Source organism: Bacillus sp. ES1-5 (genome assembly GCF_022487605.1).
Lineage (GTDB): Bacteria > Bacillota > Bacilli > Bacillales > Bacillaceae_G > Bacillus_A > Bacillus_A wiedmannii.
In genome coordinates, this window is record NZ_JAKVPU010000008.1 from 1 (window position 1) to 57,671 (window position 57,671).

A 57,671-nucleotide genomic window follows, 5' to 3' on the forward strand; every position below is an offset into this window, starting at 1 on the left:
ATTCATCTCCCACCTACTCGCTGGGCTACGTCCTTCACGCTCCTTGAGGAAGGAGTCTTCTTGGCTAAATTGATAAAGGAAGGTTTTCACATCCAAATTAGTTATTTACACAGCACTTTATTCCTTCGCATCCCTCATACTGTAATAACCTAAATTAATAATAATTAAGAAATACCCACCCATAATTCCAGCTGCAAATGTCCACATGTACTCACGGTGTTCAATTTCATACATAATAATCGCACCGAGTATGGCGGCGGCAAAGCGATTCATCATGCCAAGCATTGGTGCTTTTTCTTTTTTTACGATGCTATTTCCGAACTTTTCAATACGCCTTCCTAAAATCCAGGCGCAGTACATACTAACTAAAAGGCCAACGCTTATCCCTACAAAATGGGCTGAGAAAGGTGTCATCAACCATCCGAGTAACATCACGCCTAGTAAACAATATATTTGTATGTTGAATGATCTTAATGCCATACGAATCATGTTATGCTCCTTATCTTTCCTATTAATCCCATCTTTCGGACTTCAAGCTTTCCGATATATCCTTTTTAAAATGGGGGAATTTGATTTTGCTCACCATTAAATAAGCGAGTACGCATGTGCCAAATGCCACGGAAACTGAATTATTTAGGAGGCATAAAATGAGGAGACACATTGCTGCAAATGGAATGGGCATTCCGATAAATGTTGGGAGTTTGCTTTGTTGCGTGTTAAATCTGGCAAGCCGAAGCATTCCGCAAATACTATAAGCGAGTGCACATATCATCCCGATAGACTGCAAATCTTTTAAAGCAATACTATATGCCAGAATAGACGGTGCTACACCGAAGGTAACTAAATCCGCAAATGAGTCTAACTCTCCGCCTATTTCCGAAACAGCATCTAGTTTCCGAGCAACCATACCATCAAACAGATCAAATACCATACCTGTAATAATGAACATAACTGCACCATACATATCGTGAACGAAAACAGCGTGAATAGCCAAAAGCCCACACACAAAGTTTGCTATCGTAAGCATATTTGGTATGTAACTCATCACACGCTTCTCCTCCTTTCTACTAATTGCTTCATCTCGGGTTTTACTCATTAGACTCAAGATCCTTCTGTTTTTCTTCCAATATCACTTTATTTATTTTCGTTAACGTATCAGTCATTTGTTGCAAAGCTTCAATATCAATTTTCGAGAAATATTTCTCGATTAGTACATCATCTAACTTCGACAACTGCTCCATATACTTACTACCGTTTGGACCAAGTGTAAGGAAATACTCCCTTTTATTATTAGGATTAACTTGTTTTGAAATCATCTTCTGCTTTTCCAATTTCGATAAAACTTGGCTCACAGCACTTTTCGTTATATTAAAAGTACTCGCAACGTTATTTGCTGTCGTGTTTTCATTTAAATGAATATGAAATAGCATGCTCTCTTGCTGCCCAGTAAGACCGAACTCATCCTTTAAATCTTGAAATAGTAAAATGTAGAGTTCAGTATAGGCTCGATTCATTTCATTAATTACTTCTTTATATGATCTAGTCATAGCGTTCTTCCTCCATGCTGTTATTTCGTTTTAATAGTTTAGTTCACTTAACTAAACTATATTATACCTTTATGTTCGTGTAAAGGGAAATATAGCTCCGTACTTTATTCACAATGCAAAAAAGAAGACATCCATTAAGATGTCTCCTTTTCATACTTAAGATTCCAAGCTCTCACCATTTGTCTTAATTACTTCCTTATACCAATCAAAACTTTTCTTCTTCGATCTTTTTAATGAACCTTTTCCTTCATTATCTTTATCAACGTGTATATATCCGTAACGTTTCTTCATTTCTCCAGTAGAAGCACTTACAAGGTCAATTGGGCCCCAGCTTGTATAACCGATAATATCTACTCCATCTTGGATGGCTTCTGACATTTCAATCATATGCTTCTCTAGGTAATCAATACGGTATGCATCATTCACTTCGTCTTCACCATTTAATTGATCGATTGCACCGAGACCATTTTCAACAACAAATAACGGTTTTTGGTAACGATCGTACAGTTGGTTCGCTGTAATACGGAAGCCTTTCGGATCAATCGTCCATCCCCACTCTGATTTTTCAAGATATGGATTTTCAACAGAACCGAATACATTTCCGCTCGTTATACTTTTTAACACTTCTGGATCTGTACTTGTTGCTCGGCTTGAATAGTAGCTAAAGCCAATATAATCAACTGTATGCTCTTTTAAAATTTCCTCGTCTTCTTTTTCCATTTCAATTGTTACATTGTTATCCTTAAAGAAGCGTTTTGCGTATCCAGGATATGCTCCTCTTGCTTGTACATCAATGAAGAAGAATGATTCACGGTCTTGTTCCATCGCGCGAAGAACGTCGTCTGGATTACATGTGTATGGATACGTTGCACCCGCAGCAAGCATACAACCGATTTTCGCATCTGGAATGATTTCATGACACGCTTTTACAGCTAACGCACTTGCAACAAGTTGGTGATGCGCCGCTTGATACTGAATTTGTTTTTTATTATCACCTTCTTTAAACGCTAGACCTGCTCCCATGAAAGGTAAATGTAAAAGCATATTAATTTCGTTAAATGTCATCCAATATTTCACTTTATCTTTATATCTATTAAAAATTGTTTTTGCGTACGTCTCAAAGAAAGTGACAAGCTTTCTACTTCTCCAGCTTCCATACTTTTCTACTAAATGAACAGGCACATCAAAGTGAGCCATCGTAACGACTGGTTCAATACCGTGCTTTAACAGTTCATCAAACAAATTATCATAAAACTGTAATCCTGCTTCATTTGGCTTTTCATCATCACCATTTGGGAAAATACGTGTCCACGCAATCGATACACGTAACGCTTTAAATCCCATTTCTGCAAACAATGCAATATCTTCTTTATAACGATGGTAAAAATCAATCGCTTCATGTGACGGGTAAAACTCTCCTTCTACTGGTGTAAAGGAATGAATATTTCCTTTCATAATATCCCAACGGTTCTCACCAGTTGGTAATAGATCAACCGTCGTTAATCCTTTTCCGTCTTCTACATATGCGCCTTCAACTTGATTGGCTGCAGTTGCTCCACCCCATAAAAATCCTTTTGGAAAATTAACTTTAGACATATAGAAAAACTCCTTTATATAAGAATGAACGAGGAAAGCTATTGTAAGTTTTAAAGAATACCTTTCTTCGTTTGAACCTGTATGAAATGTAACTACTATTTAACTCCTAACTTTAGTAAAGAATCTCCTGCTTGAATCTTTTCTATTTCCGTTTTTTTGATGCTATATTTATCATAATTTGTAACAACAACTGGTGTCGTCACAATATAACCCGCCTTTTGAATTTCAGCTATATTAAACTCAATCAGTAATTGCCCTTTTTCTACTCTCGCTCCTTGTTCAATATGAGAAGAGAAAAATTCGCCGTTTAATTTCACAGTATCCATTCCAATATGGATTAAAATTTCAGCACCTGAATCCGCCGTAATTCCTATCGCATGATTCGTCGGGAATAGCGCAGAAATCGTACCTGAAACTGGTGAAAACAACTTTCCTTCTGAAGGCTCAATCGCAACTCCTTCACCTAGCGCACCTGATGCAAATGCAGCATCGTCAATATTTTGAAGCGGCATAACAGCGCCATGGAAAGGACTAAAGATTACTTCATCATCATTTGATGCAGCAATTTTATTACTTGTTTCCTCTGTTTCTGTAGATATTTGCTTTTTCGTAAAACCAAATAAGTAAGTTAGAATAAAACCTACTATTAAAGAAACAACCATCGAAACAATTGCGCCCCAAAATCCAGCTGTAATCCCATCTTTCGGACTAATAAATGTCGGAAGCGTAAATATACCAAGTCCGCCTGTCATATAAGCTTGTGTACCAAATACGCCAAGTATTGCGCCGCCAACTCCTCCAGCAATACAGCTCATAATAAACGGCTTTTTTAGCGGAAGTGTAATACCATAAATCGCTGGCTCTGTAACACCGAAAATACCTGAAATAAAAGCTGGAATACTAAGTGTTTTTAATTTCTTGTCTTTCGTTTTCACCCAAACACCAAGCACCGCACCAATTTGAGCAAATGAAGCAGCAAATATAAGAGCTAGTATCGGATCAATACCGTGTACAGCTAAATTGTTATAGCCAATCGGAACGACGCCCCAATGAAGGCCAAATATGACGAGTACTTGCCAGAAAGCACCGAGTAAAGCACCCGCTACTAATGGGCTTGCATGATACACCCAAAGCGTCGCCTGTCCTAAAAACTGCCCTGCCCACGTCGCAATTGGGCCAATAACGAGAAATGTAACTGGTACAACGATTAGTAACGTTAAGAATGGTAGTACAAATGTTTTCACAACATCTGGAATGACTTTCTTTAAAGTCTTTTCAACTCTCGCTCCAAAATAAGAAGCGAGAATAATTGGAATAACAGATGATGCATAATTCATTAAAATAACTGGTATGCCTAAAAACGTAATATGAATTGGTGATTCAAACATCGTTCCTGCAAATAACGTAAATAATGGCTCACTTGCTTTTAAACCGGATAAAGCCGGATAGACTAACGCTCCCCCAATTGCCATACCGATGAATGGTGATCCCCCGAATTTTTTACTTGCCGTATATCCTAAGAAGATCGGGAAGAAGTAAAATAACGAATCGCCTACCGCATTTAATATTTGATACGTTCCTGACTGTGTACTTAACCAGCCTAACGCTACAAATAATGCATTAAATCCTTTAATCATCCCAGTTGCAGCTAACACTCCTAAAATAGGAGTGAAAATGCTAGAAAGAATATCTATAAGACTACTCTTTTTCTTCTCACTCGCGTCTTCTTCCTCTGTCTCTTGAAATCCTCCGGCAACAATAACCGCTTTATACACGTCGGATACATGGTTACCAATTACAACTTGATATTGTCCACCGCTTTTCATAACCGTCACAATATCTTCCATACCTTTCAGTACTTCTGTATTTGCTTTCCCCTCATCTTTTAACTGAAATCGTAAGCGAGTTATACAATGTACAACGCTATGTATATTTTCTCTCCCTCCAACATGTTTCAGTATGTCTTTTGCTAATTTTTCATACTTCATAGTAACTTTCCCTCCCTACAATTATCCCATTTGTTATTTTTATAAAAGAAAAAACCTAAACTAACCGTAACGGTGTGATACATACGAATCACTCCATTACAAGTCAATTTAGGTTTTGCCTGCCAAACAGTAACAATCCCGTTTATTCAATTACATAATTCATTGCGTTTCGTTACACGGTGAATGTGCAACGTTACGTACACCTTTTCATCTTTTGAAAGATGACTATTATGTGCTTTTCGTAAATACGCTTCAATTTTTTCTGTACAACAATACGCCTCTTCATACTTACTTTTCACTTGCTCGTATAAAAAATCATCATCGGCCGAGTTCAATTCCTTCTGCATTAAGCGCTGCGCAAAATATCGTAAATGCGTTACAAACCGACTATAATTAAATGAACTTTCATCTAAGTTCATCTTATAGTGGTACTTTACAACATTTAAAATATCTTGGACGATTTTCGTCATCGCTACCGTTTGTTGCATCGCCGGCTCTCCTTGCTGCGCATTAACGAAATGTAGTGCAATTGACCCTGCCTCATCTTCAGAAAGTCTAAACCCAGTCTCTTCTTCAATTATGTTCAAAGCTTGTAGACCAATTTCAAACTCTTTCTGATAGAACCTCTTAATCTCCCAAAGCAAAGTATTTTTAAGATCCATTCCTTCTTTATGCCGAGTTAAGGCAAAACTTAAGTGATCCGTTAATGTAAGATAAATATAATCACTTAAAGTCCCCGGCAAAGCTGTCTTAGCAAACTGAATAATTCTCTCTGTAATCTCTAAATTTTCTACAGGAATTTCAGTTAGCAACCTAGCAAGTTTCTCTGATAATTCTCTTGTTTCTAGCACAAAGGTCTTTTCTACCTTAGATTCATCAATCGTATCGCCTACTTTTTTCTGAAATCCCAAACCTCTGCCCATAAGTACAACTTCTGTCTCGTTATCCTTCATCGTACAAACAACATTGTTATTTAAGATTTTATGGATTCTCATATTGTTCCGCCTTCTTCTTCTTAAAGTCACAAAAGGTATAAAAAAAAACTAAACTGATTCCAAAAGCTACACTACACCCGTAGCCTCTAGATCAATTTAGGTTTTGCCTGCCGAACAGTAACAATCCTTTTACTTATTAACTTACCTTTATTATACACAAAGAGTAAGCGGTTGCAACGATAAATTATTGAATATTTTTTTACAAAGAAAATACTAACAATCAATCAGCTGTTGCTTACATTTATTACAAGACTAGTTATATACATCATTATATTTTGCAATTACTGTAGGTAACACCTACCTTTTACTACATGTAACGTTCTGAATAATCAAACATAATTATTAATAAAATTCCATATAGACCCATTAATGGTTAAAATGTTATAATAAAACTACCCTACATAGTTACTCATATTCATACTGAGAAACTAGCGTCTTATTAAGCAATGCGCATAACTCAAATAAAAAAGACACTTTACAGTGTCTTTTTTATTTATTTTCATAAGAATTATCTCTTTTATACACACAATCTATCAAATGAAAAAGGAGACTATCATATGGAGCATCCTGTAGCAAGAGAACTTAGGTTCATACGTATATGCCTTATCATCTTGATCATTGTCATTGCATTTTGGGATCGTGAGAAACCTGTAGAAATTACTGACCATGGTAGTGACCCTATCGTAAACACCAGCAATATGACCCCAGTTGGCGATAATACATTTGCCTATAAAGACGAATCTAATCAAATTAAAATATTTAAGTTTGACCCGAATACAAATGAAATAAAACTAATAAAAGAGTTTTATGCTAGCGAATATTAATTACATAAAGGCACCTTAAGGTGTCTTTTTTTATTTTTAAAAGGACCTGCTCACGTTTATGCGTCAAAACATAAAGTAAATAGAATCCGTTAAAAAACATGAGTGACCCTTTGTTTTCCCCTCTTATTAAAGGAGGAACTATTATGGGATTTGGTGGTAGTTGCGGCGGAAGCTGCGGTTTTTCTGGAGGATTTGCACTATTAGTTGTATTGTTTATTTTATTAATCATCGTTGGAGCTTCTTGCTTCTGCTAAACAAACTATCGGAAAAGACACTCTTATATGGGTGTCTTTTCTTTGTGAACTAAAATGTATGTGAAATGAAAACATAGTAAAAATGAGATAATTACTCAAATTGTTTTTCACCTTATAAATTATATCCAAAAAGTTGGATAGCTCCTTTTACTACTCATATTATTAATAAATAAAGCAATAACTACAATAACAAGGGAACCAACTAAAACCGGTGTTACTAAATAACTCCAACTGTATGCTCCTAAAATAACGACAATGGGATCAGCCCCTGCCGGAGGATGCGTTGTTCTTGTTAACATCATAATAGCAATCGACATACCAACTGCTAAAGCAATTGTCCAATATTCATTCCCAAACAAATGATATATTGATAGGCCAATGAAAGTTGAAATCAAATGTCCTCCAATAATATTACGCGGCTGAGATAGCGGTGCATTCCAAACTCCAAACGCTAATACACAACTCGCTCCAAATGGAGCCATTAATAATTCTGTAGAAATTATACTCGTTAAATATGTTAAGGTGAGAATCGTTAAAAATCCCCCCAATAATCCCGTTAAAGAGTCCTTTATATTTACTTGTAATGGACTTCTTCCTTTCCCTTTCATTTTTGCAAAATATCGTACACTTATTGGTTGATCCTCTTTCTGCTTAGCTGCTGTTATATTACTCATCATTCTCCTCCTTTATTTACCAATAATTATATCCCGAACGAACTAACCAGTCAATATCAATTTTAGAGGTTAGTTTAAAGATGCAGAAAAAAAAGAATCAACTGTTATAAGTTGATTCCCTAAACTTCTTCAGATTTTCGAACCTGAAATTTTGCTACCTTTTTTCGGTTCCCACATATTTTCATAGAACACCATTTTCGTTTTCCACTTTTATCTATAAATAATAAAACACAGTCAGGGTTTGAACACCTTTTAAGAGAAATAAGCTCATTTTCTGCTATTAACGTTAAAGCAGAAAATGCAATTAACGATACAAGTACATCCTCAATTTCTCCAACTGGAATAGGTACTAAACTCTGTTCAATAACTTTATATGTAAATGGTGCCTTCTCAAGTTCTTTTTCTAAATACGTAATAAAATCATCAGAAATTTCGTGCTGATCGGCAATTGCCTCAAACTGTTTTCTCAGTAATTCTCTTAGCTCTAGTATGCTAGATGTAACTTGATTCATCCGCTCTTGAATTCCTATAAGTGTTTTTTCATTCCAGAAAGGAAGATTAACCTTTATTACATGTAGCCATTCTAATACATCTTCATCTGTTATTAATAAATCATAACGTTGTCCACGCCTAACTAACTCTGTATTCACTAAATCTAATGAGAGATTTCCAGATATAAGCGGGAATTGTTTTCTTTCCTGCATGTACTCATCACCTACTCTTTAAACAATCATATTCCAAATTAATACAGAAGTGCAACTTTTTTATAAACTACAAAGTATGAAGACCAAAACCTTTAGCCATAATTACGACTAAAGGTTTTTATGTATATAACTAAAAAGGAGCTGACTGTATGGAACATAATAAAAACGGGATGCTTGCTTTAATCGTTCTGTTTGTAGGACTAGCTTTTTTTGTTTTCGGTATGGTTTATCATTTATGAGGAACGGTTTAAAAATAAATATTAATCCATTTAGAAGAAATTCAGACGCAATATACTGAACTTCATCTCATTAAGCACCAATAATCATTTACCTAGTCATAAAACCCCTTATGATGCTTCAGGGGTTTCCGCTTTAAAACAATTATAAAAAAAGGCCCCATCAATGGGGCGCTCAAAAAATAATATAAGTAAATGAATTAAAACAAATAACAGACAACTAAAATATATAAGATTAACATCATTTAATCTATATATATGCAATATTACATAAAAAAATCTTATCATTACATGCTATACTAAAAAAGGAGTCGACAATCGTTATTTTCTTCTTATTTTTAAAGCAATATGGATATATACCTTCTTATCGCATTTGGATTGTACAAGCAAAAGAAGACATCGTAATCGATGTCTTCTTTTCTTATATTTTTATGAATTCTTTTGAGCAGATGCTCTCCAAGCACGAAAAGATGTTGGGTGTCCAGAATGAGCTCTTTGCTTTGCAGCAGCAACAGCTGGTTTTTCTTCAATAGTCGTTGGTTTCTCTTCCACAATCGCTGATTTTTCTTCAAGAGCAGTCACAGCTGTTTGTATTTTTTCCAACTGCTCTTTTAAAGCTTGCTGTTCAATCTTTAAATCCGTAAGTAATCGTAAAATCATTTCAGAATTGGCCATAAAGATCCTCCTTCCCCCAATACACAGAATAAAATACAATATGTCATCAGCATAATACCCGTGACAAAATAAGGTCGTCAATTCTTATAAAATCTAAGTATCTTTTATTTTTCAAAAGGACCTGCTCAAGTTTATCCGTAAAGACATAAAGTAAATTAAATCCATTAATTAATGGTCTTTATGGAAGGAGGAGTTAATATGGGATATGGCGGTAGTTGTGGTGGAGGCTGCGGTTTCGGCGGCGGATTTGCTTTACTTGTTGTACTCTTTATCTTATTAATCATCGTTGGCGCTAGCTGTTGGGGCGGCGGATTCGGCTGCTAATAAGAGGCACTCTTGAGAGTGTCTTTTTTTTGTGTGTTTTTTAATGTACAACCCTTCTCATTGGTAGTTTATCAACAGTATCCTTGTAATTGCCCCTCGAAATTCGCACATTTTAAAATTGACATAGCACCTCATGCACCATATACTGTTAACAACAGTATACTGTCATTAACAGTATAAATCCTAATTCATTCAAGGAGGTATATCCATGAAACATACAGGAAGACATACAGGTGCATTTCTTTTGTTATTTTTGGCAGAAGGTGATAACTATGGCGGGCAATTACTGCAAAAGTGCGAGGAAGAACTTCCCGTCAATCCAATCGATAGCGCCATTTTATATCGTACGCTAAAAAAATTAGAGAACGAAGGTGCAATCGAATCTTATGTAAGTACAGACCATCAAGACAAACCGAGAAAGATGTACAAAATTACGCCTGCTGGAAAGGAACAATTGGCAGATTTCCAAATGGATATTGAAGAAAAAATGAAGAACTTATCCTTTTTCATAGACAAATATAACGACTTAAAGGATTCCAATCATGATTAACGGCGTGATCCTTTACACTTTAGCCATTATTCTTACGGGGATTTCTTTTATGAAAGACCGCAATAAAACGAAAGAAGCTCTAATGAAGTCATGGAAAATGTTTCGCAATCTTCTACCTGCGATGCTCTCCATCATGCTTTTCGTTGGCTTATCGCTTTCTATATTAACGCCGTCTTTCATCTCTTCCATCATTGGGGAACAGTCTGGATTGTTAGGTATTATTTATTCAGCAATACTCGGCTCCGTTGCACTTATTCCAAGCTTCGTCGTGTTCCCACTTGGTAATACGTTAGTGCAACACGGCGCAGGCCTTCCTCAAGTTGCGGCACTTATGTCGACACTCATGTCAGTTGGAATTACAACATTACCGATGGAACAAAAGATATTCGGACGAAGCTTTGCTTACGCACGTAATGCATCTGCATTACTCATGTCTCTCCTATTCTCCTATATTATTTGGGTGGTGATGGTATGAAGGAACTAAAAAGATATCGCTTCTTTTTCACCTTACTACTGGGGCTCATTGTATTAACTTTTATAAATCAATCTTTAGGATGGAGCGCATTACAATTAACAGGGAATAGCATTTTAGATATGTTGTTTCTCCTTCCCCCTGTCCTACTATTTGTAGGATTACTTGATCAATGGGTGAAGAAAGAAACGCTCATGAAATATATGGGCAAAAATTCCGGCGTATACGGAATCTTATTCTCTCTATTATTAGGCGGCATTGCGGCTGGTCCTCTCTACGTCGCCTTTCCAATTGCAGCACTACTATTAAAAAAAGGCGCAAGCATTCGGTACATCGTATTTTTCTTAGGCGTTTGGACAACTGCGAAATTGCCAATTCTCGTGTATGAATTTTCTTCGTTTGGAGCTACTTTTACACTCATTCATATTGGTTTCGGGCTAGTATTCTTCTATGTAATGGGGATTATTTTTGAGAGGTTTTATGATCAGGGGCAGTTGTTAAGGTATGATGTTACAAAAGACATGTAAAAAGACATCTTTATCTATTAAAGATGTCTTTTTTATATAACCCTTAATTCTCGTTCTGTAAAACCCTCGCTGCTTTTACTCCCTCTTTCTCTTCTTTTAAAAACAACGATACGATAAATGCAACAATGATAAAGACTAACCCCAATGTAAACGCACCTTGGAACCCTGACGTTAAACCATTTAACTTCTCTACTGGATCCATTGGATTTGCGGAGCTTTCCATATAGCTAGTTGTTCCTGAAGACATTTTCGATATGAATATAGCTGTACCAATTGCGCCAGCTACTTGTTGTAACGTACTAAATAGTGCTGTTCCGTGCGGATATAAATCTGGTGTTAATTGATTTAAACCGTATGTTTGTGCTGTCATGACAAACATGAGTCCAACCATTAATACGCTATGCATGACAATAATTTGTACCATTGATGTGTCAGGAGTAATGCCTTTAAATAAGAACATTGCAATCCCTACTAACACAATACCAGGAACGATAATAACTTTCGGGCTAAATTTATCAAATAGTTTACCTGCGATTGGTCCCATTATGGCGCTAATAATACTTCCTGGAAGCATGATGATTCCTGATTTAAAAGCTGTAACGAGTAAAACTGTTTGCAGGAACATCGGTAATAAAGTCATCGTTGAAAATAACGACATCATCACAATGACAATTAATCCAACTGATAATGTAAACATCGGAACTTTAAATGCGCGTAATTCTAAAATTGGATTCTCAATTTTCAATTGTCGAACGACAAAAATACATAATGAGATAAGCCCAACAAGTAAAGTGCCATACACTTTCGCATCGGACCATCCTAAATCACCCGATGCACTAAAGCTATACACAAGTCCGCCAAATCCTAATGTCGATAAAAGGATAGATGGATAATCCACTTTTGGCCTCGTTAACTCTGTAACATTTTGAATGTACTTCATCCCAATCAAAATTGAAATGATCACGATCGGAATAACGATATAGAATAACCAGCGCCAATTGAGTGAATCGACGATTACTCCAGATAATGTAGGACCAATTGCTGGAGCAGACATCATCACAAGTGCGATTAATCCCATTGTGGCACCACGTTTTTCAGGGGGACAAATGAGTAAAATCGTATTCATTAATAACGGTGTAATTAATCCCGTCGCTACAGCTTGGACGATACGGCCGACTAATAAAACGGAAAAGGTCGGTGCAAATCCCGCAATTAATGTACCGACTAAAAACGTTACCATAGCGATCAAAAACATTTGTCTCGTTGTGAGCCATTGCTGAAGTAACGCTGTAATCGGGACTAAAACACCAACTACTAACATGTATGCTGTAGAAAGCCATTGAATCGTTGAAGCTGTTACGTCAAACTCTTTCATTAATACGGTTAGCGCATTACCAAGCAATGTTTCGTTTAATAATGCAACCATTGCCCCTAAAAGTAATGCAATTAAAATCGGGGTATGTTTCATATTAGAAATATCAACTTTGCCACTTGCAGGGCTCTTAGTTGTCATATTCATTTGCAGATTCTCCTCCTATTTCTTACGTAAAAAGCTTTAAATAAACCGGAACACATGTAATATACTATACATATGTAGATTAAAAAGGGAGAATCAATTTTCAGCCATTGTATACTTAATCTACAAAAAAGGAGAATTGTAGATGAACGATAGTGAAAAACAACTTGATTTACGCATTAGACGTACACATAAATTATTGTGGGATTCCTTATTTGAATTAATGACGCAATTAAAACAGAAATATAGTACTATCACGATTAACCAAATTTGTGATCGTGCGATGGTACACCGAACAACCTTTTATAAACACTTTGAAGATAAAGATGCTTTATTAGCATTTGGATTTAAACGATACAGCAAGATAATTGCTGGAATACCGGTTTCAGATCGATTAAGTAAACCATTTCAAGTAATGGAACAATTTCTACATCATGAAGAAATCGGTAAAATATTAGAGACGCAAATGTCTGATGAACAATTTATTAGCCGGACACAGTATTTAAGTCACGAAACGAGAAAACAAGAAATAGAAGCGTTAAATCAACTTTGTAAAAATCATACGATGCCAAATGATTTAATCATTGAATTTTATTCAGGGGCAATCACCTCATTAAGCACGTGGTGGTTTAAAAATGAAAGAAAAGTTTCTGCAGCAGAAATGGATCAATATCTCCACCAACTTATTAACCGGGATATTTTTCAGTTTGGAGAGGAATAACTTCACCATCAAAAAAGGTTGTTTTATAAACAGCCTTTTTTGATGGAATAAAACGTCGATAAATTTAAGTTACAAATATTCAGAATTAATATTAAAATAAAAAATGGGGATAGGGGTATGGGATTATAAAATTTATACATAACGAGGGAATAGAAATGAAACTACAATTAAAAGCGGATTTAGGGCTACTACTAGTTACATTCTTTTGGGGTGCATCCATCTTACTTACAAAGGTTGGACTTGAAGGCATAGAAGAATACAACTTAATCGCATTACGATTTATTATCGCCTTTCTTTTATCAGGTTTAATATTTTACAAACATTTATTCAAAATCGATTTTAAAACTGTAAAATATGCATTTATACTCGCTTCTGTCTTATTTATCGTTTACATTTTCGCGACGTTCGGTACAAAGTACACAAGTGTTTCTAATGCTGGTTTCTTACTATGTCTCACAGTCATTTTCATTCCGATATTATCAGCTATATTTTTAAAACACATTCCGGAAAAGAAAGTTATAGTAGGAATCTTTTTAACGATAATAGGAATCGGCTTACTAACATTAACTAGCGAATTCAAGATCGGTAATGGCGATATATTTTGCATACTGTCAGCCTTATTTTATGCGATTCACGTCATCATTACTGGAAGCGTAACGAAACATGTGAACTCCATTGCACTTGGAGTCATACAACTCGGTTTCGTCGGTCTATTTAGTCTTATTTTTTCATTCATTATCGAAACACCAAAACTGCCTAGCACAACCAACTCATGGCTCATCATCTTAGCCTTAAGCATATTTTGCACCGCAGTGGCATTCATCGTGCAAGTTATCGCCCAGCAATACACGACGCCTACACATACAGGACTTATCTTCTCATTAGAACCTGTCTTTTCCGCAGGCTTCGCTTTCGTTTTCACAGGAGAAACACTTACTGGGAAAGGATACTTAGGCGCGACACTTATATTAGTGAGTGTGTTGATTGCTGAGGTGGATTTTAAGAGTGTATTGCGGCCTAATTATAAGAAAAATATGGAATAGTTATTTCGCTAAAGTACATAAACATACCCCGAAAATATTCGTTTGTATTATTTTCACCCTCTTACCTTAATTTTTTTAGATGCTATCTTCGAATAAGGTAGCATCTAAAACATGTTACAAGGAATTATTATATTTATGTAGCCTGCATAGTTAACCTTTTCTACATTACTTACTGCACATAGTCATACAGATTTTTCGCTAACAATAAACAAGTTACTGTAATGAAAAGAGCACGAACATACCCGCTTCCTTTTTTTATAGCAAATTTGGAGCCAACAATCCCTCCAGCAATTTGAGCAATCCCCATTATAAAACCATGCGCATAGTTTACTTGCCCTACATACATAAACATCAACAACGCACCAACATTACTTCCTAAATTAAGAAGCTTCGCATTACCTGCTGCTTTTAAAAAATCATATCCAATAAATAAAAGAGAAAACATTAAAAACGAACCTGTTCCAGGACCGAGAAATCCATCATAAAAACCAATAGTAAAAACAAAAAAAGTAAAAATAATGACGTGTCGACCAGACAATTTCTTATGAGTGGAAATACTACCCCAATCCTTTTTAAATATCGTATAAATAGCAACCGCACCAAGCATAATCAGCATCAATGGCTTCAGTACTTCTGGATTCATTAAATGAACGGTCCATGCCCCTATTATGGAACCTATGAAAGTGAGTGGAACTAATTTAAACGCCGATTTCAAATTAAGATTACCAGAACGATAAAACACAATATTACTAGTTGCACACCCCATTGTCGACGCTAGTTTATTCGTAGCTACTGCACTTGCTGGATTCAGTCCTGTAAATAATAAAGCGGGTAAGGCGATCAGTCCACCACCTCCTACAACTGAATCAATAAATGCAGCTAAAAATCCAAAAGCAATCAAAATAATTAATACTGATGGGTCTAAATAAAAGTCCAAACTATTAACCCCCCTTTAGTCACTATTAGAATAGTAACTAATAATTTGCTAAATGTAAACAGTTATTGTAACGTTGAAATATAAAGTGAAACTTTAATCAGTGGGGGGTTTTGTTCATCCCCACTGATTATTAGTTGAACCAATCGGGCTTTTACGGGCAGTTGATCCCCCACCTAACTTCTTTGCTTCCGCTGAATTTTGAGGTGGGGGTCTTACTGCCCGTTAAAGCGGGATAAAAGCAAACATCGGAGGACGAAAAAAGTGGACTACATAGTGCAACAGCTTAAAAAAATGGGTTTTAATGAATATGAAGCTAAATCTTATGTATCTCTTGTTAAACAGGGGCCTGTCACAGCCTATCAAGTGAGTAAGGATTCAGGTGTCCCAAGAGCGCGAATTTATGAGATTTTAGGTAACCTTGTAGAAAAAGGAATTGTCATGAAGGAAGAAATAAATGACACCACTCGCTATTCACCTCTACCTGTTGAAATCTTTTTACAAAAGGCTCAATCAGAATGGCAGTCTACTTATGAAGGAATCAGTGATTCATTAAAAAAACTAGAAACTTCCGAGGAAAAAACGGATAATCGAGTGATTACGTTAAAAGACAAAAAAACAATCATTAGCTATTGTCAGGCATTAATAAAAAAAGCAGAACAACGTATTGTCATTTCAATGTGGGATGAGATGTATGAAGCATTAAAAGAGGAACTATGTGAGGTAGCTGATAAAGTTACAGTACAAGGCATTACCCTGCATGTTGAAGATCCAATTAAAAATCTAGAAGCCCATCGTATCACACCTTATACAGAAACTCGCTCTACAGAACATTGGTTTATTTTATCGATAGATTCTAAAGAGATGATTTATGGACCATCACTTGAAGAGCGCAATGTTGCTTTTTATACAGATGACCCCGTTCATATATACCTATTAGAGGATTATGTATGGCATGATGTTTTAGTGAATCGACTTGTCCGACGTAGCCAAGATGATTTGGAGAAATGGATTACTACAGAGAGAAAATCCTTTTTTATGGGGAAATAAGGAACATATTCAAAGAAGCAAAAAAATAAAGCATAAGTTAATGAAATAGAACTCTTATGCTTTATTTTATTTACAAAGTGATACTCCAGTCTTTTCACTATTTCCCCTCCACAAACTGCCCAAACTCCTTCAAAAATCTCAGCTTAAAACTTCCCCCTATCAAATAATTTTTTCATTTTATTATCTCATTTATATTTATCGATTTTTCAGTCTTTTCAAGAACAGCTATCACAATCAATCTCATGCGGTAATATAAATCATGGAGACAAAGCTCTTTTCTTAAATACTCATATCAATAGTCTTTTAGCTCGATTCCGTTAGCGGCTTTCGCTACCATTTTCGAGATAATCTTAAACTGTACGACCATAAGGGTTGGTACTCGTAACATGAAATTGCGCAGAAAGATTTTAAAGTTCGATTTTTCAACCATGCTCCCAGCAGCTAGTTTTCCTATTTTTTGATTCTTCTCAACAAACTTTCTCATCTCTTTCTCATAAGCAACATAGGCACGGGAATGATCACCATGCGCGTTTTTGAGTTCACCTGCTAATACATAAGCTCCGACAAGTGCTAGACTAGTACCTTGCCCTGATAGAGGTGATGGGCCATACGCTGCATCACCTACCAATGTAATTCGATCTTTTGACCATGTTGGCATGTGAATTTGACAAATCTCATCAAAATAAAAGTCATTCGCCTCTTTCATAGTTTTAAGTATCTGTGAAGTTTCCCAGTCTTCTGTATGGTCTACAAAGGCATTTTCTACAAGTTTTTTTTGAGATTCTTCATCATAGCGGTCGTACTCCAGTGCCTCTGATTGGAACAGGAGCATACCTTTTGCCTCTGTATTACCACGAGCGCTATACATACCCACAGTTTTTCCTGGCATTGTATAAAGCAGTACGCGGTGGTCGAGGTTAAGGTAATTCTCGAGAGTGAAAATCGATATATAACAACCAAGTGTACGTTTAAACTGTGCTTCATCGCCAAAAGTCAGGGACCTCACATTAGAATGTAGCCCGTCCGCACCGATGACCAGATCAAACGTCTGTGGCTTTTCATGAATAAATTGGACTTCTACACCTGCTTCATTTTCATGTATAGCAGTAATCGACTCGCTCCAAATGTATTTAATTGTATCCTTAGTTAAATCGTATAAAATATTACTCAAATCATCACGCATGATTTCGATGTCCACACCATGCTGGTTCGCTAGACTTGCTTCACTTAATTGACCTTCAACCTCACCTTTGCTGTTCACGAAATAAACACCAGTCATGTTTGTGTCAGCTGCACGAACTTGATCGAGTATACCCATCCGTCCAAGCACCGTAACAGCTGCACCACGGATATCAACCCCATATCCACCAGAGCGCAATGCGGGTGCGCGTTCTACTACAGTCACGTCGAAGCCATAACGATGAAGCCAGTAAGCGAGTGCCGGACCGGTAATGCTCGCACCAGAAATAAGGACGCGTATCGCTTGTTTCATAATTACTTATTCACTCCTATCCTAATGAAAGTCTTAACATACCCTCCAGTATATTCACCGCAGCAAAATAATAGGTATTTAACCATTCAACAAATAACCCACTTGCTGAAAAAGTAAAAAACCTGCATATCAATATAGGACATTTGATCAAACTTTATTACAAATTATCAATACCTAAAACGTCATAAAAAATAAAAGGTGATACATCTTCGTTATGCATCACCCTTGTAATTCTTGTTCAACAATCCTATAAAGTTTTCAAGTATTCATAATCTGTTATCCCATACAAAAATATAATGCTTTCTTTCATAAACATGAACCCCATTTTTTCCAATACACTAACTTAATATTTTTATACACTTATATACTAAAGAGCCTTTAAATCAAACAATTTGCGTATTAAACTTAATAATTTTTTCATATAAAAATAGTCGGCTATTTTCCCAACACTTAATTCATTCCCTCCAAAAACCGACCAAACTCCTTCAAAAACCTCAGCTTAAAACTCCCCACAGGTCCATTCCGATGCTTCGCCACATGAATCTCCGTCATCTCTTTCTGCGCCGTTTCCTTATCATAATAATCCTCGCGATACATAAGCATAATGACATCCGCATCTTGCTCAATTTGTCCTGTCTCTCTTAAATCAGATAAAAGAGGTCGCTTATCTTGCCGTGCTTCTACGGAACGAGATAATTGCGATAATGCTACTACACAAACATTTAACTCACGTGCTAATACCTTAAGCTTACGAGAAATTTCACTAATCTCTTGAAATCGATTGCCCTTATGCTTCTGATCGCCCGTAATAAGCTGCAAGTAATCTACAATGACTAAAACCTTCTTATCACCGTGCTTCCTCTTTAACTTACGCGTTTGCATCCAAATATCTTGCACCGTAACACCTGCATTATCGTAAATCTCAAATGGCAATTCCCCGATTTCCGCAAACGCCTGACTCACCTTTTCCCAATCTTCCATCGCAAAACGATGCTTCGGATTTTTCAGCCTACCTCCTGACACTTCACCTACGCAAGACGCCATCCTTTTTAACAATTGCTTACTACTCATCTCTAACGAAAACAATCCAACCGCCGCTCCAGACTTCGCCGCATGCAGTCCAACATTTAGCGCAAACGCAGTCTTCCCCATAGAAGGCCGCGCGCCAAGAACGACAAAATCACCTTCCTGCAATCCGCACGTCATTTTATTTAGCGATGTATAACCAGTCTCAATACCCGTAATCTCTTTCGCATCTTGATGCAGCTCTTCATACAAACCAACTAACGCATCCTTCAAATCAAACTCACATACACAGTCCTTTTCCTCTAACTCACAAAGTGCCGTAATCGTCTCACCAATAACTTTCTCATTCTTCTCCGCAATAAGACGCTCTCCCATCTTGTGCCCGAGAACACCAGCCTGATACATTTTCCAGGCACCTCGAACAAGCCCCTCATAATAAGAGAAGTTGGCAGTTGTAGGCACACCATCCATTAACCCTATAAAATACTCCATTCCCCCGATCCCCTGCAAAAACTTCGGATCTATCCTAGAAATGAACGTCACAAGATCAATCGGTTGCCCCTCTTCTTCCATTTTTCGCATTAACTGAAATATAGACTTGTGCACTGACATCGAAAAATACTGCTCCGTCAAACGGCACTCCTTAATAAGCTCTCCATCAAGTAATAGAGAACCTAACACCGTCTTTTCCGCCTCCACATTTTGAATACTCATGGACGCCACCCGCGCTCCGCTAAAAAGCGCTGCAGCTCTTCCTCAGACGGCGCATTCTTCTCCCACTCCTCACACCTCGCCAAAAACTCCTCCGTCTCCCCCGTACTAACAGACGACTCCTTCTTCCGAAACTTAGCCGTATCCGCCTCAACCTCACACACTTTCGTAAACCCTTTCCCGTGCCATCCTCTCAAAATCCCCTTCACATAAGCAACCGTCCGCTTATTATTCTCAAACGCAATTTGAAGAGCCTTCAGCACAAGCTCCTCTGACAAATCTTCCATCCACGCACCCAATTCCTCCACAGTATGCGGAGACAAACTACCGAAATGTTGCTCGTAAAAAGAAAACACGCGACTTCCCGTCTCTTCCTCTACAACCTCTTCTTCCTCTGTCTCCTCGCAAACCGGCTCAACATCATCCACAGCCAAATCACCAGGCATACCGAAATGCGCTAAAAGCATCGGAACACTCAGCTCCTCCTCCACGCACTTCTGAAGAAACATATGTACAAACTCCTTATTCTTCACACCCTTAAGCTCACGAAGCACACACTTCTCCACATTCGTATTCGTCACCGGATTATAACGAAGCCAATTTAAAACGAATAACTCCCGAGTATCCGCATCATAAAGAATCTTCCCATAATCAACAAAGCGCTGCACCAGCTTATCAATCGTCTCCCGATTATAACCCGTCTCCATCTCAGCTAACCGCTTCGGAAAAGGAAAAATCCCACACTGCGTCGTCTTCGAACAAGTTAACAAATACACATAAAAATACCGCTCCTCCGGCGTCAAATCCAAAACAAAATCATCCTGCCAAAAATTCACCTGCACATTACTATACACCGCCATCCTAATTCCTCCCGTCTCCGTTCAAAAGTGAAAACCTCTTCATAATATATATGGGAGGATGGCAGGGTTTTTGGCGGGTTATTTCAAATTTTTTTTCGACTCCTACTACGGTGTTTGTTGTTGTTTTTGTTTTGTTATGTTTTTTCTTAGTGATTTATTACTTGGTAGGGGCTTGTAAGGGGCTTAGGAGGGGTTAGTTATCGGTTACTTTGATTAGGAAGACTCGATCTGAGAAGTCGCCCCTTTCTTCTGTTTTCTTTTTACGGATTTCGTTTATTTCTTCTAGGGTTGTGCCTTCGTGTTGGGCTAGGGCGTTTATTAGTTCTAGTAGGTCGGATAGCTCTTCGAGTTTATGTTCTTTTGTTGTTGCTTTTAGGTATTCGGTTAGTTCTTCTTGTGTTTTTTTGCAGAGTTCTTTTATGTATTCGTCTTGGGGTAGGATTCTTGTTTTGGGTGCTTTTCCGTTAGCTTTTATTATTTGTGGGATTTTGTTTCGGATTAGCTTGTTGTAGGTTGGCATGGGATTTCCTCCGTTTGGTTTTTCTTCTATTATAATGGAAAAGCAGTTTAACTAGTTGTTAAACTGCTGCATTGCTTCTTTTATATAGTTTTCTTCTTCGGTTGTGAAGAGGGTTGGGAATTCGGATAGTGGGAGGTTAGATTGATTGATTATATCCTCTATATCACTTGGAGGGGTATCAAGATAGTTCGTTACTTCTTCTATTAAATTGAAAAATTCCTTCAAGGTAACTTGAACGTCATGATGACTCGGATTCTTCTCTTCTTCCTTATACTTTTTCAACTTCCCTATCACATCCATAAAACGCCGATCAAACTCTCCTTTCAGTTCTTTATTATTATAAAACGCTCGAACACTCTCCTTTGAAAAGTGTTCCTCTAACCATTCTTTATTTTCTTTCTCCCAAATAAAAGTTTGTAGAAACGAAGAAAACAAAGCGACATCCACTCGTTCTTCCTTTTGAAACTTCTTCGTCATCTCATCCATATGCGAAAGTACCTTCGTAATTCTTTCTTGCTCTGCCAAAAGCAATTCCCTTTGAAAATGTATTTGTCTTAAAAACTCTCCCGCCTCTATATCACGCTGCAATATAATATTTTGAATTTCCCCAAGCGAAAACCCAAGATGCTTAAAAGATTGAATTTGCTGCAGCACATACAAATCATCTTTCGTATATAACCGATGCCCGCCCTCAGTATAATCGCTCGGCTTTAATAAATTAATCTTGTCATAATAACGAAGCGTCCGCACCGTAACATCCCCAACACTGGCAAACTCACTAATCATCCACGTCATATCATCACCTACTCCGCTAACTTCTCTTTCACATATTGAAGCATATGAGAAAAACTCATCTCATTCTGCCGATAATATTGAAACAAACCTACAGCAAGTAATAAAAAAGGTACATTACCTCTATAACGATTTTCATACTCACTAATACCATCATAAAAGTACTCATACTTTCTTTTTTGTAAAACGATATAAATTGCAATAAATAACACTGCAATCATGATAAAAGTTCGCTTTCCCCTTACCTCCACTTCTTGTTTCATCACCTATTCTCCTTCCAATCCATACTTATCTTCTTTAAATAACGGAATTCGAATCAAATAGCGATATGGTTCTTCGTGTATTACTTTCCACGCAACAAAGATCACTTGAACTACCTCAAGCGCAAACACAATCCAAAACAAAACATCACTAATACGTGAACTAATATTAAATAAAAGAAAAATTAATAAATGAAAATTGAAAGCCTTTCGGCAATGATATTTGTATACCTCATTTTTACGTGCCAGTGTGATGTACATGAGTAATGGTGAAAAGATTCCTATTAGGGCTGAGAGTAGTAGCATGATTATGGTGTTTCTTTTTTCTTTTGTGGTGGTTTTCATGAGTGGTTTGGCCCCCTTTTTGATTTGTCTTCTTTAGGTTAGGGGGTGACGTTGGGGGAGGTACAAGGGGGTTACTGCATTTTAATTTAAAAAACAGCAACGCCTATTTCAGCGTTGCTGTCCTTCTTTCAAAATATGTATGAAGACGATATTCACATATCTCCTTCGTCCATTCAAATAAAATTTCTTCATCTTCTTTTCTAACATCCATATTTAGAGAAAACAAGTTTTCATCAAATGATAGTAAATCTTTCGAACTACCACTCCATTTTGTCATTGGCATTGTAGCGATTAATTTACTAACTTTTTCTTCATCATATTCCCACATACGTTGCGCTTGCTTATCACTAAAATCAATTCGCTTACGGTATTCTTTTTCCATTAAGAACTGGTGGAAGAATGGTGCAACTTCTTCTGGTGAAATAGGATGGTACCACTTCTCTCTCCCACGTTGCAACATCGCTAACAGTAATAGCATTTTATAACTTTTTGCCATTCCTGTCTTTTCAGCTTCTTGTAACCATGATTCATAATGTAAAAACACTGCTTTTTCTTGTTCAGTTAGTTCATCATTACATAGCAAAAATCCTACATACGATTTAAATTCTTGTCGATATTCTTTACTTTCTTCTGTTCCAAGCTTATGTAATTCTAAATATGTAGGTCTACGTCCAAGATCTATTTTTACAGTTTGATAGCTATGCTGTAGTTTTTCTTTTCTCGGCATTTTCTTTTTCAGTAATTCATCTAATAACTGCTTTGCTTCCAATTCAAACTCTACTGTACATCCATCTGGCAATATGTTGTGTGTACCATTTCCTTTCGTCTTTCCATCATCAACTCGAAGCATTTGCATTTTTATATCTGCATTTCGGTAATTCGCAATTAAATCAATTACAACACAAGACTCCTTATGCTCATGTAATCGTAAACCACGACCAATTTGTTGCGTAAAAATTGTTAATGATTCTGTTGGGCGAACAAATAAAAGTGTATCGACAGATGGAATATCAACACCTTCGTTAAATAAATCTACTGTGAAAATAGCATCTAATTCGTTACTATCCAACTGTTTAATTGCATCGACTCTCGAAATATGCTTTGCTTCTGAATGCAGTGAGGTTGTACTATAACCATTCTCATTAAAGTATGTAGACAAAAAGACCGCTTGCCTAATACTAGAACAGAAGACAATTGTTCTAGTTTTCTTATATTTCTTCCAAGCTTCTAAAATATTTAAGGCTAGTTCCTCTCTTAACTGAATTTGCGCAAGTTCCTCACGATCATACTTATTGCCTATCCAACGTATTTGTGAGTAATCGGTATCATCATGTACTCCATAATAGTGAAACGGAGATAACCATCCACGCTGAATGGCTTCCATAAAATCAATTCGGTATGCAACGTTCCCATCACAAATCGAATAAATATCACGAAAATCATTTCGATCAGGTGTTGCCGTTATCCCTAACAAGAAATTAGGGTTAAAATAAGCTAATACTCTTTGATAACTGTTAGCTGCTGCATGATGGAATTCATCCACAATAATGAGATCAAAATCATTAGGGGAAAAGTTTTCTAGGTGACGCTTTCTACTCAACGTTTGAATAGAAGCAAAAACAACATCCTTCTCGCCCTCTTTTTTCTTTCCATTATAAATTCCCGTAGTCTTATTATCGATTACACGCAAAAAAGATTTTTCTGCCTGATTTAATATTTCTTCTAAATGCGCAATAAATAAAACTCGCTTAAAACGTTTTGCAAAAAAAGCGGCTAAATAAGTTTTGCCAAGTCCTGTTGCCATAACAACCATCGCTTTGTTGTATCCTTCTTCCAATACATTCTCTAATTGTTCCAATGCAGGTACTTGTGCAAAGCGTGGTATAATCTTTGTTTCATATACAGCTGATTCCTCTAATTCAATTTCTACTCCTGATCTCGCAGTATAATCCTCTTGTCCCGAGGGAATCATCATTTCAATCTCTTCTTGTCTTGTCCAAGTTCGGACTAAATTCGAATGAGTTGTATGAAATTCTTCATACTCTTTACGATATTGTTTAATTGTTTCTATATTGATAGGCTGAGTTGCTTCGTTCATATGAATGTGTAAAAATTGATCAATCGCCTCTGAAAAAGCTTCCTCTCCAACACTCTCTTTCACAAGTAAGCTCCATTCCACACCACTTGTTAACGCAGAACGAGACATATTAGAAGAACCAACAATCATAACTCCGTCACTCTCACGCTCAAATAAATAAGCCTTCGGATGAAATGATTTCCCTGCACTCCTCCACAGTCGAATCTCAATATCAGGATGAATTTCATACAATTTCTCTAAAGCATCTGGTTGCGTAATATACAAATAATCTCCTGTACAAATCTTAATATCTACATTCTTTTCTGCTGCTTTCCGCAAAAGGGGGGCTAAGACATCTACTCCTGATTTCATAACAAACGAAGTTAAAATGTAACTTGATCTTGCATCATCCATATATCGCTCTAGCTTATGGATCAAATTATTCGTAACGAGCTGTACATTAGTCATCATGTACCTCAACTAAAAAAATTCTCTCCTGAAAACCACCACGCTTTTCCGCCTTCTGCTTACGAACTTTCTCAACATCCTCTAACCTTACACCTTCATATTGTGCTAACGCATTCACTAGCTCTAATAAATCAGCTAATTCTTCTACTTTATGCTCTTTACTTTCAGCCTCTAAATACTCAGCTAACTCCTCTTGTGTTTTCTTGCTCACTTCTTCTATATATTCTTTTTCATCTAGTATTCTAGTTGTAAATGTTTTTCCGTTATTCTCAATAATTTCTGGGATACGGTCTCTTACTAATTTGTTGTAAGTTGGCATTTGAATTCCTCCAGGATTAAGGATTTAATTCTCTAATTATACCATATAAGATTTAGTGCTTTTCTTTCTGTTCGCATGAAATAACTACTCAAATAGTACATTCTAACCCAATAAATAAGGCCATATCAAAAGCATACTCCGATGCCATTTTGATACAGCCTTATCCTATCTACTAATACTACTATCTCGTTGATCATTTTTGGGCTATACAAGCATTAAAACTTTAATCTACCTACAAAACATTACCATCCTTTATATAATCATAGAGCTTATTATCCACCGATTTCTCCATAATCATATTCATCGTAACAACCGGTTTTTTATCTTGCATTTCAGTTTGTTCTACACTTGCTTTATCAGGTCTCGCTTTTCCTAAATAGTAAAAGTCGGTTCCCTCGTCATCATCTTTTTTCACAAAAATATGGACATCAATATTATTTTGTTTAGCATCAATAATTGTCTGTACTTCCTTTGACTTTAATGTTCTATTACTTCTTGTGTACCATTTAAGAACATCTTGATTAAGGAATTCATCACCATAGTTTACACTGGATTCTACGTCATCATTTTTATGGTATGTGATAAATATTGGACAAGTATAGTATTTTGTCTTATAACCATACATAGTTGAACTCTCATCATTGTGCCAATTTAAAAGTTTACATACATCTTTTCTTGAGTATTTTTTATATATAGTAAGGTTACTATCACACTCATAGTTTTTGCTCTTTTCTTTTGCACTTCTAATAATGTCCATAACCATATACTTAAAGTATTCATTTTGCTCTAAACTTTTTCGAATAGAATCATTAAACATATATGTCTTATCATCCTGCAACGTGAGAATTGGCTTTCCCCCATATTTTTTTTGGTTGTTTTGTGAGAAAAACTCCAATTCAAAAATTCGTTGCACAGAAGTAATGGTCTCATCATCTGTTAAACAGTTAGATTTCCCAAGTTGGTTTAGATACTCATCTTTATCAACTTTTTCCTGCTTTAACAACAATTCTAATAGAGTAATTTCATTTTTACGTTTTCCGTTTAATACTTCCAATGAAAACATCGTTAAAACTTGATTCTCGTACTCTGTTAATACAGGGACATCTTCTTTCATTTTCAATAGAAACTGATAATAGTTCGAATATCCTTCTACAAGTACAACTGGATCAATAGAATGGTTTACTATAAAGTCATATAGACATGGAATTCTTCCTATTCTATTTTTCAACTCAGCAAAAGCTTCCTTTAATACTTTCATCGCTGTTAAATTACTATTATTAATCGCTTTAAAGATTTGTTTTTTCGCTATCTCTTCAAAGTTAACTGTTGAAATACCTTTAATATAACTCGTATCATTTGTATATCTACGTATGTTATCTTTATTTTGCGATCTATCTCCTGAAAGGGCAATCGGAATTAAATAGTTGTTTTTATAGTTTCCAATAAAATCAATAATCGTAACAAAATCTTTCGAATCATGCTTTCGAAGTCCACGCCCCAGCTGCTGTATAAAGATAATACTTGATTGAGTTTGCCTTAACATAACAACTTGGTTCACACTCGGAATATCAATTCCTTCATTAAAAATATCTACCGTTAAAATATAATCGAGCACGCCATTTTCTAATTGATTTACGCGCAGTTCTCTTTCCTGTTGGGAATGATCGCCGGTTAATGCAAATGTGCGAAAACCTCTATTATTTAAGGCATGTGATAATTGTTCTGCCTCATCTTTTCGGCTGCAAAACATTAGTCCTGTTACTTTCTCACCAGAAAAACCGTAATATTTTACTTTTTCAACTATATGATCCACTCGCTCTTCTGTAACAAGTTTAGATAAAACAGTAGTGTCATCTATCTTTTCACCATTATATTCAAAATCGGTTACTCCAAAATAATGGAAAGGGCAAAGCATATCTTCTTCAAGTGCTTCTTGCAAACGAATTTCATAAGCAATATTGTAATCAAATATCTCATAAATATTAAAATTGTCTGTACGTTCAGGTGTAGCAGTCATTCCCATTAAAAATTTAGGTTTAAAATAATCAATAACCCTATGATAAGAACTAGCACCAGCTTTATGAACTTCATCTATTAGAATATAATCGAATAGCTCAGGATCAAATTGATGTAAAGTGTCCTCTTTTGAAATGGTTTGGATCGTCGCAAATAAATATTTAGCATTCATTTGCTTATTTGATCCTGATAAAATCCCAAAATCCTCATCTACTCCACCAAGAACTTTTTGAAAATCTGATTTTGCTTTATTTAATATTTGCTCTCGATGAACAATAAATAGCATCCGTTTAGGTGCAAAATTTCTAACATCAAATGCTGAAAGATATGTTTTACCCGTTCCTGTTGCGGAAATAACTAAGCCTTTTGCTTTTCCAGCGTCTCGAATAGCTTGTATTTCTTTTAATGCAGCTTGTTGCATTTTATTTGGCGTAATTTTCAACGCTGCTTCAATTGCATTATGATATTGACCAGGTAATTCTATAACTCGATCTAGCAACTTATTTTCTGCAACTTGTTCATATATTGTTTCGTAATTTGCAATCAACTCTTCAGTTAACACTTGAGAATGCTCCCAGACTTCTTCAAATTGATTTTTAAAATGCTGTACTATCTCTCCATCTTCATGCGATGTTAACTTAACATTCCATTCATAGTTTACCTTCAAAGCATGCGCAGTCAGATTTGAACTACCGACAATTAATGAACAATGTGTTTTATTATCAAATATGTATCCCTTTGAATGAAAACCAGATAAGTTTGTTAATCTCACTTCTACATTTTCAAGTTTCATTAACTCTCTAAACACTTTTGGTGTATTAAAATTTAAGAATGTAGATGTTAATATACGTCCTTTAACCCCTTTTTGTTTAAGATCAAGGAAATGTGATTTTAAAGTCGCTAGCCCACTTTCTGTAATAAAAGCCACTGAGAAAATAAAGGCTGTACTATTTTCAAGCTCTTCCAACAATGAGCTTAAAACATTTTCATTTTTCTTCGTATTGTTTACTAATAATTTAGGCTTATATATTCCAGGATGATTATGTTTTTGATTAATAAATCCTTTATATAAAGACCCTTCTAACTTCTGAATGAAATTCTCCATATGATCACCATTTATGACAAATTTTTATACTAATTGTATTACTCACTGATTTAAAGTGCAAATTTATTACAATAAAAAACTATCCGCATAAAACGAATAGTTTTTAATCAAATTACTTTACAATCGATTCCTTTGATAATTTTTCAATAGTTGGAATATCCGCAGGTGCCCACTCTAAAGCTGATAGTTCATTCGGATATAACCATTTAATTGCTACGTGCTCAGTTAGAACTGGACTTCCTTCAACAAGTTTACAATAGTAAGTTTTCAAATGAACAATACCAAAATCATACTCATAGGCTGTATAATCAATTTGTTCACCAATCTGCACGCTACAATGCATTTCTTCATCAATTTCACGCTTTAGCGCCTCTTGAGGTGTTTCGCCCTCTTCTATTTTCCCACCTGGAAATTCCCACATAAGAGGTAGCGATTTAGATGGTCCTCTTTGCGCACATAAAATTTTCTCATCTTGTACAATTACTGCTCCAACAACATAAATATTTTTCTTCATTATGTCCTCCTTAAATCTCACAGAAACTCTATACTTTATGTTTCCACACTTTATAGACTGAAAAATGCCTTTTATATCTTCTAACGACTAATATATTTTTAATCAGTAAGCTAGATTTTATCTATCCCTATCTAGCCCTTTTAATGCAATCAGCCTAACACTCTCATCTCTTTTATATTATATAGAAGTAACTACAAAAATAAAGCCTGATTGAATACTTCCCTCTTAAGCCCCTTTTTTCACCATCCCCCCATACCACCCACTACTCTCCTCCAAAAACCCCCTAGTCTCCCCACTCCCCTTATAAAAACTCTCCCAACCCCGCTCTCTCAAAACCCCCTTCCAACTATCACTATCCACCATCTTCTTAATCACACCATCCCAATAAGCAACCTCTTCCTTCGTCATATCTTTCGGGCCCATGATCCCTTTCCAGTGCTGGAAGATGACGTCGATTCCTTGTTCTTTCCACGTTGGGATTTCTGGTAGTCGGTCTAGACGTTTTGGTGCGGATACGGCTAGTATTTTGATTTTACCGGCTTTGTATTGTTTTTCGGCTTCGGATAGGGTCATGGTTGCGGCGCTGATTTGTTTGTTCGTTAGGGCGTTTATGATTTTTTCTTTGTTTTCGTAGACGAAGAATTGTAGTTCGGCAGGGTTTATGCCGAATGCTTTGCTTACTTGTACGAAGGATAGGTGATCGTCGTTTCCTAGGCCGGGGGCAACGCCGATTTTGAAGTTTTTCTTGTCTTGTGTTAGTTGTTCCATTAGTTGTTTTGCGGTTTCTATGTTTGAGTCTTTTGATACGACAACGACTTCCCAGTCCGATGCGAGTGTCGCGAGCGGTGTGAAGTCTTTATATGTTAGTTTACTGTGGCCTAGTAAGTTATTCGTTATGAGTAAGCTTGAATTAATCGCCAGTACGTGACCGCCTTTTTGTTTCGTATATTTCCATCCGACGTCACCGCTGCCACCTACTTTGTTTGTGACAGTAATTGGTTTTGTGAAGATTTTTTCTTCCGTCAGCGTTTTTTGCATCGCTCGTGCTGTTAAGTCCCATCCTGCTCCTTGAACGTTCGGTGCAACGATTTCTACTTTGTCTATGTTTACTGTATTCGTTTGAGGTTTTTCTGAGGAACAACCAGCTATTACTCCTGTCATGATCCATATACATAGTAATAATCGTTTTTTCATAGTCCTCGTCCTATTCGGTACTTTCGTTCTGGTCGTCCGATAATGCCGTATGTGTACTCTACTGTATATTCGTTTGTCGCTACTAAGTATTCTAAATATCTTCTTGCGGTTGTTCTGGAAGCCCCCATTTGTTCGCCCATTTCTTCTATTGTAATACCCTCTTCGAATCCTTTTATAATTCCTTTCACTTTTTGCAGTGTTAACGGATCCACACCTGTCGGTAAGTTTTTTATGTCTTGTGTTTGCGAAGTGCCGAAGAAACTATCGATGAGTGCTTGATTTACTTCATTGTCACTATGTAATAGTTGCTTCTTTCTTTTATAGTCTTCAATTGTGCGAACAAATTTTTCTAACGTGACCGGTTTTATAAGGTAGTTGCTTACGCCATTTCGAATTGCTTTTTCTAACATGTGATTTTCATTTGCCGCAGTAACCATAATAACGTCAACGTCTGGAAAGTCTGCATGAATTTTCGGCAATAAGTCTGTACCGATTCCATCTGGTAAATAGTTATCTAATAGAAGCAAATCGATTTCTTCCTTTTGTAGTAGTTCCATCGTTTCTTTCGCGTTCAATGCTTTTCCGATCACTTTTACGTCCTTTATTTTTGATAAAAACTCCTCTTGTATTTGCGCGACACGGAAATCATCTTCTGCAATTGCAACATTCAACATATGCCCATCCCCCTGTTTGTCATGTACTTTCTTTAAATGTTTTCGGAAGGTAAATTGTAAAAATAGCTCCCCCATTTTTCTCGTTTTGAATCTCAATTGTTCCTCCTAGTAGATCCACCATTTCTTTCACGTTTGCTAGCCCGTAACCACGATCGTTTCCTTTCGTTGAAAACCCTTTTTGAAAAATGGTCGTGATTTTTTCTACCGGTATCCCTGCTCCACTATCTATCACTTCAAACACAATATCGTGTCCAATATCCGTAACAAAGAATGAAACTTTTTTTTCCTCTTGCTCACTTACCGCATCAAACGCATTGTCAATTATGTTTCCAAGGATCGTAATAAGGTGTGAAACTTTTATATGGTCTGGTAACGGATGAAGCGCACTATCTCCTTCAATATAAAAATCAATTTTCTTCTCAGACGCTGCTCCAATTTTCCCTAATAAAATAGCTTGCACTTTCGCATCATGAATTTGATGGAATAAAATATGATTTTGGCTTTGATGAATATTAGATTCTTGCTGGATAAATTCAATCGCTTCTTTGTAATGTCCTAACTGAAGTAATCCTGATAAGACGAAAAGTTTATTTGTAAATTCATGTGTTTGAGCACGTAAGTCCTCGGAATACTTTCTTACCTCAGATATCGTATTAACAAGGTTTTGTAGTTCTGTTTTATCTCTAAAACTACATACAACGCCTACCGTATTATTATTTTCGAGTATCGGTGTCATGTTTAAAATAAACACTTTATCTTGAAACGCGATTTCTTGATCGTTTTCTAGCACTCTCTCCATATTAAATTCCGGTAAAACTTTTGAAATGTGCCGCTGCATATAATCATTATTTACATGTAGCATCTCTTCTGCCGACGTATTCATCATCGTAATAAAACCGTTTTGATCGATAGCGATAATTCCTTCTTTTATAGATAGTAAGATTGCACTTCGTTCCCGGTATAGCGCTGCGATTTCATTCGGTTCTAAACCGAGTGTATCTTTTCGAATGCTACGTGCTAAAAGAATGCCACCAACAATGCCGGCTAATAATACAGCTAAAGAAAAGAGTATAATTTCTTTCGTTCTGCTCAGTATGTTAGATTCAATACCTTTTATTAAAAACTCTACTGTCACAACACCTACGACTTGATCGTAGTCTCCGTTATGAACAATAATGGGCGCCTTCGCCATTAAAGCAGGACCACTTTCACCATTTCCTTCAAGCGTATAATAGCCACCAAAAGTGAGTGCTTCATAGTTATATGGATTGTTACTCTTTGTACCAATTAACTCCGAATTAGAATGGGAATACATCACCCCAAAGCGATCTTCTATAATGACATAATCTGCGCCAGCTTGCTCACGAACTTGTTCCGCAATAGATTGGATCGTACTTTTATGCTCATTATTTTGAAAAGCATCTTTTATAGCTGGCATAAAAGAGAGCGACTTCGCTGTTTGCAGTGCTAACTGTTCCACTTGACGCTTCGTATCAACGGACTGAATGTAAACAAATATCCCTGCTAATAGGAGAACAACAAATAAAATTAACGTAATAATTAAGCTTACTATTTTCGTTTGTAATGACACTTTGCGTGATTTCTTCATGCTTCATATCCTTTGATAAAATATTCAAAACTATCAATCTCCTTTTCTATTATTATGACAAAACTAATAATGAAGCAACTATTAAAACTCTCCATGTACATAAAGTACAAAAAGAATAAAATTGTCATAATATTGAGATTTTATTCTATAGACATTACAATTCAACTACAATGAACACGCTTTCATATTTATCATTTTATTTATAAGCAAGAGGAGGAATGATTATGGCTCAAGCAAAATCTAACCGAGTCGCCGGCAATATTTTCAAAGGTTCAGTCGGCAATTTAATTGAATGGTACGACTGGTACGTTTACTCTGCTTTCGCCGTTTATTTTTCAGCAGAGTTCTTTCCTAAAGGAGATCCAACGAGTCAGTTACTGAACACAGCGGCTATTTTCGCAGTTGGGTTTTTAATGCGCCCTATCGGAAGTTTATTAATGGGACGCTATGCAGATCGGCACGGACGCCGGGCAGCATTAACGCTTTCGATTACAGTTATGGCCGGTGGTTCTTTAATTATCGCCTGTACACCTAGTTACGAAAGCATTGGAATCATGGCACCAATTATTTTAGTTCTTGCTCGTTTACTACAAGGATTATCACTTGGCGGAGAATACGGAACTTCCGCAACGTATTTATCTGAAATGGCTAGTAGTGGACGCCGTGGTTTTTATTCAAGCTTCCAATATGTAACGCTCGTTGCTGGACAGATGGTTGCGTTAGGCGTTCAAATTGTTCTTCAGCAATTACTAAGCGAACCAGATATGAAAGCATGGGGATGGCGTATTCCGTTCATTATTGGAGCGATGGGCGCAGTAGCTGTATTATGGCTTCGCCGCACGATGGATGAATCGGAGCAGTTTGCAAATATAAAATCACAAAACCGCGAAAACGCAGGAACCGTTCGCGCTCTTATGAAACATCCGAAAGCAGTATTAACAGTAGTCGGTCTAACACTAGGAGGCACTGTCGCATTTTATACGTACACAACATATTTACAAAAATTCATGGTAAACACAGTCGGTCTTCCGAAAGAAGTTGTAAGCTGGATTAACTTTGTCGCACTACTTATTTTCGTTGTACTTCAACCGATTGCGGGGCTACTATCCGATAAAATCGGACGACGCCCACTATTAATGGCTTTCGGTATTCTCGGAACGTTACTAACAGCACCGATCTTCTTCTTTATGGAAAAAACGACAGAACCAATGGTAGCATTTTTACTCATGATGGTAGGTCTCATTATCGTAACTGGTTACACTTCCATTAACGCAATTGTAAAAGCAGAACTCTTCCCAACTGAAATTCGTGCACTTGGCGTAGGTTTACCATATGCACTAACCGTTGCAATATTCGGTGGAACAGCGGAATTCATCGCATTATGGCTAAAGAGTATCGGAATGGAATCACTATTCTATTTCTACGTAGCTGGATGTATCGCGATAAGCTTTATTACGTATTGGCGTATGGATGAGTCATCGAAGACTTCGCAGATTGAGGCGGAGCTTGGTGGTGGAGATAAACTAGCTAATAATAAATCTAGTTAAAATTATGTATTCTATGTTCTTCGTTTACCTGAACTCGATTTTCTTTTTCTAAAAAAGCATAATTCATTAATATACAATTTAAAAACCTCTACTTATATGTAGAGGTTTTTGTATGACGAAAAAACACGTAGTTCCATTGTTATTTTACAAACCCCAAATTCTTCCTCATCTTAAAGTGGAACAAATTTATTACTTAGAGTGTCTAATAAGTGTATTTCTAATATGAGCTGTCCAGATTGGATACAACATATCCCGTTTGACATCTATTTTTATGTATTATAAAAAAATGAAAGGACTTATTATTCCAAAAAGTAAAAAACATGTATTGTAATACTACGGTTAAGTATTACAAGTTTAATACTTTCACAGGTGAATCATTACAAGTAGAAACAAAAAAGAAATAACGCAAACTGTGACTTATCAATCATATAAAGTGAAACTTTAATCAGCGGGGGTCTTACTGCCCGTTAATGCGGGATAAACGTTTTGGATGTCATTTAACCTGTGAAATTTCAGCTGCAGTAGTATTGTTATCTTATGTCATCTTTAATTGCATCGGTATTTAGAATACCTAGACAAAATCCATATATTCTTGAAAGAGGTTGAAAATTTATGTTCGTTTTAAACAAGTTCTATAACATTTTACATTCCAAAAAGATTGTACCTGTAATATTACTTTCATGTGTATCACTTATAGGTTGTTCCAATAGTAATGCTCAATCTGAACCACCTAAACAAACGAATCAAGCTAATCAAATTAAACACGAAAATACAGGTAATCAATCTTTTGCTAAACTTGAAAAAGAATATGATGCTAAGCTTGGTATTTATGCACTGGACACAGGTACAAATCAAACTGTTGCTTATCATTCAGATGATCGTTTTGCATTTGCATCTACATCTAAATCATTAGCTGTGGGCGCTCTTTTACGCAAGAACTCATTAGAAGCTCTTGATCAAAGGATTACGTATACTCATGAAGATCTTTCTAATTATAATCCAATTACTGAAAAGCATGTTGATACAGGAATGACGTTAAAAGAACTTGCAGATGCTTCAGTTCGACATAGTGACAGCACAGCACATAATTTGATTCTTAAACAGTTAGGAGGTCCCTCTGAATTTGAAAAAATCTTGAGAGAAATGGGAGATACTGTTACTACTTCAGAACGATTTGAACCTGAATTAAATGAAGTGCATCCAGGAGAAACACATGATACCAGTACACCAGAAGCAATAGCTAAGACGCTTCAATCATTTACATTAGGGACTGCACTTCCAATAGAAAAACGTGAACTATTAGTAGATTGGATGAAGAGAAATACAACTGGAGATAAATTGATTCGTGCTGGCGTACCAAAAGGATGGGAAGTAGCTGATAAAACAGGCGCGGGATCTTACGGAACAAGAAATGATATCGCAATTATTTGGCCACCAAATAAAAATCCGATTGTTCTTGCTATACTTTCTAATCATGATAAAGAAGATGCTAAATATGACGATAAACTTATTGCAGACGCAACTAAAGTCGTGTTACATACCTTAAAAGCTACGGAATAGAGGATAATAGGTTAAAAGTTTTCTATTTTAGGGGGTGTTTTCTCTAGTAGGAGTTGCACCGTATTTTCATCAACTAAAAATTTAATAGTGCCCCAAAAATGAAATTTGGTGCTCCCCCTAAAACATCTGGACTGTAATAGCCAATTAAAAAAATGCAAACAAAACGACCCTTAATCAGTCGTTTTGTTTGCATTTCCTTTTTCTAAAACCACAGAAAAGATAAGTACTATAGTTAACAGCATAATAAACCTTACTTCACTTCCGTCACTTACAAAAAATGAATACAAAGTATATATTAAAATTAATATTCCATAAATAATTTTGTGCAATGTACTCCCTCCTTTTTGCCCTATATATTCTAGTATAAAAGTTTGATTCAAGTCCTATATCCAAATGAAAATACTTTTCTCTTGTTAATTTATCTATTTTCTTTTTATAACTCAAACTTCTTCGAATCGTACTTTTCTAGAGTTTGCTGCAATTCATCTTGTTCATATGGAATATGCTTATCTGTCTGTATATCTTCAACATTTGCTCCACCTGCTAATAATCTCCTGTACATAAAAGAGTGCCCTGTTAATACTGTTTTAATCATTTTGTATCGCCCTCCTTTTGTTTGATTACTTGTATCATAAAACAAGTATCTGAAGTTGATATGTAGTCTACCTAGAGTGTATGTAAATTTAGAAAATCTCTAATAAAATGTTTGTATTGTAACGTTACCACCAAAACTATTGCCCTAAACACCATGATTTGAAGAGATAGGCCCCCATGTTCTAGTCTCAATTCCTCCTACAGTTCTATATTCAGTAAAACTGGTTAATCCCTATAATATAAAAAGAGCACCACTTTTTGGATGCTCTTCGTTATAACTATATATTATTTAATTTCCTTCTTTTGTTGGTACCATTTTTCCTTCTTGAGAGTCTGTACCCTCTGTTCTTTCAACAGTTTTTGCATGTTCTGGTTTTTCAGGGGCTCCCATTTCAAATCCAGGTTGAGAATCTGTACCTTCTTTTGTTGGTACCATTTTTCCTTCTTGAGAACCTGTACCTTCTGTTCTTTCAACAGTTTTTGCGTCTCCTTTAGGAGTTGCTGGTACTGCATCTTTAGGTAAATCAAAGTTTTGTGAGAAAGACGTTGTTCCATCTGCACTTTGTGTAATTACTTGATTTGAACTATCTTCATTTGACTTTAAATTGTCCATTTTCGCATCATCTGCACCTACTGCACCTCCCGCTACCAATCCTGTACTTAAAAGTGCTCCTGCTAATAATGTTTTAATCATTTTTCATTACCTCCTGTTTATTTGTAATATTCATCAAAAAAGTATCTAGAGTTAATGTTTTAGTCATTATCTTTATCTACTTGCTTTTTGATTACATTTAGCATAAGACAAGAATCTATAGTTGATATGGACTGTATCTGGAGATTATGTAAAGAAAAATAGATGATCAATTGTATATCCTAATGAATGCTTAGACAAGATTGAAACTTTATATGAGTTTGAACAATTGAGTTCCCCTTTGTTTTTGGGTGTGAGGTTTTTAGCTGGAGTGGAGTGAGGGACTAACCCTTTCTAATTTGAAAGCAAACTTTTTATTATTAGTTTACTTTCATATTTTCAACTCTTTTATTATAGAAAAATAAAAGAGTAATCGCAAAGACTACTCTTGTTTCTTTTCCTTCTCTTCTTTTTCAATTTCAGATACCGATTTTTCAGGATCTTTTATAAGTTTTCCTAATTCTCTAGAACGTGTAAAATCATCTTCAAAATTTTCTGTAGTACTAATATAAGCTATAAAATCTAATTTTTCATTATTGTTTATATATCCTTTTAATCTAGGAACACCCATCGGACTTATATCATGTTTTGTAAACGTAATACATTTTACATCCTGAATATTGTAATGAATATAATTTCCTATCCGTGTTTCTTGGTCTTTCCAAAACTTTTCTTCTTTTTCTTTTTGTTTTAAGTATTCCATAGTAAAATACCCTCCTGCTATAATACAAATAATGGATAAGATAATTACCATTTTTTCTTCATAGAAAATCCCCTTGCTTTTAAATATATTTAAAATATACATTGAAAATAAAATTGTTAAACAAATGTTGAGAAATATCAAATTTCAATTTCCATTATATTCTATTCTTGCTATTATTTAATGTAAGACTATTCAGAAAAGGAAGGGATTATATGCAGGTTCCAGTGAAGGGGAATGAAAAGATTACAAAGTTACTTAATGACTGGTATCAATTAATGCTACAACAACAACTTTCAAAAGTAACAAACTTAAAACAAGAACTTGATGAATATATTAAAATTTTAAAAACTGAAGAAAACGCGGAACTACAAGACCAAAACCTATTATTATACTACTCTCTATTAGATTTTCGTTTTAAAACACTTACCGATAGATTCAGTATCACTAAAAGTAGTTTTGATAAAATTGATTCTTTTGAAACTCCGACTGATGGTTTCTTAGCTTATTATTATCATTTTTATAAAGCTGTACATTTCATGATACTCACTGACCATAATGAGGCACAAAATCATTATGAAAAAGCTGAATCTCTTTTGAAATATGTTTCCAATGAAATCGAACAAGCTGAATTTCAATCTAAGTTAGCTTTGTTTTACCATAACACCTACGAACCACTTTTAGCTATTCGTTATGCAACTACTTCAAAAGATATCTTCTCTAAACACCAAGGTTATGAAAGTAATGTAGCTTCTTGTGAAAATACAATCGGAATGAGTTGTGTATCTCTAAAACAATTTGAACAAGCCGAGGAACATTTAAATTCTGCATTAAACTTATTAAACAAGAATAACGAAGAAACATTAGTTTCATTAGTCCGCCACAATTTAGGTTGGTTATATTCAAGTCAAAATCTTTCTGAATCAGCTATTCGTCACTTATCAGAAGTAACAGAGAAAATTCCTAATCATTTTAAAGCTATTTTCCTACAAGCTAGAGAATATTCTAAGTTAGGTGAAACACATATTGCCTCTGACCTAATTGAAAAAGGTTTAAAAATTTGTTTAAACCTAGAGAATGAAGAATACACGCATCACTTTACCATTTTAAAAGCACTAAATAACAATGCTTCTATTGAAGAATTAAAAAGAGTAACTATTGCAGGTATTTCCTATTTCAAAAGAGAAACACTTTGGGATTATGTAGAAGAATATGCAGAACTGTTAGCAACTAGATTACATACTGCGTGTGAGTACCAAACATCTAGTGACTATTTCTGTTTAGGTCTTGAAGCAAGAACAAAATTATTAGCTAAAGGGGCGTTAAAGTAATGAAAAAGCTTGGTTTAACGGTAATGAGTTTAGCTGCTACAGGTATTATGTCTTTCGGATTAAGTACTATTCCTGAAACACAACAAACAGCAAAGATAGAGAACGTTAATAAATTACAATCAACACATGGAGAAGGCTGGTCACCTCAAAGACCTGACTTAGCGTATAGTCACGGTAATGGTGGCGGTGCACCTACTTACGATCATGGAAGACCGCCTGCACCACAAGCTTAATTGTTTCGCAAAAAAAGTCATACTACTTGTATGGCTTTTTCTTTATTTTAGTTACTTAAGCCCTACATTTTTATCTAATTTGCTTTTGCTGGTGTAGAAGAGGAAAAAGATATAGAAGCATAAAGTGAAACTTTAATCAGTGGGGGTTTTCTTCATCCCCACTGATTATCGGCCCTCACCAATTGGGCTTTTACGGGCAGCCCGCCCCCCTCCTAATTTCTTTGCTTTCGCTGAATTTTGAGGTGGGGATCTTACTGCCCGTTAATGCGGGATAAAAGAAAACCGCCTGAAATGATGTGTACTCGAATAGTAGTACATGAAAAAATACAAATAACAATAAATTAAATCTCATTAAAACAAAAAGGAGATGTCCTAGTACCATGCCTTGGACATCTCCTTTACTTATCTAAATTTCTAAATTCTATACAGCACTATCAATTAAACAATTATTAGATATATCTTCTATCTAAAACATCGTATTATCATTAGCTACTTCACTTGGAATCTCTTGAATTACATCCCAGTGTTCAACAATCTTTCCATCCTTGATACGAAATATATCCACTATAGCAACTCCCTTATCTTGAGAATTAGTACGAGAATGTACATGAAGAGCAACTGTATCCCCTTCAGCTACCACACGTTTAATCTCTGCAGAGGAATTAGGATTTTTAACAAAATCCTCCTTAAAGAAATCCATGAAGGCTTTTCGTCCATCAGCAACAAAAGGATTATGTTGCTTATAATCTTCGCTAACATATTTAGGGATAATATCGATATTATGTTTGTTAAAAACTTCATTATAGAAATCAACTACCATCTTTTTATTCTTTTCATTTTCTTTCACTTCTTTTGATACAGAAGCAACATTCTCGCTCTTTATTGAGTTACCTTTGTTATTACCGGTGGAAGCTTGAAATATCAAAGTCGACACAATTCCTAAAATAAACACAGAAATAATTATTACTATTAAATTTTTCTCTAATTTCATATATACCTACCTCTTCTAATCATATAAATTATATTCCATAACACGATTGGGAAGTAAAACCATTCCCAAAAATGTAATGTCAGGGGTAATGTTAGGAAATTTCATTTATCCTAACACTACCCCCTATACAAGGCACATTAGAAACGATTAACTCTAACTTAATACCTCATTAACAGTTGCACTGTCCACAATTTGAATAAACTTCTTAACCTTATCGTTCTCATCAAACTTATAAAGATGACAAAAATCTGCTACAAATGACTTCCCTGTAGCTTTATATGTTCCACTATATTTTCCATACACGATCACAGTATTGTTATTAAAAGTATAAATTTCATCTTTAGCACTATAGTCATCCCATTCCGTACCAAGACGTTCATGTACGTTTTTCACTACTTCATCTGGACCTATATAAGTACCTGCATATGGAAACCCAGCAGCTTCTGTCCAAGATACATTTTCACTTAAATACGTTTTGAACGCATCCAATTTTCCTTCGCCAGTTAACACATACGTTTCATGTAATAGTTTTTGATATTTATTCATAACATTAACCCCAAGGCATTTCTTTTGTTACAACTTTTGCACTTAATTCTAATACACCTTTATTTGCATAGCCTGGATATGCTGCTTCAAGTTTTGCCACAAAATCTTTTGAAGTTCCACTTTCCTCAGAAGCTTGAACCGCAGTTCTTAGATAATCCATTGTCGCAGTAAGTGCTTGATTATTTAGGGATTTTTCGATTGATCCATGGCTAGGTACAATTATGTCAGCATTTAATGCTTGTAACACTTTCAAGTTCTCAATCCATGTCTCCATCGCCGCTTTTGAGCTAGTATCCGCTAAGAATACATGTATTTCGTTAAATACATCAATACCACCAATTAATACTTTTAGCTCTTTATTAAATAAGCTAGTTCTGTAATAATCTAAGCCTACTAGTTCAAATGTTAACCCCTGAAAATTAATCGTTTTTTCTTTAAACACTTGAGGTAATACCACGTTACTTGGTGCATTTTCTCCAAGGGCATCTTTCCAAACTTTTAATTTCCCTAAGACAGAATGAACAATATGTTCAACAGTAGACTCTGTAGCATACGCTATAGCTTCTGGGTAAGCAGCTTTAATATTTTCTAATCCAAAGTAGTAATCAGGATCCCCATGAGTAATAAAGATTTTATCTAAAGATAAGTCGTTTTTTTTCAGATACTCAACAATTTCTTTCGAATCAGACTGAGTAAATTTTGAGTTTATTAAAAATGCATGTCCTGCTTTCTCAACTAAGGTTGCTGTGACCATAAAGCTTTTTTCGTCCGAACTAAACACCGTTAATTTCACATCTTTTTGATTTGTATCGATTGTTTTAAACATAGTATGTTATTCTCCTTTTGTTAAAGTTATTAACTAGTTAACATATTTTTAACTTGTTCCGACAGAAGCTTCCTCTTCCATTCACCTGAAAATGTGTTAGCACCATCAGAATATCAGTTGGCGTAAGATAACATGTTTGCCACTATAGCCTATAGTAAAATTGAATCCTCTTTAGAAATAAATTGAAACAAAAACTGTTATAAGAAAGATACATTTCAATCTACTTCTGGTCTTTATTAAAAGTTAAATGTTATATACTTTAATCTAATATTTCTTATTAAAAATTCTTAAAACGTGCTTCGATTTTATCCGGCGTCATTACCCCACCACCAATAGGGATAATTTGATTATCCTTTTGTAAAAGTAATGAAGGATAACTATTAACACCAAGCTGTCGAACTTTATTGAAATCATTTTGGACATCTATTATTGTTTCTTGAGCGTTTAAACGTTCTAATACTTGTTCAGGGTCCAAACCATGCTCGATTGCAATCTTACGATATGTTTCAGGATCACTCAGACTTTGGCCCTCATAATAAAACGCTTTTTGCATAGCCGAAGTGAATTCTAATAAACGGTCTGGCGCTAATGAACGTAAGGCTGAAAAGCCAATTGCAGCATCTTTCGAATTCATTTTAAAAGTCCCTTCCTCCACCAGTTTTTGATATGAAGGACCAAATTCAGCACCTGTAAGTTGATTAATTCTTTTATTTCCTTCTTCTATATATGAGAAGTTTTTCATTGGTAAATTATCTAAAAATAACCCTCCACATAAAACCATTAATGGCACTTCAGTGTGGTTTTTGTAAAATCCTTTAATACTTTCTGAAAAACCATAGCACCATCCACAATATGCGTCCCATACGTAAATAAGGTTATCTTGTTTCGTCTCCATTTAAATCTCCTACCTTTCTTTTTATTATCCAGCTCAACTAAATTTTTGGTTTATATAAGTACATCTTTTTATACCTTGTTCTTTTTTTAGATACCTTACTATATTTCCCTAAAACTAATATTTCCAAAGAAAGATCAACCAAGGTTTTTAACAAAAGATAACGCTGCACCTTATTGCCCCGTAACAGAAAATACTAAAGCTTGGAATATGCATTGATTTGAATGCGTTAGTAACTGTCTACACCGGGTGGCAACGTATGGACCACCATCCTTAATTAAATATATAAATCATATTTTTTAGCTGATATCAGCTGTAACCAAATAAATTACATCTTTATGTAACCATTTTAGTTACAACTAATATAGAAGTCAATTCTTTTTTCCGAAAACATTAAATTTCTACATTATAACGAAATCCTGTGTTAACTTGTAACAAAAAAAGAGGAGTCATCTCCTCTTAATAAATAAACACTATTTAATTTGTTTCTTATACTCATGGTTAACAAGTACATACCATTTTCCTGTATCAAATTTTTCTTTATTAATCACGTAAACTTTATTTTGTCTCTTTACCTCCCCTGGTTTTAATTCCTTAGTAATACTAGAGGTCTCACCTTTTTCAACATCATAACTACTAGCTGCCCACACATCACTTTGGTAAGCATTATCATTTTCATCCACTAAATCCACTGATGGTAAAACAGCTAATTTCATCGATTCGTTTGTGATGTTTTTCCCTTCTACTTCTACAACAATAAAGACATGTCCATTTTCAGGTTCTTGGAATCCTATACTTTCTTTACCAACCTTATCTCTTTCTACAACTCTTTTTACAGTTACATCAAATTTAGGTGTATGAAAATCCTTGTTTACAGCATACTCTTTTTCTTTTACTTTTGATTTCTCTTTTGTTTGTTCTATATTTTTCTGCTTTGCATTCTCTTTCGTTTTCGTCTCATCAGTTGTTTGCACTTTCTTTTCTTCTTGTTTAGAATTGGTTTCTTTAGATTCTGAAGAAGTTTTGTCGGATGCATTGCCGCAACCAGATAAATTGAATACTAAAGCGCCACCTAAAATACATGTAGTAAATTTTTTCAACATCTCTTTTTATCCCCCAATAACACGATATATAAATTCCTTACTTATCATAGCAAAAAATACAATCTTAAATTGTTGCATCTTGTCGAGTAATTAAGAATAATCATTTGTTTTTACATAAAATAAGGAGACCACGAATAGTTAACCTCATAAAATGAGTTAAAAAACTAGTAGACTATAGAAAATGCCTCTAAAATGATTGTTATATATGATCGAAAATGTAGAATGAAATTAAAGTCAAAAAAAACATTTAGGAGGTTATCATGACATTTGATGAATTGAAAAAAACCAAACCAACAACCTCATGGGTTGAGTATGATGAAGATGGGGAATTTTTCACCGAAGAAAATATAAGTGCAACAAATACGGTTCTTGACACTTACATTAACAATTTGCAGCAATTAGGGGAGAACCCAACCGAAGTCGAAGTAATGCAAGTTGTTAAAGAGGTAGTTATTAAAATAAATGAACTAAATATCGAGCATGACCATTTTATCGAAACAATGGAAAGAGAAGATCTCTATGAATTTATCGATGCAGCTGCACGAATAGCTGGCTTAGAATCCGAAGAAGATATAACAGAAGAATGGCGGGAATGGTAAAAAAGCTGCATACTTGGTGTCTAAATTTACTCCTTCATAAAACTTTGTCCCTTATTCTCCAATTGGGAAATAAGGGACAAACAAAGATAATCAAATACTGATATATATTAAAATCTCCACTCATTTCCCATTACTTTAAAATACAGTTTTTCAAATCCACTAAAGTACTTACTATAAATACTTAACATTTCAATATATGTATGAATAACTTCACTTAAATCAAAATGAACACCATCTTTAGCTAAGTCATAACTATCGTCTAGACTATACAATTCAAAGTATTCCGCCTCCCAATGCACCCCCCTGTTGACTAAAAGTCTAGTGGTGCATTTAATTGATTCTTCAATCGTCAGTTCATGTTTTTTTAGTTTTTCATGAATGACGGAAAGAGTTAATTTAACAGTGTATTCTTCATCAACCGTGCTACTAAACTCAAATAACTTCTCTTCCATATCATCTATCTTTGCTTTAGACATTAAGGATATCTCAATTAATTCATATGGCGGACTGTCACTTGCTTCAATCAATTTATCACACCATTGAATTACTTCAGCTTTACTCCACAACCCACAGCAAAGCCCTAAACCATAAATACGAGTTAATTTCCGAACTAAATCCAAAGTTTCTCACCTGCATTTTTATTTAATTTTAACAGAATATATGATACATCACATTTGAGATGCATACAGGCATTATAAACAAAAAAAGACCACCAAAAGGCAGTCTCCCTCAAAACTCAATCCTATTCCCCACCCCACTCTCCACCGCCCTCTCATACAAATACTTCGCAACAATGATATCCACTACCGCCAAACCAACCGATTTAAAAACAGTAATCTCTTCATCATTTTCACGCCCAGCTCTTTTACCGCTTATAATTTGACCAAGTTCGGCATGGATATCGCTTGCTTTGAATAAACCTTCTTGTATCGGAACTTGAAGGTCACCTGTTTCTTCTAGTGCTGCTTCTTTTGATTCGACTACTACTTTGTTAGCACCCGCGATAGCGTGAGATGGTAGTTCTTGCATGTTCGGTTTGAATGAGCCGACGGCGTTTACGTGGACGCCTTTTTGTAGTTTTTCTGAGAAGACTGGTGTGGATGCGTTCGTAGTTGTGACAATGATGTCTGCTTCGCTTATTGCTTCATTTGCATTTGTGTGAACATATGCAGGTTTATTGAATCTCTCTTGTATATGTTGCGCAAATGCATACGCTTTTTCTTCTGTTCGATTGTATAAAATGACTTTTTCAATATCTCTAACCGCACATACAGCTTCAGCAATCCCCTTTGCCTGTTCACCGGTCCCAATAATACATAAAGTTTTTGCGTTATGACGAGCTAAATGTTTCGTCGCTACTCCTGATAGAGCCCCTGTTCGAATCATCGTTAAGTAGGATCCTTCTAAAAGTGCGAGCGGTTCTCCCGTTTGAAAGTCTGATAGCATCACAATCCCGTTTATCGTTTTCTTTCCTATCTTTTTGTTCTCGGGGACTACTGTTACTACTTTTAAGCCAAGTGCCTCAAGTCCTTCCGCTACCGAAGGCATAATTAATGCCGTATTTTTCTCGTTCGCAAATGGTAATGAGCCGCGTATTGGTGTGATCGTCCTTTCTGCGGAAAATTCTTTTAAAGCAAGCGCCGCGTATTCAATGACTTCGTTCATATTTACTAAGTTTCTTTGTTCGTTCGCGCTTATGACTAGCATATCTTTCCACCTCCTCCTCTTATCCTAACAAAAATCCCCGATTCAAATCATCTCTCGGGTCTATAACGAACTGATGAAATCCTGTAATAAACGCCTGCCCCGTTACTTTCGGAACGACAGCTTCATATGTATCTATCGCTGTTACCGACAATACTTCTCCCTCGAATTTCCCATCAGTAATGCATTCGTGGACGAAAAGTTCTCCCTTTTGTAAAGCATCTTTTTCAAAAAGAGTTGCAATTCTTGCAGAAGTTCCTGTGCCACAAGGGGAACGATCTACTTGTCCATCAGCGAAAATCGTTACATTTCGTAAAGTTGCGTCTTCTCCTTTCGGTTCATCTGAGAAAATAACGCCGTATATTCCTTTTAACCCTTCTTCAAGTGGATGCTTTACTTCCATTTGGCTCTCAATATAGTGCTTAATTTTACCGCCCCACGTTTGAATAGCAGATAAGTCTTTGAAATCGACTTTCAAACCAAATTCTTTACTATCTACTACCGCATAAAAAGCCCCGCCAAATGCGATATCTACTTGAAACTCATAGTTATCTATTTTAATAGGAACGTCTTTTTTGTATACAAATGAAGGAACGTTTTCAAATGATACGGACTCTACTTCGCTCCCGTTATATGTTGCGTATGCAATCACTTCCCCAGCAGGGCTATCAATAATGAACTTTTGTTTCTCACCTGTCACTTCAAACATACCTGTTTCAATTCCGACTGTAATAACAGCGATAATACCATGACCGCACATCGTACTCCAGCCTTCATTGTGCATAAATAATACACCAAAATCAGCGTGAGCACTTGCCGGCGGAGTAATGATACAACCGTACATACCGTGATGTCCTCTCGGTTCATACATAAGAATTTCGCGAAGATGATCCAAATGTTCCATGCAGTATGCGCGTCTTTCTAGCTGCGTTTCTCCTTTTATTTCTGGCACGCCACCTGTAATAATTCGAAGCGGCTCCCCAGCTACGTGAGCATCAATTGTCGTGTACACTTTACTAACCTTCATTTCTATCTCTCCCCTATATGTTAATACTATTTTCATTGCAAATATCATGCCAACGCATAGGGTATAAATTTGTATACATTGTGTAAAAAAGCATACACTACTGTCTATTTTTTTATACAGTAGACAGTGAGTGACTCTTAGTCCGCACAAAACAAAAAAGCCATAACGTCACTACTTGAGCAAAGTTATGGTTCCTTTTTAAATTATTTTGCTGGATTGGAGCCAAAATCAAATTTATATTTCACTCGGAAATTTTTCCCACTCACTTAAATGCATGACATCTTGTTTTACGTTTTTCTTTTCAGGAAGTAAACATAGAAATTCTAAAGAATTACCGTCAGGATCATAAAAATAAAGATTTGCAGTAGGTGTCCACGTCTGGACCATAGGCTCAGACGGTTCAAGACCGAAAGCGGCCCTTGGGTTTATTCCTTTATTAAGAAGCCATTCCCTTGCATGAATGATTTCTTCATAGTTAACCTTGAATGCAAAGTGACTTTTATGGAATTCCTCTTCTGATACCTCCCAAATGCCCAGCATTTGTTCCTTCTTATTATCTTTATCAAACCAAAAGAATGCTACACGGCGTTCTTCAATTGTGCGAGCATGAAATAACCCTAGTTTCGTATAAAACTCTTTTGCTACTTCTAAATTTCTTGTTTTAACATGTGTTTCATATAAAGTACCTGGAAACAAAACATATTCCCCCTTTATACTTTTAGAAATTCTTACTATAAAGCCTATTTTAATAAACTAGAAATAGAAGTAATATCATATTCTCCTTACATGTTTTTCAATTTTGTAGCCCTAATACTGAATAAAAAAGAAAATTCTCTCCCCCCGCCACATATACTGTTCAAAAGCAAAAAGGAAGTGATCCAATGTATTACGGAACGAAAGGCTGGTACGTAGCTGAATTAAAAAAATTAGGCGTGCGCTATCTTGAAGGACGAAAACTAGAAAGTTACCGCGGGCACGTTTTACGCAATTTATTACTTGCACAACAAGAGAAATTAAAAGAACAGTAATATACTAATGTAACGATATCCGCGATTCGACATAGGATATCGACTTACCGACAAATCCCCCTAATTCATCTATCTACACTACCAACCAATCACACATCAATATCAAACAAAAAAGGTCACCCAAACGGGTGACCTTCCTTTCTTATTTACAAACAAGAATTTGTCTAGTAAATGATCCTTTTCTTGTAATACAGCGATCTGCAATTTCAAATCCTGCTTCATGAATCATGTCGTCCATCGTTTCCATCGTGACAACGACTACCTTTTTAGCGATGCGGCGCGCACTTGAAAGAATGGAGAACTGGTCTTCTGGTGTTGCATGCGTAAATAAGTCGTACGGCATATCGATAATGGCAACGTCGTAGTTCTCAGTAATTTCCTCAATTGGACCTATTGTTACTGTCCCTTCAAATCCGAAATGTGCGATGTTTTTTCTCGTTCCAAGAACTACCAGTGGATTAATATCTCTACCAACGATGTTAATCCCCATAGAAAGTGCTTCTACTACTACTGTTCCAATACCGCAGCACGGGTCAATTGCTCGTACTCCCTCTGGATTTGGTACAGCAATATTAGCAACTGATCTCGCAACACGTGTGCTAAGAGATGTCGAGTAACTATGCGGTTTTTTTATGTGATGATACCAAACTGGCTCACTTTCTACATAGTGTCCGAAGTACCAGCGTCCTCCAAGAGGAACAATCCCGAATACACGCTCTGGATTACGAACATCCGCCTCTCCTTCAATATGCATACCGAGGTCGCGTTCAATGAGACGTCTTTCCCCATATTCAATTTTATTTTCTTTCCCAAGGTCATTGATTTTAACGAAGATAACTTTAAATGACGCCCCCGCCAAATCAATTTGTTCCACTTGTTTTAGAATACTTTCTAAGTCGTCTCCTTCATACATAACCTCAACGCGCTCTTTTATAAACGCACTTCTACTCGGTTCAATTTTGACATCACTTTTCAAAATATTAACGTGAGACTCCATTCCAAAGAACGAGCGCATTTCCAAGTAACATAAAGCACGCTCCTCCTCGCGAAATGCATACGTATATATACATGCAGGTGTTTTACTATGATTATTCAATCTATGATCATCCTCTATCGTTTAAAATTGTTATGATTACAATTGCTACAATACTTTTCGTACAAAATTAAATGATATCACATGCCGGAAATAAAGAGAAACGTTAATAAATAAAAGAGACTGCCATTGGCAATCTCTTTTTATTTATTAACGGAAAGAAGATACGCTATTACCCTTTGCTTCGTAATAATCTAAAATACCTTGATAAATCGCTTCCGCTGCATCTTGTCTCTGTTTTGGTGTAGCAATTTTATCTGCATCACTTTTATTATCTACAAATGCTAATTCTGTTAATACAGCTGGCATTGTATTTTCTCTAGTTACGTATAAGTCCTGATGTCTTATACCACGATCTTTTGTTCCAAGTGCTGCTACAAGACGGTCTTGAATTTTTTGTGCTAATAACTTACTGTCTTCTACATGCGGATTCGTTACTTTTGCTCTTGCTGACTGATAATATAATGTTTCTGTACCTTGTCCATTTTTCTTTTCAGAACCATTAGCATGGATACTTACAAAAATATCTCCATTATGTTCCTGTGCAAACTCTACTCGTTTTTTCAATGAATCTGTTGAGTCTACTCCTGGACGTGTATTATCTGTACGAGTGAACATAACAGTAAATGGTGCCTTTTGCTCAAATATTTTCTTTAATCGTAATGATACATCTAATACAGTTTCACTTTCTTTCTCATAATAACCAGGATTACCCGAGTCAATTCCACCGTGACCTGGATCAATAATAATTGCTTTACCTTCTAAGAAGTTCTCTTGTTTTACTGGGTTTAATTGATTTTTATCAACCCATTGGAAGCCAGCGCCTACGCGAATACGAATCCAGCTGCCACTCTCTTCCATGATCGTTACTGTTTGTGCATTATATGTACCTAGCACTTTAGAACTATGTGAAGCTGTTTCATATGCAGTAAAGTCTTGGTTAATTGTTTCTGTTTTTTCTTGTAGAGGTGTCCACTTCTCACCTTTACTTGTTACAATTTTCAACCAGCCGTCTGCTCTTTGCTCTTTCACTTCAACCATTTGTGGCTTATGCTGAACGTCAGTAATACCAGATGATAATGATGGTTGATGATATGTAATAAAGTTTCTGTTCATATACATTCTTTTTGATGTATTTGTTTTATTTTCATCAGCCTTCGCAATGAACTGAGCTGCTTCTGCACGAGTTACAGTTCCTTCAGGATTCCAGCCATTTCCCGTACCATTGGAAATCTCTAAGGCTACTAAAATATTAGCTTGTTTCTTACCCCAATGAGGTTCCAAATCTTTAAACTGTGTTGGAAGTTCTCCAATAATTTTCTTATCTAATGAGTACGCTTGTACTAACATAGATGCCATAGATGCACGGTTCATTTTATCGAATGGATTAAATTTACCAGTACCATCTCCATTAATTACACCTGCTTTTTCCACTGCAGCAATGTACGGTGCTGCCCAATGGCTTTGTGCGTCTTTAAAAGATGGTTTTGCTTTTGGATCAATTGGTAAACCAAGAACGACTGCTATGATTTTTGCAGCTGATCCTCTATCTACTGCTTCAGATGGAGAAAACGTTCCATCTGGCTTTCCATCAAGCGCTTTTTTTTCTACTAAATAATTAACTGATTCTTGCGCCCATGTAGGAACATCCGAAAACTTCTTCGCTGCTGCGAAACTACTTACTGGAGACGATAATAAACTTGCGGCTAAAATACCTGCCGCGACTGCACGATACTTCATAAAAAATAATACTCCTCTCAACAATCACCTTTTAATAACGCGTAATCTTAATATATAAATTTCGATAAATCCGAACAAAAAAAATTAATGCGCCTCTATCATTTTATAATACTCGAATTATGTAGTAAACCTACTTTCTTAATATTGTAAAATAAAATACAATTAATTTACTTTTTGTTGAATAAAATCGATTTCTCTGCAAACAAAAATAGGCTACCTCTGGCAGCCTATTTCTTTTCTTATTCCGCAATCATCTCTGATAATACATATGAATAAACAAGTGCTTCTGTATGTGCAATCGAACTTTCATGTGTACGCTCAAACGCATGAGAAGAATCAATACCCGCTCCAATTAATGCATGTTTCACATCAAATCCAGCGTGAATCGCAGCCGATGCATCCGATCCATAGTACGGATAAATATCTACTTTATATTCAATATTGTTCGTTTTCGCAAGCTCTACTAAATGTTTACGCAGTGCATAATGATACGGACCACTAGAATCTTTTGCACAAATAGATACAGTATACTCGTCAGATGCTTGTCCATCTCCTAACGCTCCCATATCAACTGCTAAATATTCAACCGTTTCTTCTGGAATGTTAGAGTTACCACCGTATCCAATCTCTTCATTATTAGAAATTAAGAAATGAGTTGTATATGGTAATGTTATGTTTTCATCTTGTAATCTCTTAATTAACTTTAATAGAATCGCAACACTTACTTTGTCATCTAAATGACGTGATTTTATGTATCCACTCTCTGTAATTTGAACGCGCGGATCGAATGAAACGAAATCTCCTACTTCAATTCCTAATTCGCGTACTTCATCAGCTGAAAACACACGCTCATCAATACGAACCTCAATATTTTTCTCGTCGCGTTTCGCTTCACCTGCATCTTTATATACATGCACAGATGTTTGATGCATTAAAATCGTTCCTGTATACGTCTTACCGCTTGATGTTTCAATTTCGCAATATTCTCCTTCTACAGAGTTCCAGCGAAATCCGCCAATCATAGAAAGACTCAGACGACCGTCAGGCTTAATTTCTTTCACCATCGCACCTAACGTATCAACGTGTGCCGTTAATAAACGGTGCTGTGCATCATTTTTCCCTTTTACCGTTAAAATGAGAGCGCCTTTATTGTTACGCTTCGTTTCTACATTCCACTCACTTACATAGTTTTCAATAAAACGAATGATTTTTTCTGTATTTCCAGATGGACTTGGAATAGAGACAAGCTCCTTAATAAGTTCCATCGTTTCTTTCGCATGATGTGCCATTGTCGTTCCCTCCTCATTTTCTCTATTATTTAGTATACCGAATTTACTATAAATCCTCTACTCATATAGCTTAATTTTCTAAATTGCGGTAAAATTCTTTTTAGTATACAAAAGGAGTTATAAAATATGAATATATCAAAAAAATATATACACATTGCACTCATTTGGTTTTTAGCATCATTATTTTGTTTACAAGTTTCTTATGCAGTTCACACTACTACTTCTATTACAATTGGCTGGGTATTAATAGTTATCTTCTTCATTATTAGTTTAATTGCAACAAAAAAGCATAGCGTTACTCACTAACGCTATGCTTTCCCTACGAAACTATTCTTCTGAAACATCCAACAAATAAATGCCTCTTTCAAATCCACCGCGCTCTATTTCTTTTTTCTTACGAAGACGTTCTATATCTTCAATTGTTGCACCTTCTGCACGCGCTAATGAAATGATCACTTCCAGTGCATCCGCAAGAGAATCTAGCGCATGTTCACGTTCTTTCATAGAAGCGAATTCACGAATTTCTTCCGTTCCAATTTTCGCTAAAGCTTGTATGTATGCTTGTCCTGTTAATTTTTGTGCTGTATATGTTTTTCCAGACCTTAAAATCTTCTCTGGAACACGATCTCTTACTAACTTGTTATATGCTGACATCATTCAACCTCCTATATTTAATAACATCCGAGCTCTGCTTTATAGAAAAACCATTTTTTCTTCACGCACGCACTAAGCATATCAATTCCTGATCCATGTGCCCTTACGTGTGGAAAGAAATAGTGCTCTAATTCTTCTTCCTTACCATATAAAGTTTGGTACTCAGCTGGAATTGCTTCTTTTTTCACATCGTTTTCTTTCGTCACCTCGCCAGAAAACGCAACGCTTGGATGTCCTTCAAAAAACAAAGCAGTTCGCACCGCCATAGATGGTGTACTATGCAAAGCATAATATGCTATTACAATCATGCCGATAACACCGATAATTTTCTTCATATATTACTCCTAAAAAAAAGTGCTAACACAATTATACTAAAATGTGTTAGCACTTTCTCCCCTTTACCTTAAATTAACCGGCAGTAAAACTACCATTAATTCAAATTTCACTTTATTCCCCTTTAAATGCAGGCAAACGTTTTTCTAAAAATGCAGCAATGCCTTCTTTATGATCCGCTGTTTGTCTCATCGCATATTGGCCGCGCTTTTCAAGTTGCAGCGTTTGTTCTAAATTGGAGCGATTTACTTCACATAAAATTTGCTTCGTTTGAATCATCGCTTTAATCGGCTTTTGTGACCATTCACTAATTTTTTGCTTCACAGCCGTTTGGAAATCCTCGCCGATTACTTCATCAATTAAACCGATATCAAGCGCTTCTGTTGCTGATAATTTCTTTCCTTCCCAAATAATTTGCTTCGTCATATTTTCACCGACGCGCTTTTGAAGGAAGAAATGGCCGCCACCATCTGGAATTAAAGCGATTCCAATAAAGTTCATTGCAATAACGGATGATATATCTGCCATCACATAGTCAGCTGTTAACGCAATACTTAACCCAAGACCAGCAGTTGGTCCATGAATAGCACTAATAACAAGCTTCGGCATCGTATATAAAGCCACAACAACTTCAGAAATGGTATTCATAATGCCATCAAACTTGCTTTCATCATTACTTGAAAGCATCGATTTAATATCTCCACCCGCAGAAAAACCACGGCCGTTTCCGCATAACACAACAATGTGTGCAGAACTCTCCGCTACTTCTTTCAATTTTTGTAATAACTCTTTTAACGTTGGCTCATCTAATGCATTTAACACCTCTGGGCGATTGACCATAACCGTTGCAACGTGCCCTTCATATTTCACAACGACAGATTCTGTTTTACTTGTTACTTCCATTATATATACCCCTCTTTTCTACATAAAGATTATACTTATATAATTATAGAAAGGTGGTGAAAAACCCTTCTTTTTTCTCAATTTTCTGTCTAATAATCTCGTAATTTGTATATGACCTCGTATAAAACATACAATTCCGTTGAAAAATATAGAAATTAAAGTCGGTTTATCACCTTTCTTCATCTATTTACCATTACAATGAAATGGTGTATTCTTAAGTCTGATATAAAAATTAAATATAGAAATTCATTCTCCTTCCTATTTATATAGAGGTTCTGAAATAAAGGAATGAAGAAATGGAGGAACATATGGTTACTAAGTTCAAACAGACGGATAACTACTTCCCGCATTTCCTACTGCTATTCATTGTGTTTCAACCAATTTTAGATTTATTAACGTCTTTTTCAATCTATGTATTACACATGAGCGCAACAGTCGGAATCGTAGTCCGTTTCGCCTTTATGCTTCTTGCATTAGGTTATCTACTTCTTCATCATAAACAACAAGGCGCGAAAAAGTATATTCTTTATTTATGTCTATTTGGCATCGTACTCGCAATCGGTCTTGTGAATAATTTAATGGTAAAATCTCCAGTTTCATTTGGAGAAGAAGTGAAATTTATTTTGAAAAGTATATATCCAATTGTACTACTGTTTGGATATATTATCGCACTAAAAGAATTAAAAAATAACGAATATGCGTTTCATAAAATCATTACGTATTTCTTATATGCAACGTTAATTTTAAGTATTTCAATCATCGCGGCTATGGCAACTAGTACAGATTTCCCAAGCTATCCGAACTCAAAAATCGGTTCAAGAGGATGGTTCTTTGCTGGAAATGATTTAAGTTCCATTTTCGCAATTATGTTCCCAATCGTTGTCTTATACTCAGTTCATAAAACAACTTCTTTCTCAAAAGCGTATTACTGGATTCCAACTGTACTTGCGATGTATGCAAGCATTATGATTGGAACGAAAGTAGGCTATGGTGCCATCGTTATTACACTTGGTATCGCCCTTTTCTTCTTATTCATTGAATATATGATACATCGTAAAAAAGAAGGAAAAGGATTCACATATCTTGTAAATACGGTTGTTGCTGCTGTCGTATTAGGAGGGTTACTCGTACTTACACCACAAACTCCTATCGCAAAAAACATGACCATCCATTTACAAATATATGAATACAAAAAATCAGTACAAGAAGAAAAAGACCGAAAAGAAGGAAAAGTAGTTACAGAAGAAGAACATAAGCAAGGCGAACTAACAGACTCTGAAATGAAAAGTTTAATTTACAGTGATCGCGACAAGTTTTTAAAAGTATATAAACAATACTATAAAGAAGCACCACTATCTCAAAAACTATTTGGAATGGGGTACGCTGGTAACTATACGACGAAAATGAAGTTAGTCGAAATGGATTTCCACGACCTATTCTTCGCATTCGGAATTGTCGGCTTCCTTATGTACTTACTGCCTCTTCTTTATTTCGGTATAAAAATATTCATTCGCTTGATCACAAACTTCAAGAAACTATTTAGCGTAAAACATATGCTACTAGCTAGCACACTCGTCTTATCGCTCGGTATCGGTTTTATGTCTGGACACGTATTAACAGCACCAGCCGTTAGCATTTTCTTTGTTGTGATACTCGCTTACTTAATTGTTGATTTAGAAATAGAATAAAAGAAGCAGCATCCAGGTGGATGCTGCTTCTTTCTATTCCAACCCTTTACCGCCTCTAGCATTCAAAGTGCTAATTCTTTCTGCTACAGTAATGGAATAATTATTTTAATCAAATTATTAACATGCTAAAATATTAAAGGCATCATTATATAAAAGAATATATAATAGATATGTCGGTTTTTTTTTCACGAAATGTATTTAGAAAAAGTGAGGAGAGTCATTTGGTATTTAGTAGTTCGATTTTCTTATTTATCTTTTTACCTCTCGTATTATTTCTCTATTTTATAGTGCGTGCCGAGCTACGTAATTTCGTATTACTTGCATTTAGTTTAATTTTCTATGCATGGGGCGAACCGCGTTTCGTTCTTTTAATGCTCTTTTCCATCGTATTAAACTACTGCTTTGGCCTACTCGTGCATCATTATGATAAACGAAAAAATATGAAAGTCACATTTTTAATTATGGCTGTGGTCGGGAATATACTATTACTTTCTTATTTTAAGTATATTTCATTTTTCACAGACATTTTAAACAACGTATTGCACTTATCTATTCATGTGGAACCTATTCCACTACCAATTGGAATTTCATTTTATACATTCCAAGCGATGTCTTATGTCATCGATATATACCGTAAAGATGGGGATGTTCAAAAAAATCCACTTAACTTAGCGCTATATATATCTATTTTCCCTCAGCTTATTGCCGGACCAATTGTCCGTTACAATATCGTCGCTGAGCAAATTAAAACGCGCATCCATTCTTTTGAACGATTCACAGAAGGGATTCAAATTTTCGTTCTCGGACTAGCAAAAAAAATGTTAATCGCCAATCAAGTCGGATTCGTCGCTGATAAGATTTTCGCCTTACCACCATCTGAAATGAGTACTGGAACGGCATGGATCGGCATTATCGCCTACACTCTGCAAATTTATTTCGATTTCTCAGGATACTCTGATATGGCAATTGGACTTGGAAAAATGTTCGGATTCGATTTCCCGAAAAACTTCAACTACCCATACATCTCTAAATCTATTTCAGAATTTTGGAGAAGATGGCATATTACACTTGGTTCTTGGTTCCGCGATTACATATATATCCCGCTCGGCGGAAACCGCGTTTCAAAACTAGCGAATTATCGTAACCTCTTCATCGTATGGGGATTAACTGGTTTATGGCACGGGGCGAGTTGGACATTTATCGTCTGGGGCTTATATTATGGCTTTATTATTTCAATTGAAAAAGCCGGATTCGAAAAAATATTAAACAAACTATGGAAACCGCTGCAACATGCATACGTATTACTAATCGTTATGATTGGCTGGGTCTTCTTCCGAGCTGACAACTTCGCTTACTCATTCCAATATTTAAAAGCGATGTTCGGAATAGGGGGACAATCTTTCATCGATGACAATACAATGTTATACGTACATGAATACATTATCGTATTTCTCATTGCCTTTATCGCAGCGACACCAATTTTAAAACGAATGAAAAACATACTAGAACTTGCACCAAAAACGTATATGTTCACGATGCAGATTGTACGTCCTATATTACTACTAACATTATTTATGATTTCGGTTATGTACTTGATTAACTCAACATATAATCCATTTATTTATTTCAGGTTTTAACTGATGTAGGAAGGAAAAGTTATTATGAAAAAATTGGGGAACCTCATCCTGTTTATTGGTTTTCTCACCATTATCTTTTCATTTGGCATATTATCGTTACTCAAACCAGACCGAGCCATTTCACCAGTTGAAAATCGGCCGCTCGCTCAAAAACCTGCACTGACGAAAGAAGCTCTCCTAACTGGTAGCTTCTTTAAAGATTTTGAAACATACACAAATGATCAATTAATCGGACGAGATGAGCTTATTAAAAACTATACGATCGCTCAAATTAATATGGGCAAATCTCTCATTAACGACATTATTTTAACTGATGATAAATGGCTCCTTAAAAACCCGGCTTGGACGAA

General features: G+C 35.8%; 62 protein-coding genes and 1 pseudogene (1 of these 63 running past the window's edge). 19 read left to right on the top strand and 44 right to left on the bottom strand.

Features of this window, described 5'->3' with window-relative positions; genetic code table 11:
* Positions 1–117 precede the first annotated feature (117 nt).
* From MKO96_RS21965 to licT, 6 genes are all read right to left on the bottom strand, one after another.
* Entirely contained in the window at positions 118–489 is a 372-nt protein-coding gene (locus MKO96_RS21965; RefSeq protein WP_240588667.1) for an ATP synthase subunit I, read from the bottom strand.
* Between the two features lie 22 nt (positions 490–511).
* Positions 512–1,096, bottom strand: a complete 585-nt coding sequence (pssA, locus tag MKO96_RS21970; protein WP_240588668.1) for a CDP-diacylglycerol--serine O-phosphatidyltransferase — start codon at positions 1,094–1,096, stop codon at positions 512–514.
* The gene (locus tag MKO96_RS21975) at positions 1,089–1,547 is read right to left on the bottom strand and encodes a MarR family winged helix-turn-helix transcriptional regulator (protein WP_240588669.1); all 459 of its coding nucleotides are present in this window, start codon (positions 1,545–1,547) and stop codon (positions 1,089–1,091) included. Before MKO96_RS21975 ends, pssA begins: the two co-directional genes overlap by 8 nt.
* Before the next feature lie 156 nt (positions 1,548–1,703).
* Entirely contained in the window at positions 1,704–3,143 is a 1,440-nt protein-coding gene (locus MKO96_RS21980; RefSeq protein WP_240588670.1) for a 6-phospho-beta-glucosidase, read from the bottom strand.
* Positions 3,144–3,238: 95 nt separating this feature from the next.
* Entirely contained in the window at positions 3,239–5,131 is a 1,893-nt protein-coding gene (locus tag MKO96_RS21985) for a beta-glucoside-specific PTS transporter subunit IIABC (RefSeq protein WP_240588671.1), read from the bottom strand.
* A 146-nt stretch (positions 5,132–5,277) separates the two neighbouring features.
* Positions 5,278–6,126 carry a BglG family transcription antiterminator LicT gene (gene licT, locus MKO96_RS21990; protein ID WP_240588672.1) on the bottom strand — a complete coding sequence of 283 codons (849 nt, stop codon included), beginning with the start codon at positions 6,124–6,126 and terminating at the stop codon, positions 5,278–5,280.
* 557 nt (positions 6,127–6,683) lie between these two features.
* Between licT and MKO96_RS21995 the strand changes: the two genes are divergently transcribed.
* Both MKO96_RS21995 and MKO96_RS22000 read left to right on the top strand, forming a co-directional pair.
* Positions 6,684–6,950, top strand: a complete 267-nt coding sequence (locus MKO96_RS21995) for a YmzC family protein (RefSeq protein ID WP_240588673.1) — start codon at positions 6,684–6,686, stop codon at positions 6,948–6,950.
* Between the two features lie 143 nt (positions 6,951–7,093).
* Positions 7,094–7,204, top strand: a complete 111-nt coding sequence (locus MKO96_RS22000; protein ID WP_000505686.1) for a YjcZ family sporulation protein — start codon at positions 7,094–7,096, stop codon at positions 7,202–7,204.
* Between the two features lie 119 nt (positions 7,205–7,323).
* On the opposite strand, the gene MKO96_RS22005 is transcribed toward MKO96_RS22000, so the two are convergent.
* The 3 genes from MKO96_RS22005 to MKO96_RS22015 all read right to left on the bottom strand — a co-directional run bounded on the left by MKO96_RS22005 (position 7,324) and on the right by MKO96_RS22015 (position 9,493).
* Positions 7,324–7,878, bottom strand: a complete 555-nt coding sequence (locus tag MKO96_RS22005; protein ID WP_240588674.1) for an HPP family protein — start codon at positions 7,876–7,878, stop codon at positions 7,324–7,326.
* 119 nt (positions 7,879–7,997) lie between these two features.
* A complete protein-coding gene (locus tag MKO96_RS22010) occupies positions 7,998–8,582 on the bottom strand; it encodes a CGNR zinc finger domain-containing protein (protein WP_240588675.1) in 585 nt (194 codons plus the stop codon).
* 665 nt (positions 8,583–9,247) lie between these two features.
* Positions 9,248–9,493 carry a hypothetical protein gene (locus MKO96_RS22015; RefSeq protein ID WP_240588676.1) on the bottom strand — a complete coding sequence of 82 codons (246 nt, stop codon included), beginning with the start codon at positions 9,491–9,493 and terminating at the stop codon, positions 9,248–9,250.
* Positions 9,494–9,691: 198 nt separating this feature from the next.
* On the opposite strand from MKO96_RS22015, the gene MKO96_RS22020 reads away from it, so the two are divergent.
* The 4 genes from MKO96_RS22020 to MKO96_RS22035 all read left to right on the top strand — a co-directional run bounded on the left by MKO96_RS22020 (position 9,692) and on the right by MKO96_RS22035 (position 11,366).
* Positions 9,692–9,817: a YjcZ family sporulation protein gene (locus tag MKO96_RS22020; RefSeq protein WP_000540377.1), complete on the top strand. Its 126-nt coding sequence runs from the start codon at positions 9,692–9,694 to the stop codon at positions 9,815–9,817.
* A gap of 208 nt (positions 9,818–10,025) precedes the next feature.
* Positions 10,026–10,367 carry a PadR family transcriptional regulator gene (locus MKO96_RS22025; protein WP_240588677.1) on the top strand — a complete coding sequence of 114 codons (342 nt, stop codon included), beginning with the start codon at positions 10,026–10,028 and terminating at the stop codon, positions 10,365–10,367.
* The gene (locus MKO96_RS22030; protein ID WP_098048610.1) at positions 10,360–10,842 is read left to right on the top strand and encodes a hypothetical protein; all 483 of its coding nucleotides are present in this window, start codon (positions 10,360–10,362) and stop codon (positions 10,840–10,842) included. The genes MKO96_RS22025 and MKO96_RS22030 overlap by 8 nt, the downstream gene beginning before the upstream one ends.
* Entirely contained in the window at positions 10,839–11,366 is a 528-nt protein-coding gene (locus MKO96_RS22035; protein ID WP_240588678.1) for a permease, read from the top strand. The genes MKO96_RS22030 and MKO96_RS22035 overlap by 4 nt, the downstream gene beginning before the upstream one ends.
* Before the next feature lie 43 nt (positions 11,367–11,409).
* On the opposite strand, the gene MKO96_RS22040 is transcribed toward MKO96_RS22035, so the two are convergent.
* On the bottom strand, positions 11,410–12,885 hold the full coding sequence (locus MKO96_RS22040) for an MDR family MFS transporter (protein ID WP_240588679.1): 1,476 nt from the start codon (positions 12,883–12,885) through the stop codon (positions 11,410–11,412).
* A gap of 142 nt (positions 12,886–13,027) precedes the next feature.
* Between MKO96_RS22040 and MKO96_RS22045 the strand changes: the two genes are divergently transcribed.
* Both MKO96_RS22045 and MKO96_RS22050 read left to right on the top strand, forming a co-directional pair.
* Entirely contained in the window at positions 13,028–13,603 is a 576-nt protein-coding gene (locus MKO96_RS22045; RefSeq protein ID WP_240588680.1) for a TetR/AcrR family transcriptional regulator, read from the top strand.
* A gap of 155 nt (positions 13,604–13,758) precedes the next feature.
* Positions 13,759–14,646: a DMT family transporter gene (locus MKO96_RS22050; protein WP_240588681.1), complete on the top strand. Its 888-nt coding sequence runs from the start codon at positions 13,759–13,761 to the stop codon at positions 14,644–14,646.
* Positions 14,647–14,815: 169 nt separating this feature from the next.
* Here the strand turns inward: MKO96_RS22050 and MKO96_RS22055 are convergent, their stop codons facing one another.
* The gene (locus MKO96_RS22055; protein WP_240588682.1) at positions 14,816–15,583 is read right to left on the bottom strand and encodes a TSUP family transporter; all 768 of its coding nucleotides are present in this window, start codon (positions 15,581–15,583) and stop codon (positions 14,816–14,818) included.
* 261 nt (positions 15,584–15,844) lie between these two features.
* On the opposite strand from MKO96_RS22055, the gene MKO96_RS22060 reads away from it, so the two are divergent.
* Complete coding sequence (locus tag MKO96_RS22060) at positions 15,845–16,630, top strand: TrmB family transcriptional regulator (protein ID WP_240588683.1); 786 nt, start codon at positions 15,845–15,847, stop codon at positions 16,628–16,630.
* 292 nt (positions 16,631–16,922) lie between these two features.
* On the opposite strand, the gene MKO96_RS22065 is transcribed toward MKO96_RS22060, so the two are convergent.
* The 14 genes from MKO96_RS22065 to MKO96_RS22130 form a co-directional block, all read right to left on the bottom strand.
* Entirely contained in the window at positions 16,923–18,122 is a 1,200-nt protein-coding gene (locus MKO96_RS22065; RefSeq protein ID WP_087979632.1) for an FAD-dependent monooxygenase, read from the bottom strand.
* A gap of 450 nt (positions 18,123–18,572) precedes the next feature.
* Positions 18,573–19,862, bottom strand: coding sequence for a replicative DNA helicase (gene dnaB / locus MKO96_RS22070; RefSeq protein ID WP_240588684.1), 1,290 nt, complete (start codon positions 19,860–19,862; stop codon positions 18,573–18,575).
* The gene (locus tag MKO96_RS22075; RefSeq protein ID WP_240588685.1) at positions 19,859–20,719 is read right to left on the bottom strand and encodes a DnaD domain-containing protein; all 861 of its coding nucleotides are present in this window, start codon (positions 20,717–20,719) and stop codon (positions 19,859–19,861) included. The genes dnaB and MKO96_RS22075 overlap by 4 nt, the downstream gene beginning before the upstream one ends.
* Positions 20,720–20,912: 193 nt before the next feature.
* A complete protein-coding gene (locus MKO96_RS22080) occupies positions 20,913–21,239 on the bottom strand; it encodes a nucleoside triphosphate pyrophosphohydrolase (RefSeq protein ID WP_240588686.1) in 327 nt (108 codons plus the stop codon).
* Positions 21,240–21,290: 51 nt separating this feature from the next.
* The gene (locus MKO96_RS22085) at positions 21,291–22,034 is read right to left on the bottom strand and encodes a MerR family transcriptional regulator (protein ID WP_240588687.1); all 744 of its coding nucleotides are present in this window, start codon (positions 22,032–22,034) and stop codon (positions 21,291–21,293) included.
* Positions 22,035–22,042: 8 nt separating this feature from the next.
* Positions 22,043–22,294 carry a hypothetical protein gene (locus tag MKO96_RS22090; protein WP_240588688.1) on the bottom strand — a complete coding sequence of 84 codons (252 nt, stop codon included), beginning with the start codon at positions 22,292–22,294 and terminating at the stop codon, positions 22,043–22,045.
* Between the two features lie 3 nt (positions 22,295–22,297).
* On the bottom strand, positions 22,298–22,636 hold the full coding sequence (locus tag MKO96_RS22095) for a magnetosome magnetite crystal formation protein family (protein ID WP_240588689.1): 339 nt from the start codon (positions 22,634–22,636) through the stop codon (positions 22,298–22,300).
* A 103-nt stretch (positions 22,637–22,739) separates the two neighbouring features.
* Positions 22,740–25,181, bottom strand: coding sequence for a DEAD/DEAH box helicase family protein (locus MKO96_RS22100; RefSeq protein ID WP_240588690.1), 2,442 nt, complete (start codon positions 25,179–25,181; stop codon positions 22,740–22,742).
* Entirely contained in the window at positions 25,174–25,500 is a 327-nt protein-coding gene (locus tag MKO96_RS22105) for a nucleoside triphosphate pyrophosphohydrolase (protein WP_240588691.1), read from the bottom strand. Before MKO96_RS22105 ends, MKO96_RS22100 begins: the two co-directional genes overlap by 8 nt.
* A gap of 232 nt (positions 25,501–25,732) precedes the next feature.
* Entirely contained in the window at positions 25,733–28,621 is a 2,889-nt protein-coding gene (locus tag MKO96_RS22110) for a DEAD/DEAH box helicase (RefSeq protein WP_240588692.1), read from the bottom strand.
* A 112-nt stretch (positions 28,622–28,733) separates the two neighbouring features.
* Positions 28,734–29,135: a (deoxy)nucleoside triphosphate pyrophosphohydrolase gene (locus tag MKO96_RS22115; RefSeq protein WP_098646443.1), complete on the bottom strand. Its 402-nt coding sequence runs from the start codon at positions 29,133–29,135 to the stop codon at positions 28,734–28,736.
* Between the two features lie 225 nt (positions 29,136–29,360).
* Positions 29,361–30,329: a tripartite tricarboxylate transporter substrate binding protein gene (locus MKO96_RS22120; protein ID WP_240588693.1), complete on the bottom strand. Its 969-nt coding sequence runs from the start codon at positions 30,327–30,329 to the stop codon at positions 29,361–29,363.
* Complete coding sequence (locus MKO96_RS22125; RefSeq protein ID WP_240588694.1) at positions 30,326–31,003, bottom strand: response regulator; 678 nt, start codon at positions 31,001–31,003, stop codon at positions 30,326–30,328. Before MKO96_RS22125 ends, MKO96_RS22120 begins: the two co-directional genes overlap by 4 nt.
* A 19-nt stretch (positions 31,004–31,022) precedes the next feature.
* The gene (locus MKO96_RS22130; RefSeq protein ID WP_240588695.1) at positions 31,023–32,612 is read right to left on the bottom strand and encodes an ATP-binding protein; all 1,590 of its coding nucleotides are present in this window, start codon (positions 32,610–32,612) and stop codon (positions 31,023–31,025) included.
* A 224-nt stretch (positions 32,613–32,836) separates the two neighbouring features.
* On the opposite strand from MKO96_RS22130, the gene MKO96_RS22135 reads away from it, so the two are divergent.
* Both MKO96_RS22135 and blaIII read left to right on the top strand, forming a co-directional pair.
* Positions 32,837–34,159 (top strand): MFS transporter, encoded by a 1,323-nt coding sequence (locus MKO96_RS22135; protein WP_240588696.1) that lies wholly within the window; start codon positions 32,837–32,839, stop codon positions 34,157–34,159.
* Positions 34,160–34,771: 612 nt separating this feature from the next.
* Positions 34,772–35,719 carry a class A beta-lactamase BlaIII gene (gene blaIII / locus MKO96_RS22140; RefSeq protein ID WP_240588697.1) on the top strand — a complete coding sequence of 316 codons (948 nt, stop codon included), beginning with the start codon at positions 34,772–34,774 and terminating at the stop codon, positions 35,717–35,719.
* Between the two features lie 170 nt (positions 35,720–35,889).
* Here the strand turns inward: blaIII and MKO96_RS22145 are convergent, their stop codons facing one another.
* The 4 genes from MKO96_RS22145 to MKO96_RS22160 all read right to left on the bottom strand — a co-directional run bounded on the left by MKO96_RS22145 (position 35,890) and on the right by MKO96_RS22160 (position 37,758).
* Positions 35,890–36,048: a hypothetical protein gene (locus MKO96_RS22145; protein WP_000548946.1), complete on the bottom strand. Its 159-nt coding sequence runs from the start codon at positions 36,046–36,048 to the stop codon at positions 35,890–35,892.
* A gap of 104 nt (positions 36,049–36,152) precedes the next feature.
* Positions 36,153–36,314: a hypothetical protein gene (locus tag MKO96_RS22150; protein WP_016513667.1), complete on the bottom strand. Its 162-nt coding sequence runs from the start codon at positions 36,312–36,314 to the stop codon at positions 36,153–36,155.
* A gap of 288 nt (positions 36,315–36,602) precedes the next feature.
* Positions 36,603–37,007 carry an alpha-ketoglutarate permease gene (locus MKO96_RS22155; protein ID WP_074651618.1) on the bottom strand — a complete coding sequence of 135 codons (405 nt, stop codon included), beginning with the start codon at positions 37,005–37,007 and terminating at the stop codon, positions 36,603–36,605.
* A 379-nt stretch (positions 37,008–37,386) separates the two neighbouring features.
* The gene (locus tag MKO96_RS22160; RefSeq protein ID WP_483298332.1) at positions 37,387–37,758 is read right to left on the bottom strand and encodes a DUF1433 domain-containing protein; all 372 of its coding nucleotides are present in this window, start codon (positions 37,756–37,758) and stop codon (positions 37,387–37,389) included.
* 161 nt (positions 37,759–37,919) lie between these two features.
* Between MKO96_RS22160 and MKO96_RS22165 the strand changes: the two genes are divergently transcribed.
* Positions 37,920–39,035, top strand: a complete 1,116-nt coding sequence (locus tag MKO96_RS22165) for a response regulator aspartate phosphatase (RefSeq protein ID WP_240588699.1) — start codon at positions 37,920–37,922, stop codon at positions 39,033–39,035.
* The gene (locus MKO96_RS22170) at positions 39,035–39,268 is read left to right on the top strand and encodes a Phr family secreted Rap phosphatase inhibitor (protein ID WP_000733022.1); all 234 of its coding nucleotides are present in this window, start codon (positions 39,035–39,037) and stop codon (positions 39,266–39,268) included. Before MKO96_RS22165 ends, MKO96_RS22170 begins: the two co-directional genes overlap by 1 nt.
* Before the next feature lie 466 nt (positions 39,269–39,734).
* Here MKO96_RS22170 and MKO96_RS22175 read toward each other — a convergent pair whose 3' ends face one another.
* From MKO96_RS22175 to MKO96_RS22195, 5 genes are all read right to left on the bottom strand, one after another.
* Positions 39,735–40,259 (bottom strand): nuclear transport factor 2 family protein, encoded by a 525-nt coding sequence (locus tag MKO96_RS22175; RefSeq protein ID WP_137054037.1) that lies wholly within the window; start codon positions 40,257–40,259, stop codon positions 39,735–39,737.
* A 153-nt stretch (positions 40,260–40,412) separates the two neighbouring features.
* Positions 40,413–40,805 carry a nuclear transport factor 2 family protein gene (locus MKO96_RS22180; protein WP_001046367.1) on the bottom strand — a complete coding sequence of 131 codons (393 nt, stop codon included), beginning with the start codon at positions 40,803–40,805 and terminating at the stop codon, positions 40,413–40,415.
* A gap of 4 nt (positions 40,806–40,809) precedes the next feature.
* Positions 40,810–41,631, bottom strand: coding sequence for an MBL fold metallo-hydrolase (locus MKO96_RS22185; RefSeq protein WP_240588700.1), 822 nt, complete (start codon positions 41,629–41,631; stop codon positions 40,810–40,812).
* A gap of 277 nt (positions 41,632–41,908) precedes the next feature.
* Complete coding sequence (locus MKO96_RS22190) at positions 41,909–42,526, bottom strand: DsbA family protein (RefSeq protein ID WP_240588701.1); 618 nt, start codon at positions 42,524–42,526, stop codon at positions 41,909–41,911.
* Positions 42,527–42,996: 470 nt separating this feature from the next.
* On the bottom strand, positions 42,997–43,626 hold the full coding sequence (locus MKO96_RS22195; protein WP_240588702.1) for a DUF4352 domain-containing protein: 630 nt from the start codon (positions 43,624–43,626) through the stop codon (positions 42,997–42,999).
* A 260-nt stretch (positions 43,627–43,886) separates the two neighbouring features.
* Here MKO96_RS22195 and MKO96_RS22200 point away from each other — a divergent pair, with 260 nt between their 5' ends.
* Entirely contained in the window at positions 43,887–44,225 is a 339-nt protein-coding gene (locus tag MKO96_RS22200; protein WP_087979608.1) for a hypothetical protein, read from the top strand.
* Between the two features lie 107 nt (positions 44,226–44,332).
* Here the strand turns inward: MKO96_RS22200 and MKO96_RS22205 are convergent, their stop codons facing one another.
* From MKO96_RS22205 to MKO96_RS22220, 4 genes are all read right to left on the bottom strand, one after another.
* Positions 44,333–44,845, bottom strand: coding sequence for a protein kinase (locus MKO96_RS22205; protein WP_240588703.1), 513 nt, complete (start codon positions 44,843–44,845; stop codon positions 44,333–44,335).
* 109 nt (positions 44,846–44,954) lie between these two features.
* Positions 44,955–45,932: an ornithine cyclodeaminase family protein gene (locus tag MKO96_RS22210; RefSeq protein ID WP_240588704.1), complete on the bottom strand. Its 978-nt coding sequence runs from the start codon at positions 45,930–45,932 to the stop codon at positions 44,955–44,957.
* A 19-nt stretch (positions 45,933–45,951) separates the two neighbouring features.
* Positions 45,952–47,004 (bottom strand): proline racemase family protein, encoded by a 1,053-nt coding sequence (locus MKO96_RS22215; protein ID WP_240588705.1) that lies wholly within the window; start codon positions 47,002–47,004, stop codon positions 45,952–45,954.
* A 186-nt stretch (positions 47,005–47,190) separates the two neighbouring features.
* Positions 47,191–47,652, bottom strand: coding sequence for a VOC family protein (locus MKO96_RS22220; RefSeq protein ID WP_240588706.1), 462 nt, complete (start codon positions 47,650–47,652; stop codon positions 47,191–47,193).
* A 131-nt stretch (positions 47,653–47,783) separates the two neighbouring features.
* On the opposite strand from MKO96_RS22220, the pseudogene MKO96_RS22225 reads away from it, so the two are divergent.
* Positions 47,784–47,984, top strand: a pseudogene (locus MKO96_RS22225) (YflJ family protein); the annotation flags it as partial.
* A 142-nt stretch (positions 47,985–48,126) separates the two neighbouring features.
* Here the strand turns inward: MKO96_RS22225 and MKO96_RS22230 are convergent.
* The 3 genes from MKO96_RS22230 to MKO96_RS22240 form a co-directional block, all read right to left on the bottom strand.
* Positions 48,127–49,080 (bottom strand): TRM11 family SAM-dependent methyltransferase, encoded by a 954-nt coding sequence (locus MKO96_RS22230; RefSeq protein ID WP_240588707.1) that lies wholly within the window; start codon positions 49,078–49,080, stop codon positions 48,127–48,129.
* A 147-nt stretch (positions 49,081–49,227) separates the two neighbouring features.
* Positions 49,228–50,817, bottom strand: coding sequence for an N-acetylmuramoyl-L-alanine amidase (locus MKO96_RS22235; protein WP_240588708.1), 1,590 nt, complete (start codon positions 50,815–50,817; stop codon positions 49,228–49,230).
* Positions 50,818–51,056: 239 nt separating this feature from the next.
* Positions 51,057–52,106, bottom strand: a complete 1,050-nt coding sequence (locus tag MKO96_RS22240; protein WP_240588709.1) for a M42 family metallopeptidase — start codon at positions 52,104–52,106, stop codon at positions 51,057–51,059.
* 126 nt (positions 52,107–52,232) lie between these two features.
* On the opposite strand from MKO96_RS22240, the gene MKO96_RS22245 reads away from it, so the two are divergent.
* Positions 52,233–52,412: a hypothetical protein gene (locus MKO96_RS22245; protein ID WP_240588710.1), complete on the top strand. Its 180-nt coding sequence runs from the start codon at positions 52,233–52,235 to the stop codon at positions 52,410–52,412.
* A gap of 21 nt (positions 52,413–52,433) precedes the next feature.
* Here MKO96_RS22245 and MKO96_RS22250 read toward each other — a convergent pair whose 3' ends face one another.
* From MKO96_RS22250 to MKO96_RS22260, 3 genes are all read right to left on the bottom strand, one after another.
* Entirely contained in the window at positions 52,434–52,760 is a 327-nt protein-coding gene (locus tag MKO96_RS22250; RefSeq protein ID WP_098131182.1) for a nucleoside triphosphate pyrophosphohydrolase, read from the bottom strand.
* Between the two features lie 17 nt (positions 52,761–52,777).
* Entirely contained in the window at positions 52,778–53,095 is a 318-nt protein-coding gene (locus MKO96_RS22255) for a hypothetical protein (RefSeq protein WP_240588711.1), read from the bottom strand.
* Between the two features lie 112 nt (positions 53,096–53,207).
* Positions 53,208–53,996 carry an enoyl-CoA hydratase gene (locus MKO96_RS22260; RefSeq protein ID WP_240588712.1) on the bottom strand — a complete coding sequence of 263 codons (789 nt, stop codon included), beginning with the start codon at positions 53,994–53,996 and terminating at the stop codon, positions 53,208–53,210.
* A gap of 308 nt (positions 53,997–54,304) precedes the next feature.
* Between MKO96_RS22260 and MKO96_RS22265 the strand changes: the two genes are divergently transcribed.
* The 3 genes from MKO96_RS22265 to patB1 all read left to right on the top strand — a co-directional run.
* Entirely contained in the window at positions 54,305–55,684 is a 1,380-nt protein-coding gene (locus MKO96_RS22265; protein WP_240588713.1) for an O-antigen ligase family protein, read from the top strand.
* 221 nt (positions 55,685–55,905) lie between these two features.
* Positions 55,906–57,321, top strand: coding sequence for an MBOAT family O-acyltransferase (locus MKO96_RS22270; protein ID WP_240588714.1), 1,416 nt, complete (start codon positions 55,906–55,908; stop codon positions 57,319–57,321).
* A 24-nt stretch (positions 57,322–57,345) separates the two neighbouring features.
* Positions 57,346–57,671, top strand: partial view of a secondary cell wall polysaccharide O-acetyltransferase PatB1 gene (patB1, locus tag MKO96_RS22275; protein WP_240588715.1) — the 5' portion only. 865 nt of this gene lie beyond the right edge of the window; only the first 326 of its 1,191 coding nucleotides appear in the window; its start codon is at positions 57,346–57,348; the stop codon falls past the right edge of the window.

Coding starts and splice junctions, on each gene's coding strand:
- MKO96_RS22085 (WP_240588687.1), bottom strand. CDS start 22,034: ATGACGTGGATGATTAGTGAGTTTGCCAGTGTTGGGGATGTTACGGTG.
- MKO96_RS22260 (WP_240588712.1), bottom strand. CDS start 53,996: ATGGAAGTAACAAGTAAAACAGAATCTGTCGTTGTGAAATATGAAGGG.
- MKO96_RS22235 (WP_240588708.1), bottom strand. CDS start 50,817: ATGAAGTATCGTGCAGTCGCGGCAGGTATTTTAGCCGCAAGTTTATTA.
- MKO96_RS21975 (WP_240588669.1), bottom strand. CDS start 1,547: ATGACTAGATCATATAAAGAAGTAATTAATGAAATGAATCGAGCCTAT.
- MKO96_RS22120 (WP_240588693.1), bottom strand. CDS start 30,329: ATGAAAAAACGATTATTACTATGTATATGGATCATGACAGGAGTAATA.
- MKO96_RS22215 (WP_240588705.1), bottom strand. CDS start 47,004: ATGATATTTGCAATGAAAATAGTATTAACATATAGGGGAGAGATAGAA.
- MKO96_RS22065 (WP_087979632.1), bottom strand. CDS start 18,122: ATGAAACAAGCGATACGCGTCCTTATTTCTGGTGCGAGCATTACCGGT.
- MKO96_RS22210 (WP_240588704.1), bottom strand. CDS start 45,932: ATGCTAGTCATAAGCGCGAACGAACAAAGAAACTTAGTAAATATGAAC.
- MKO96_RS22160 (WP_483298332.1), bottom strand. CDS start 37,758: ATGGTAATTATCTTATCCATTATTTGTATTATAGCAGGAGGGTATTTT.
- MKO96_RS22170 (WP_000733022.1), top strand. CDS start 39,035: ATGAAAAAGCTTGGTTTAACGGTAATGAGTTTAGCTGCTACAGGTATT.
- MKO96_RS22150 (WP_016513667.1), bottom strand. CDS start 36,314: ATGATTAAAACAGTATTAACAGGGCACTCTTTTATGTACAGGAGATTA.
- pssA (WP_240588668.1), bottom strand. CDS start 1,096: ATGAGTAAAACCCGAGATGAAGCAATTAGTAGAAAGGAGGAGAAGCGT.
- MKO96_RS22240 (WP_240588709.1), bottom strand. CDS start 52,106: ATGGCACATCATGCGAAAGAAACGATGGAACTTATTAAGGAGCTTGTC.
- MKO96_RS22090 (WP_240588688.1), bottom strand. CDS start 22,294: ATGAAACAAGAAGTGGAGGTAAGGGGAAAGCGAACTTTTATCATGATT.
- MKO96_RS22075 (WP_240588685.1), bottom strand. CDS start 20,719: ATGGCGGTGTATAGTAATGTGCAGGTGAATTTTTGGCAGGATGATTTT.
- MKO96_RS22095 (WP_240588689.1), bottom strand. CDS start 22,636: ATGAAAACCACCACAAAAGAAAAAAGAAACACCATAATCATGCTACTA.
- MKO96_RS22185 (WP_240588700.1), bottom strand. CDS start 41,631: ATGTTTAAAACAATCGATACAAATCAAAAAGATGTGAAATTAACGGTG.
- MKO96_RS22255 (WP_240588711.1), bottom strand. CDS start 53,095: ATGAAGAAAATTATCGGTGTTATCGGCATGATTGTAATAGCATATTAT.
- MKO96_RS22155 (WP_074651618.1), bottom strand. CDS start 37,007: ATGATTAAAACATTATTAGCAGGAGCACTTTTAAGTACAGGATTGGTA.
- MKO96_RS22000 (WP_000505686.1), top strand. CDS start 7,094: ATGGGATTTGGTGGTAGTTGCGGCGGAAGCTGCGGTTTTTCTGGAGGA.
- MKO96_RS22080 (WP_240588686.1), bottom strand. CDS start 21,239: ATGCCAACCTACAACAAGCTAATCCGAAACAAAATCCCACAAATAATA.
- MKO96_RS22125 (WP_240588694.1), bottom strand. CDS start 31,003: ATGTTGAATGTTGCAATTGCAGAAGATGATTTCCGTGTCGCGCAAATA.
- MKO96_RS22005 (WP_240588674.1), bottom strand. CDS start 7,878: ATGAGTAATATAACAGCAGCTAAGCAGAAAGAGGATCAACCAATAAGT.
- MKO96_RS22190 (WP_240588701.1), bottom strand. CDS start 42,526: ATGGAGACGAAACAAGATAACCTTATTTACGTATGGGACGCATATTGT.
- MKO96_RS22040 (WP_240588679.1), bottom strand. CDS start 12,885: ATGAATATGACAACTAAGAGCCCTGCAAGTGGCAAAGTTGATATTTCT.
- MKO96_RS22030 (WP_098048610.1), top strand. CDS start 10,360: ATGATTAACGGCGTGATCCTTTACACTTTAGCCATTATTCTTACGGGG.
- MKO96_RS22050 (WP_240588681.1), top strand. CDS start 13,759: ATGAAACTACAATTAAAAGCGGATTTAGGGCTACTACTAGTTACATTC.
- MKO96_RS22130 (WP_240588695.1), bottom strand. CDS start 32,612: ATGAAGAAATCACGCAAAGTGTCATTACAAACGAAAATAGTAAGCTTA.
- MKO96_RS21995 (WP_240588673.1), top strand. CDS start 6,684: ATGGAGCATCCTGTAGCAAGAGAACTTAGGTTCATACGTATATGCCTT.
- MKO96_RS22045 (WP_240588680.1), top strand. CDS start 13,028: ATGAACGATAGTGAAAAACAACTTGATTTACGCATTAGACGTACACAT.
- licT (WP_240588672.1), bottom strand. CDS start 6,126: ATGAGAATCCATAAAATCTTAAATAACAATGTTGTTTGTACGATGAAG.
- MKO96_RS22165 (WP_240588699.1), top strand. CDS start 37,920: ATGCAGGTTCCAGTGAAGGGGAATGAAAAGATTACAAAGTTACTTAAT.
- MKO96_RS22265 (WP_240588713.1), top strand. CDS start 54,305: ATGGTTACTAAGTTCAAACAGACGGATAACTACTTCCCGCATTTCCTA.
- MKO96_RS22175 (WP_137054037.1), bottom strand. CDS start 40,259: ATGAAATTAGAGAAAAATTTAATAGTAATAATTATTTCTGTGTTTATT.
- MKO96_RS22015 (WP_240588676.1), bottom strand. CDS start 9,493: ATGGCCAATTCTGAAATGATTTTACGATTACTTACGGATTTAAAGATT.
- MKO96_RS22180 (WP_001046367.1), bottom strand. CDS start 40,805: ATGAATAAATATCAAAAACTATTACATGAAACGTATGTGTTAACTGGC.
- dnaB (WP_240588684.1), bottom strand. CDS start 19,862: ATGAGTATTCAAAATGTGGAGGCGGAAAAGACGGTGTTAGGTTCTCTA.
- MKO96_RS21965 (WP_240588667.1), bottom strand. CDS start 489: ATGATTCGTATGGCATTAAGATCATTCAACATACAAATATATTGTTTA.
- MKO96_RS22200 (WP_087979608.1), top strand. CDS start 43,887: ATGACATTTGATGAATTGAAAAAAACCAAACCAACAACCTCATGGGTT.
- MKO96_RS22010 (WP_240588675.1), bottom strand. CDS start 8,582: ATGCAGGAAAGAAAACAATTCCCGCTTATATCTGGAAATCTCTCATTA.
- MKO96_RS22135 (WP_240588696.1), top strand. CDS start 32,837: ATGGCTCAAGCAAAATCTAACCGAGTCGCCGGCAATATTTTCAAAGGT.
- MKO96_RS22115 (WP_098646443.1), bottom strand. CDS start 29,135: ATGAAGAAAAATATTTATGTTGTTGGAGCAGTAATTGTACAAGATGAG.
- MKO96_RS22195 (WP_240588702.1), bottom strand. CDS start 43,626: ATGTTGAAAAAATTTACTACATGTATTTTAGGTGGCGCTTTAGTATTC.
- MKO96_RS22110 (WP_240588692.1), bottom strand. CDS start 28,621: ATGGAGAATTTCATTCAGAAGTTAGAAGGGTCTTTATATAAAGGATTT.
- MKO96_RS22100 (WP_240588690.1), bottom strand. CDS start 25,181: ATGACTAATGTACAGCTCGTTACGAATAATTTGATCCATAAGCTAGAG.
- blaIII (WP_240588697.1), top strand. CDS start 34,772: ATGTTCGTTTTAAACAAGTTCTATAACATTTTACATTCCAAAAAGATT.
- MKO96_RS22105 (WP_240588691.1), bottom strand. CDS start 25,500: ATGCCAACTTACAACAAATTAGTAAGAGACCGTATCCCAGAAATTATT.
- MKO96_RS22020 (WP_000540377.1), top strand. CDS start 9,692: ATGGGATATGGCGGTAGTTGTGGTGGAGGCTGCGGTTTCGGCGGCGGA.
- MKO96_RS22035 (WP_240588678.1), top strand. CDS start 10,839: ATGAAGGAACTAAAAAGATATCGCTTCTTTTTCACCTTACTACTGGGG.
- MKO96_RS22025 (WP_240588677.1), top strand. CDS start 10,026: ATGAAACATACAGGAAGACATACAGGTGCATTTCTTTTGTTATTTTTG.
- MKO96_RS22250 (WP_098131182.1), bottom strand. CDS start 52,760: ATGTCAGCATATAACAAGTTAGTAAGAGATCGTGTTCCAGAGAAGATT.
- MKO96_RS22245 (WP_240588710.1), top strand. CDS start 52,233: ATGAATATATCAAAAAAATATATACACATTGCACTCATTTGGTTTTTA.
- MKO96_RS21985 (WP_240588671.1), bottom strand. CDS start 5,131: ATGAAGTATGAAAAATTAGCAAAAGACATACTGAAACATGTTGGAGGG.
- MKO96_RS21980 (WP_240588670.1), bottom strand. CDS start 3,143: ATGTCTAAAGTTAATTTTCCAAAAGGATTTTTATGGGGTGGAGCAACT.